The sequence below is a fragment of the Mesorhizobium sp. M0296 genome, from assembly GCF_040321675.1.
Classification (GTDB): Bacteria; Pseudomonadota; Alphaproteobacteria; order Rhizobiales; family Rhizobiaceae; genus Mesorhizobium.
Window position 1 is genome coordinate 1 of the sequence record NZ_JAMYRZ010000029.1, and the last position, 54885, is coordinate 54885.

The window sequence follows — 54885 nt, forward strand, 5'->3', positions numbered from 1 at the left end:
CCTCGTTGAAACGATCGAGGCAACCGAATGCAACAACTACTTCGCAAACGCCGGCTACGCTTCCATCAAAACGTGAAAGGCTCTATAGGTCGGAACGTCAGCCCTGCACTCGACCAGCGCGGGAAGGTCAAGGGAGGGGGGGCATCGTTGGCTTTGGCGACGGCCAAGTTCGCCAGGACAGCCAACGTGGGCAGGAAACCAGCTCCAAGCGTGGCCAAGCGCCTGGGCACATCACGCTCAATAATGCACGTAGCCGCTCAATGGGCATTTCTGGGAAATGGGAATCTGGAAGGGGCCGTCAAAACTTTTGCAGGTACGGAATTTGGAATTCCGCGGCGCCGGGGTAGCCGCTTTTGGCTTGTCCCCGATGACCGTCGGGACTCTGGGACCCTGCGCGTAGCCGCTCAACGGGCATTTCTGGGAAGCGGGAATCTGGAAGGGGCCGTCAAAACTTTTGCAAGTATGGACCTTGGATGTTTGCCCCGCCGGGACTTGCGTGGACTGACCCGCGGTAAAGACGGCCACCGCCGCAAGCAGAAGAAAAAGTCTGTTTTTCACTGTCAAAGCCCTCCGACCCGCACGAGAAGTAAGATCAAATCACGGAAAGGTCAAACAGGAAACGATCTGAAATCGCGGCTTCTATTATATTAGAGACGCCAAATAAAACCCGGTGTCCTCACCGGGTTCCTAACTCATCTAAGCATTGGGCCTGTTGGGAATATCAACCCTTGCGATTGCGCGCCGCCAGTGTCCGCAGCCTCAGCGCGTTGAGGCGGATGAAACCTTCTGCATCCTTCTGGTCGTAGGCGCCGCGGTCGTCCTCGAAGGTGACCAGCGCGTCGGAATAGAGCGTCTTCCTCGACTTGCGGCCGCTGACCATGACGTTGCCCTTGTAGAGCTTCAGCCGCACGGTGCCTTCGACGTCTTCCTGGCTCTTGTCGATCATCGCCTGCAACATCAGCCGCTCGGGCGCGAACCAGAAGCCATTGTAGATGAGCTCGGCATAGCGCGGCATGAACTCGTCCTTGAGATGGGCGGCACCGCGGTCGAGCGTGATCGATTCGATCGCCCGGTGGGCGGCGATCAGGATGGTGCCGCCGGGGGTCTCGTAGACACCGCGCGATTTCATGCCGACGAAACGGTTCTCGACCAGGTCGAGCCGGCCGATGCCATTGTCACGGCCGAGATCGTTCAGCGCCGCCAGCATCGTCGCCGGCGACAGCTTCTTGCCGTTGAGCGCGATCGGATCGCCCTTGAGGAATTCGATCTCGATCTCGGTGACCTTGTCCGGCGCGTCCATCGGCGAGATGGTGCGCTGGTGGACGAATTCCGGCGGTTCCGTCCACGGGTCCTCCAGCACCTTGCCCTCGGAGGAGGAGTGCAGAAGGTTGGCGTCGACGGAAAACGGCGCGTCGCCCTTCTTGTCCTTCGGCACCGGGATCTGGTGCTGCTCGGCGAAGTTGATGAGATCGGTGCGCGACTTGAACGACCAGTCGCGCCACGGCGCGATGACCTTGATGTCGGGGTTCAGCGCATAGGCGGAAAGCTCGAAACGCACCTGATCGTTGCCCTTGCCGGTGGCGCCATGGGCGATGGCATCGGCGCCAGTCTCTTTTGCGATTTCGACAAGATGTTTCGAAATCAGCGGCCGGGCGATCGAGGTGCCGAGCAGATAGGTGCCTTCATAGACGGCGTTGGCGCGGAACATCGGAAAGACGAAATCGGATACGAACTCCTCGCGGACATCGACGATGCGGATGTCCTTGATGCCCATCATCTCGGCCTTGCGCCTGGCCGGCTCCAGTTCGCCACCCTGGCCGAGATCGGCGGTGAAGGTGACGACCTCGGCGCCGAGTTCGGTCTGCAGCCATTTCAGGATGATCGAGGTGTCAAGGCCGCCGGAATAGGCGAGCACGACTTTCTTGACGGCTTTTGCTTTCGACATGGTGGGCAGTTCCGCGACAGGGGTTCTTCGCGGGCGAGGTATCACGGCGTTTTAGGCCAGCGCAAGGGACGAACGATGCCTGGACCAGATGCTTCATCTCCAAGAGGCTGGCGAGCACACGGCTCTTGCGCTATGGCTGCGCCGTCTTTTGCCGCTACGAGACGAGCCATGTCCTTCATCCCCGACAGTACGACGCTTATCCAGTTCTCCATCGCCACCTTCATCCTGGCGATCACGCCCGGGCCTGACATGACGCTGTTCGTCTCGCGCACGCTGAGCCAGGGCCGTGCCACCGGCTTTGCCTCCATGGCCGGCGCCTTGTGCGGCACGCTGATTCACACCACGCTGGTGGTGGTCGGCGTCTCGGCGCTGATCGTCGCCTCGCCGATGGCGTTCTTCGTGCTGAAGATTTTTGGCGCCGGCTATCTGGTCTTCCTGGCATGGCAGGCGATCACAAAAGGGTCGGCGTTTTCACCGGAGAAGAAGAGCGGGCCGCAGATCTCGCTGTTCCGCAGCTGGGCGGCGGGGCTCGGGGTCAATCTGCTCAACCCGAAGATCATCCTGTTCTTCATGACCTTCCTGCCGCAATTCGTCTCCGCGCATGATCCCGACGCGCCGGGAAAGCTGTTCTTCCTCGGCGCGATGTTCGTCGTGCTGGCGATCCCGGTAACGGCGCCGATGGTGCTGGCGGCGGAAAAATTCTCGGCCGTGATGAAATCCAGCCCGCGTGTGACCCGCGTCGTCGACTATCTGTTTGCCGGAGTTTTTTCGGCCTTCGCGCTCAAGATCCTGACGGCCCAGGCGAAATAGGGCGTCCGATCTGACGCCAGCTTCCGGCCGAGCGCCCGGCGCTCAGCCAGTAGAAAATACCGCCGACCATGCCGCAGCCGATCACCGCCAGCATGACGCTGGTATTGGTAACCTCGAAATTGGCATCGGCCGTCTGGTGGACGAAGCCAAGGAAGACCGCCGCCACCGCTGCGCCCGCCAGCGCATAGAACAGCCAGTCACGCCGGCCAAGGATCTCGGAGACGAGGATGGCGATGGCGGCCGGCATGAAGGCGAAATAGGCGACGAACAGCGCGACGAAGGGGATTGAAAACCACAGCGCCGCCTGCGCCGCCGGTTGCGTCTCGTCCGTTATCAGCCCAAGAGACGCCAGGAACATGACGTTAAGGAAGGCGCTTGCCGCCAGCGAAGCAACGCCGTAGCCGACAAGGATGACGGCGAAGCGGATCAGATAGGCGACGAGGCGGTTCACGCGAATTGTCCGGGCATTTGCAGGAACCGGCTCTCGACCAGGCGATAGACGGCTCCTGCCAAGCTTCCCGCAATGATTAGGGCCACCAACACGTCAACGTCCGGTGGCCTCTGTGCCGACGGATGCAGTTTCCAGACCGCAAATACGCACGTCCCAACGAAAGCTCCCCCGACGACAAAAAGAATCCAGCGTCTCGCCTCGAGAACTTGGGAAGCAATGACCATCGGGATTGCCAGCGGTGCGCCAAAGATGCCTGCGATCATCGCTCCAAGCAGCAACAGCGACCAACTATCTCGAGTGGACAGGAAAGCGGGAACACGCCACCACATCAGTGCATCGAGCAGGAAAAAGACCAGAGACATGGTGAAGGCAGCCAGGGCGTAGCAGAGCAAAGTCACTGCCAATCGCCTGAGGTATTTCACGCCTCGCCATGCCCCGCGATCATCATCGCTTCCAGCGCCAGCCGGTCGACCTTGCGCATGCGCTCGGAGTCCGACTTGAGCTGGCCGCAGGCGGCCAGGATGTCGCGGCCGCGCGGCGTGCGGATCGGCGAGGCATAGCCGGCATTGTTGATGTAATCGGCGAATTTCTCGATCGTTTCCCAGTCCGAGCACTGGTAGTTGGTGCCCGGCCACGGGTTGAACGGGATCAGATTGATCTTGGCCGGAATGCCCTTGAGCAGCTTGATCAGCGCCTTGGCGTCGTCGATGGAATCGTTGACGTCCTTCAGCATGACATATTCGAAGGTGATCCGCTTGGCGTTCGACAGGCCTGGATAGGCGCGGCAGGCAGCGATCAGATCCTTCAGCGGATACTTCTTGTTGATGGGCACCAAGAGATCGCGCAAATCGTCATTGGTGGCGTGCAGCGAGATCGCCAGCATGACGCCGATCTCCTCGCCGGTGCGGAAGATTTCGGGCACGACGCCGGAGGTCGACAGCGTGATGCGCCTCTTCGACAGGGAAAGCCCGTCGCCGTCGGATGCGATCAGCAGCGCCTTTTTCACCGCCTCGAAATTGTAGAGCGGCTCGCCCATGCCCATCATGACGACGTTGGACACTCTCCTGCCCTCGGCCGGCACGATGGCGCCGTCGGGCGTATCGCGGTCGGGGAAGTCGCCGAGCCGGTCGCGGGCGGTCAAGAGCTGGGCGAGGATTTCCTCCGCCGTCAGGTTGCGCACCAGCTTCTGCGTGCCGGTGTGGCAGAAGGAGCAGGTCAGCGTGCAGCCGACCTGCGAAGAGATGCACAGCGTGCCGCGGCCTTCTTCGGGAATGTAGACGGTCTCGATCTCGACCGGCCGGCCAGCGCCGCGCGGCGGAAAGCGGAACAGCCATTTGCGCGTTCCGTCGGAGGAAATCTGCTCCTCGACGATCTCGGGCCTGGCAACGGTGAAATGCGTGTCGAGGGCGGCGCGCAGATCCTTGGAGATATTGAACATGCCGGCAAAGTCGGAAACGCCGCGCACATAGATCCAATGCCAGAGCTGTTGGGCGCGCATTTTCGCCTGGCGCTCCGGCACGATGCCGGCGGCGACGAGGGCGGCCCCGAGTTCGGCGCGCGTCAAGCCGATCAGCGACGGCTTTTCAGGCGTCGTGTGGGTGCGCAACGCGTCACGCGCGCCTTCGGCGGTAAGATCGAATGTAAGGGTCATTGTTGCGCCAATATAAGCGATTTGCGGCCGAATACAGCATCGTGCCCGAAATCAAGCGCGGCGCATAGCACAGGTTAGCGGCGGAGTCATGCCGGGGTTCTTCCTTCTCCCCTTGTGGGAGAAGGGAAGACCGCGCCTAACCGCCTACTTGCACTTGGCGATCGAGGCCAGCGCCGCCGAGATGCCCTTCAGCGAGAAGACGTAGGTGGTGGTGTTGCCGCGGCCGGACTTGGCCGACACCTTCATGTCGGTGCCGGTCTTCATCGCGGCTATCAGCACCGGCTCCTCGGCGGCGTTCTCGACCCAGGCCGACTTGCCGCGCGTGAACATCGAAAAAGACTTCTTGTCGATGGTGACGGTGGCCTTGGAACCTTCCTGGAAGGTATAGCCGGCGATGAATTGCGGCTCGTAGGACACTTGCTGCCCAGGCCGCTGGCTGACGAAGAAGAACATGTCGCCGTGATCGAGCGTCGGCGGCTGCTTGTCGGTTGGCACCGTCAGGACATAGCAGACCTTGCCGCCGCCCGACGCCTGATAACTGTAGGTGCCCCAGGCATTATGCTGGCCGATCTTGGTTGCCGACTGCGCCAGCGCAGGCGCCGTCAAGGCCACCAGGGCCAGGCTGGAAACTATAGCAATCAATCCGCGCATCGCTTTTCCCGTATTCCACTGGTGCGGCGGCAGGCCGGCTCGGCGTCCTGCCCGTCGCTTCATTTTGATTTAATCTGGGTTACCAAACGGTGAAATTCCCCTGAGAAAAGGATGTTCACGCCAGGAAACCGCCGCCGTCTTCGCGCTGCCGCTCGAAAAAGCGGCTGGCGCAATGTCCCTGCCGCGACTTGGAGGCCACGAAAACGGCAAGAGTTTGACTTTTCAAGCAGCTAGGTCTTGCCGCGATTCTCGCTTTTTGAGGTGCGTGACGAATTTCCCTGCAGGCGGTACCATGTCTGCGTTCGCCGCTACGGCGCTCGGCCAGGGTGCCCTCCCTGGCGGCTTACGGGAGATTTGGCCATGGCCGTTTCCGAGACAGTCCTGATCCTCGCGGGCGGCACAGCCGTCCTGGCGATTGTGTTCGGCATTCGTGTCGCCATGCGGCGGACGGCCGGTGGCGCGGTGCGCCGGTCGGATGCCGGGGAGACGGCGGGCGGATCGGGCGCGCCCGACGTGGCCGGGGTCATTGCGCTGCCGCCTTTGATCTTCCTTGGCTTCCTGGTGGCGGCAACCGTGCTCGAGGTGCTCGTGCCGCTCCCGGTCATGGCCGGGCAGGCGCTCGCCCGCTATCTGACCGGCGCTGTGCTCGCGGTGTGCGGCTTCGTGTTCATCTTTATGGCGGCGGGCCGCTTTCAGGCCGCTGGCACCAACATACCACCGACCTTGCCGACGACGGCGCTGGTCGTCGACGGTATCTATCGGCGCACCAGGAATCCGTTCTATCTGGGAACGACCCTCGTCTATCTGGGCCTCGGCGTCGCGGCCGGAAGTCTTTGGGCTATCGCGCTCGTCATCCCCCTGCTGTGGGTGATCAATACCGGCGTTATCGCGCCGGAAGAGCGCTATCTCGAGCGGAAGTTCGGAGATGCCTATCGCGCCTACAAGGCGCGGGTGCGGCGGTGGGTTTGACGGCCGGAAAGTCTCGCGCGATTTTTTGCGCCGTACCGGCGGCGAGCCGGTGCGCCGGCGTGATGTGGGCGCTGACGGCGGTAATCGCGGCGGTCAGCATGGCGATGTCGTCGGTGAAGCCTAGCCCAAGGATGAAATCGGGGATGACGTCCGTCGGCAGCACGAAATAGCCGAGCGCAGCCAGCAAGGTGCCCTTGGCGCGCAGCGGCGTCTTCTTGTCCATGGCACAGTAATAGGCGGCGACCACCTCTTCCATGAACGGGATCTGCCGGGCGGCCTTCTTCGCCGTACGCCAGAACTTTTCGCGCACTTCGCTCTCGTTGCCCGGCTTGCTGCCGAGGCCGAAGAAATCAAAACCGGATTTTTGCGCCATCAACCTCTCCTTGCGGCCGTCGCGTGACTTCACGCGTGACCGCGACGCAAAATGTGGTGAAAGCCGAACCTCGCTGCAAGGTGCAGATAGGCTCAGCCGCCGAAATAGCGGTTCATTTTCCTGGCCAGATCGAAATCCAGCGCGGTCAGGCCGCCGGCGTCGTGCGTGTTGAGGGTCACGTTTACCGTCTTATAGACGTTCGACCAGTCGGGATGGTGGTCCATCTTCTCCGCGGCCAGGGCAACGCGGGTCATGAAGGCAAAGGCTTCGGAGAAATTCTTGAAGGTGAAGCTGCGGGTGATCGAGCCACCATCCTTGGCCAGCGACCAGCCGTCGAGGCCGGCAAGTTCGGCGCGGATCGCCTCTTTTGCTAGTTTCTCCCTGGCCATGTCCGTCTACCGCATGATCCGCGAAGCGTCGGCGGCGCCGACCAAACGGCTGGCGACGCGGTTGTCGGCACCTGAAAGCGGCCAGGCCTCCTCGACGACGTAAGGCCCGCCGCCAACCGAATCGCGCGACGACATCAGCACGAAGCGGCCGACCCGGAACGGCAGCGTCGAAAAATTGCCGCGTGCCGACAGGTACTGGGCGACGTCGAGCGGGCTCGAATTGCGCAGGCGGGCCAGCGTCACATGCGGCATGAACTTGCGCGGGTCGGCCGGGATGCCGAGCCGCTGGCAGATGCGCTCGATCTCGGCCTGCAATGCGGAAAGATCGGGCGAAGCGGCGACCCCGGCCCACACCGCATGCGGCTTCTTCTGGCCGAAGGCGCCGACGCCGGACAGCGTCAGCGGGAAGGACGGGCGGTGAACACGGTCAAGCGCATTGGCGATGTCGTCGGCGACATGGCCCTCGACATCGCCGATGAAGCGCAGCGTCAGATGATAGTTTTCGACATCGATCCAGCGGGCTCCGGGCAGGCCGCCCCTGAGCAGGGACAGTGAAAGAGCGGCATCACGCGGTATCTCGAGGGCGGTAAAAAGACGCGGCATGGGAAGCCTCCTGTCCTCGAATCGAACTCTTGCCCCTAGCGAATCATCGATATTCAAACGGGGCAAGGGGTTTGTTGGTCGCAGGCCTGCCTAAAAGCTTCCCCTGCGGAAGGTGTTGCGACGGCGAACCCTCGCCTTCAGGAATTGCCCCGGACCGCTTCAATGGTCTTCTCCACACTGGGCAGGATACCCTCGACGATGCGGTCGACGCCTCGGGCGTTTGGATGAAGGCCGTCCTCGAGTTGCAGGACGGATTGACCGGCGATGCCCTCGAGAAAGAAAGGATAGAGCGGCACGCCATATTTTTCAGCCAGTCTCGGAAAGATCGCGTCAAAGGCGTTCTGGTAGTCGGCGCCGAGATTGGGCGCCGCGCGCATTCCGGCCAGCAAAACGGCGATCTTGCGCTGCTTCAGCTTTGCCAGCATGGCGTCCAGGTTCTTTTCCGCTATGGCGGGCGAAACGCCGCGCAGCATGTCATTGGCGCCGAGCTCCAGGATGACCAGCTGCGTGCCGTCCGGCACCGACCAGTCGAGCCGCGATAGGCCGCCGCTCGTCGTATCGCCGGAGACGCCGGCATTGGCGACCGTGACATCGTAGCCCTTGGCGCGCAGCGCCGCCTGCAACTTCTCGGTGAAGCCCTGACCTGGCCCGAGGCCATAACCCGCCATCAAGCTGTCGCCGAAACCGACAATGGTGAACGGTTCGGCGCGCGCCGACGAAATGGCGCCGCAAATGGCGAGGAAAAGGGCGAAGGCTGCGGCAAAGGTGTGTTTGAAAGCCATGCGGCAGGCCCCATATGACCAGGAACATCTGTTGGCGAAGGCAGGTTTTCGTCTTTGTCGAGCATCGGATGCTCTAGCCTTCATCCCCCATATAGGACGATTTGATTTTGGAAGAAGCCGTCATTTCGCTGAAAGACGTATCGCTGACGCTCGGCGAAGGTGCATCCTCGGTCCATGTGCTGAAGGGCGTCAGCCTCGATGTGGCGGGCGGCGAAGCGACAGGCATCGTTGGACCTTCAGGTTCGGGAAAGTCGACATTGCTGATGGTTTTGGCCGGGCTTGAAAGGGTCGATTCGGGGACGGTCCGAATTGCCGGCGAGCTGCTCAACGGCAAAAGCGAAGATCAGATCGCATCGTTTCGGGGACGAAACATCGGCATCGTGTTCCAGTCTTTCCATCTCATCCCTAATATGACGGCGCTGGAAAACGTTGCTGTCCCGCTGGAGCTTGCCGGCCATGTCGATCCATTCGGCGTGGCGGCGCGCGAGCTGGCGGCGGTCGGTCTCAGCGATCGCGTCACCCATTACCCCGGCGAATTGTCTGGCGGCGAGCAGCAGCGCGTGGCGATCGCCCGGGCGCTGGCGCCGTCGCCGCGCATCCTGATCGCCGACGAGCCGACCGGCAATCTCGACCAGGCAACGGGGCGGCACGTCGCCGACCTGCTGTTTGCCAAGGCGGCCGAACGCGGCATGACGCTGGTGCTGGTCACGCATGACCCGCTACTCGCGGCGCGCTGCTCGCGCCAGGTGTCGATGCGGTCGGGGCTGATCGAAGACGCGCCTAAGCCGGCCACCAGGGCTGGCAAGGTGACCGCATGATGCCGCTGGCGCGCACGCTGAGGCTCGCCTTTCGGTTTTCGCTGCGCGAAATGCGTGGCGGGCTGTCCGGCTTCCTGATCTTCCTTGCCTGCATCGCGCTCGGCGTCGCTGCGATCGGCGGCGTCAATTCGGTGGCGCAGGCTATTTCCGCCGGTGTTGCCGACCAGGGCCAGACGCTGCTCGGCGGTGATCTCCGCTTCCAGCTCAACCAGCGCGATCCGACCAGAGCCGAACGCAGCTTCCTCGACCGGCTTGGCACGGTTTCGCACAGCGCCAATATGCGCTCGATGGCGAGGCTCGAGGACGGCTCCGACCAGGCGCTGGTCGAGGCCAAGGCGGTCGACGGCGCCTATCCGCTCTATGGTGCGCTGGAGACCGAGCCGGTGCTGTCGCGAGAGGATCTGTTCGGCGAAAAATCCGGCGTCTTCGGCGCCGCCGCCCCGGACCTCTTGTTCGAGCGGCTGAACCTTGGCATCGGTGACCGGCTAAAGCTCGGCAGCGCGACGTTCGAGCTGCGCGCCAGGCTGGTCAACGAGCCGGATGCAGTGTCGGATGGCTTCGGTTTTGCGCCGCGGCTGATGGTGTCGACCGACGGGCTTGCCGCTTCCGGCCTGATCCAGCCGGGCAGCCTGGTCGAGAACGCCTATAAGGTCCGCCTGCCCGGCGGCACCACTGAGGCACAGATCAAGGCGATCCAGGAGCAGGCGGCAAACCAGTTCCCGCAGGCCGGCTGGTCGATCCGCACGCGCAGCAACGCAGCGCCGGCGCTGTCCTCGAATATCGAGCGGTTTTCGCAATTCCTGACGCTGGTTGGGCTGACGGCGCTGGTGGTCGGCGGCGTCGGCGTGGCCAATGCCGTGCGTGCCTATCTCGACGGCAAGCGCGGCGTCATCGCCACCTTCAAGAGCCTGGGGTCTTCGGGCGGGTTCGTCTTTGCCGTCTATCTGGTGCAGATCCTGATGATCGCCGCCCTCGGCATCACGCTAGGCCTTGTACTTGGCGCGCTGATGCCGTTCGCGGCCAGTGCGGCGCTCCAATCGGTCATTCCAGTGCCGGCGGAAGGTGGGTTCTATCCCGGCGCCCTCGGCATGGCAGCGCTGTTCGGGCTGCTGGTGACGCTGGCTTTCGCCCTGCTGCCGCTCGGCCGCGCCCGCGACGTGCCGGCAACGGCGCTGTTTCGCGAAATGGGTTTCGAGGGCCGCGGTTTTCCCCGCCCGCTCTATCTCGCCGCGGCATTGGGCATCGCGCTGCTGCTCGCGGTACTGGCGATCCTGTTTTCCGGCGACCGCCGTATTGCCTCGATCTTCGTTGGCGCCACGATCTTTTCGTTCCTGGTACTGCGTGTGGTCGGCTCGCTGGTGCAGTGGGCGGCGAAGAAAAGCCCGCGCGTGCGCTCGACCGCGCTCAGGCTCGCCATCGGCAACATCCATCGGCCTGGCGCCTTGACGCCGTCCGTGGTGCTGTCGTTGGGACTCGGGCTGACGCTGCTGGTGACGCTGGCGCTGATCGACGGCAATCTCAGGCGGCAGATCTCGGGCAGCCTGCCGGAAAGGGCACCGAACTTCTTCTACGTCGATATCCAGAGCGGTGACGTCGATGCCTTCACCGCGCTGGTCGGCAAAGAGGCACCGCAAGGCAGGCTGATCAAGGTGCCGATGCTGCGCGGCCGGGTGATGGCGCTCAACGGCGTCGATGTCGACAAGGTCAAGGTTCCGGCCGAAGGCGCCTGGGTACTGCGCGGCGATCGCGGCCTGACCTATGACGCAAAGCTGCCGGAGAATGCGACGCTGACCGAGGGCAGCTGGTGGCCGGAGAACTATGCCGGCGAGCCGCTGGTCTCGTTTTCCGCCGAGGAAGGCAAAGAGATCGGGCTGAAGCTCGGCGACACCATCACCGTCAACGTGCTCGGCCGCAACATCACGGCCAAGATCGCCAATTTCCGCCAGGTCGAATGGGAAACCATGGGCATCAATTTCGTCATGGTGTTCTCGCCCAACACATTCGCCGGTGCGCCGCATGGCTGGTTGGCGACGCTGACCGAGACGAATGCGTCGGCAGCCGACGATGCGCATCTTCTCAACGCCGTCACGCGTGCCTTTCCCGCGGTGACGACGGTCAGGGTCAAGGACGCACTCGAAATCGTCAACCGGCTGGTGGCGCAGCTCGGCACAGCAATCAGGGCAGCAGCGGGCGTGGCGTTGATCGCCTCGGTGCTGGTGCTGGCCGGGGCGCTCGCCGCCGGCAACCGGGCTCGCATTCACGACGCGGTGGTGCTGAAGACCCTGGGTGCGACCAGGAAAACGCTGATCGCCGCGTTTTCGCTGGAATACATGCTGATCGGCCTTGCCACTGCGATCTTCGCGCTGGCAGCGGGCGGTGTGGCGGCGTGGTTCGTCGTCGCGCGCATCATGACGCTGCCATCGCACTTCATGCCGGAGGTGGCGGTGGCGACCATCGGCTTTTCGCTGGTGGTCACGGTCGGCATAGGCCTTGCCGGCACGTGGCGGGTGCTGGGCCACAAGGCGGCGCCGGTGCTGCGGAATCTTTGAACCAGAGCCGGGTGCGATTAAATCTCGGTAATGTTTCGGGCGGGAAGGCCAATAAAACCGTATCTCCGGCACTTCACGGAGCATTACGTTTGGTTACGGTCTTGTCCTTTACGCCAAGAACCATCATATTTCGGCGCAGGCATGCTGGAGCCCCGCCAGCGGCGCCTGGGTTCAAAAGGACCTGACACCGGACGGGGCAGAAGCAATATGAGGATTTCCATGGCTGATCCCGTTCGCAATTATCAGACGCGCGCCGTGCCCGGCGCCGGCGTCGATGCTGCCATCGACCAAGGCCTGCGGGCCTACATGATCAAGGTCTACAATCTGATGGGGCTTGGCCTCCTCATCACCGGCCTTGCCGCGGTCGGCACAATCATGCTGGCCACTACCAGCGATCCCGCCTCGGCGGTCGCGACGTTGCCAAGCGGCGAGATGCTGACCTCGTTCGGCTACGCGATCTTCGGCTCGCCGCTGAAATGGCTGGTGATCTTCGCCCCGCTGGCAGCGGTGATGTTCCTGTCGTTCCGCGTCCAGTCGATGAGCGTTTCGGCCGCGCAGACGACATTCTGGGTCTACGCCGGCCTCGTCGGCCTGTCGCTGTCGTCGATCTTCCTGGTCTACACCACCGCCAGCATCTCGCAGACCTTCTTCGCCACCGCCGCCGCCTTTGGCGGGCTGTCGCTCTACGGCTACACGACCAAGCGCGATCTCTCGGCGTTCGGTTCGTTCCTGGTCATGGGCCTGGTCGGCCTGATCATCGCGATGGTGATCAACGTCTTCCTGCAGTCGTCGGCGCTTTCCTTCGCCGTTTCGGCGATCGGCGTGCTGATCTTCGCGGGCCTCACCGCCTATGACACGCAGAACATCAAGGAGATGTACTTCGAGGGCGACGAGACTGATGTCGCCGGCCGCAAGGCGATTATGGGCGCATTGAGGCTCTATCTCGACTTCATCAACCTGTTTATGTTTCTGCTGCAGTTCATGGGCGACCGTCGCTAAATACGGTTTTCCTGGACCAGCGAGTTTGGAAAGGGCGGCCCAATGGCCGCCCTTTTCTTTTGTGCCGGCTTTTGCTGTGATATAGGGCAGATGAACGACGTGCCTAAATTATGAGCAGCATCACCTTGCGGGCCGCGACGTCGGCCGATCTCGACCGGATCACGGAAATCTATGCCGACGCGGTAACGAATGGCACGGCGAGCTATGAACTCGAGCCACCAAGCCGCACCGAGATGGGCGTGCGCTTCGACAACCTGATGGCGGGCGGCTTTCCCTATCTCGTTGCAGAAAAGGCCGGCGCCGTGCTCGGCTATGCCTATGCCGGAGCGTTCCGGCCGCGCCCGGCGTACCGCTTCGTCGTTGAGGATTCCGTCTATGTCGCGCCCGAGGCCAAAGGGCAAGGCGTCGGGCTGCTCTTGATGCAAGGGCTGATCGAGGCGGCCAAGGCGGCGGGTTTTCGCCAGATCATCGCGGTGATCGGCGACGGCCGGCCCGACAGCGCCTCGGTACGGCTGCACGAGAAGCTCGGCTTTCGTCATTCCGGCCGCCTGGAAGGCTCAGGCTATAAGCACGGACGCTGGCTGGACACGGTGTTCATGCAGCTGCCGATCAACGGCGGGGCGTCCATCCCGCCTGATCCGCAATCGCTGCCCGAGCGCAAGTTCCGCCTGCAAAAATAAAGGGTTACGCCTCGACCAGCTTCAGTGTTCGGTCGAACACACCAAGCACCCGGCCGAGTTCCTGGCCGCGCTTGAGGATGCGCCCGCCGGCGGCGATGACGGCGAACGCGCCTTGCCGGCGCGCCAGCTTCGGATCCTTGACGATCTGGAAAAGCGGCACTTCGCTGGTGCGGCGGAAGACGGAAAAAACGGCGCGGTCGGCGAGATGGTCGATGGCATAGTCGCGCCACTCATTGGCGGCAACCATACGGCCGTAGAGCCTGAGGATCTGGTCCAGTTCGCGCCGGTCGAACCGCACCGGCTGGTCGAGGCGTTCGCGTCTTGCCTCATGCAGCGGGATCAATATTGCGGATGCGTCCCCATCCTCCGTCCCGCTGCTGCGATCAGTCATGCCTGGATCCTCGCAATGAATCGTACGCCGACCAAAGTTGGCGCTTTCGTTGCCGAATTGCAAGGCCCGGCCGGGCAACGGCAGCACCGCGCGGTTTCTCCAGCGTCCAGTCACGTTTGCGAAACGCCTGTTGAAATTGGTGATGCTTTGCCACAATCCTGCCTTTTTTTATCCGTGCTCATGCCCCAATGTCCGACGAATTTACCGGCGTTGCCTGAGACGGTTCGGTCCGGCACCGGCTCGTAAACCCCAAGCCCCCCGCCCACGGGTCTGCGTCGGATCGAACCAACCTCGGTTTTTCCTTGGAAAGATCGGGTGCGACGATCCCAAAACCTAAATGACCGGCGTCAGAAGCAAGCTGACGCCGGTTTTTTATTGGCCGGAGCCGTGGCGGTGCGATCCGTCCGGATTGGCTGCCATCAGAAGGTTGAGCGCGGTTCTCCCTTCTCCCCTTGTGGGAGAAGGTGTCGCCGAAGGCGACGGATGAGGGGTGTTCCAGCTTGGCAATTTCCTTGAAATCGCCGCCGCCTCAATTCTTCCAGCACCCCTCAACCGTCTCGGCGCTGCGCGCCGATCCACCTTCTCCCACAAGGGGAGAAGGAGAGGTCCCCGCTTAAGGCTTGCGGATAAAGGCTGCACCCAGGATCGGACCGGGCATGCCGTCCTTGCCGACCGACTGCAGCAGCACGGCGCAGCCGCCCTTCTTGGCGATCTCGCTCATCGGCAGTTCGTAGCGCTGCGCCTTGCCGTGCCACATGCCGGCGGTCTGGATGGTGGAGACGGCGTTCCAGTAGGTCATGCTGCGGCCGCTGTTTTCGCCCTTGCCGATCTTTATCGTCTGTGGCGGGTTGAAATAGACGATGACGACATGCGCGTCGGTGGGGCCGCTAACGGCGTCGCCGGCATCGATCATGACGCGATCGCTGGTCCGGCTGACCTTGATGCCGACGCGCATGCCTTCGCCGACCCTCTCCATGCGGGCCAGCGCGCCGTCGACTTCCTCGCGGCTGGCGCCGTTGACATGGCTGCGGCCGTTTATGACGGCTTGCGGGGTGTAGACGGAACGACTGCCGAAGGCGCGCATATACTCGTATTGCCGCTCGGTATTTTCCTTGCGGCTCAGCGTGTCCTGCCAGCCGAGGTAATCCCAATAATCGACATGATAGGCGAGCGCGACGATGTCCTCCTTGGCGGCAAGCTCGGCGAAGAATTCGTCGGCCGGCGGACAGGAGTTGCATCCCTGGCTGGTGAAGAGCTCGACGACGCCTAATGGCTTGTCGGTTGGCTCGGCAAGGGCCCTGCCGGCAAACGCCGAGAGGGCCAGCGCAAGGGCCGCAAGCCGCAATGGTCTTCGAGATGGCATGGCCGTTCCGATCCCGCCGGTGACGCCGGCTTTGTTCTGGTTGTCGAAATATGTGGCAGAAGCGGCAGTCAACGGGAAGTCACGTTGCGGTGAAATTTTGCCGTTGCAACCGCTGGCAAGGGCGCAATAGGTGGACTTGCACTTCACGATGGAAGCGATTCGGGCGGCAATCAGCATGTGGCAATCTCTCCTGGCGCCGGTCGACCTCTATTGCGAACGGACGGGGCCGGAATTCTGGGCCGAACCGCTCAATGCGCTGAGCAATCTGGCTTTTTTTGCCGCCGGGCTATGGGGTGTCTGGCAGGTGCGCAAGCGCGGCACCGGCACCTTCGCCGAAGTGCTGGCCTGGTGGGTGGTGGCGATCGGCATCGGCTCGTCGCTGTTCCATACCTTTGCCAACCGTGGCACGGTCTGGGCCGACGTGCTGCCGATCGCCGGGTTCACGCTGGCCTACACGCTGTTCAACCTGCGGCGTTTTCTCGGCATGAAATGGGGCAAGGCGATCGCCATTTTCGTCGCTTTCTATGCCGTCGCCGGGCTGGTGACCTTTGCCGTGCCCGACTGGCTGCGCCAGGCGTCGAACGGGACGACCGGCTATCTGCCGCCCTTCCTGGCGCTCGCCTTCTTCGGCGCCATGGTGGCGGCCAGCGGCAATCGCGCCGGCTGGTACAATCTGGCGGGTTCGGCGATCTTCGTCGTGTCGGTCATCTGCAGGATGATCGATCCGCTGGTCTGCGGCGGCTTTCCGCTCGGCACGCATTTCCTGTGGCACATATTCAACGGGCTGATGCTCGGCGTGCTGCTGGCGGCGACAGCGCGGTTTGGCAAGCCAAGACAGGGCAGTAGGGCAGTAGGGGAATAAGTCGCTTCTCTTTGCTTCACCCTACTGCCCTACTCCCTTATTGCCCTACTCCCTTAAGCGGCCAGATCGCGCAGCACGTATTGCAGGATGCCCCCATTCTTGAAGTAGTCGAGCTCGTCCAGCGTATCGATGCGGCAGATGATCGGAACCTCTTTGACGCTGCCGTCGCCGTAGGTGATCCTGGCGATCATCTTCTGCCGCGGCTTGATGTTGCTCAGTCCGTCGATCTCGACCAGTTCGTCGCCCTTGAGGTTGAGCGAGGCCCATGAGGTGCCTTCCTCGAAGACGAAGGGGATCACGCCCATGCCGACCAAATTGGAGCGGTGGATGCGCTCGAAGGACTGGGCGATGACCGCGCGGACGCCCAGCAAATTGGTGCCCTTGGCCGCCCAGTCACGCGACGAGCCGTTGCCATATTCGACGCCGGCGAAGATGACCAGCGGCACGCCTTCCTTCTTGTAGCGCATCGCGGCGTCGTAGATCGATTCCTCTTCTTTCGAGGGGTAATGGATGGTGTAGCCGCCCTCGCGGCCGTTCTCGCCCAGCATATGGTTGCGGATGCGGATATTGGCGAAGGTGCCGCGCATCATCACCTCATGATTGCCGCGGCGCGTGCCGTACTGGTTGAAATCGGCGACGCCGACGCCGTGGTCGGTGAGATACTTGCCGGCCGGCGAGGCCGCCTTGATCGAACCGGCCGGCGAAATGTGGTCGGTGGTGATCTTGTCGCCGAACAGACCGAGCACACGCGCGCCCTTGATATCGCCGATCTTGCCGAAGCCTGACTTCATGCCGGCGAAATAGGGCGGGTTCTGCACATAGGTCGAATTGTCGTCCCAGGCATAGGTCTGGCCTTCCGGCGCCTTGACGTTCTGCCAGTACTCGTCGCCCTTGAAGACGTCGGCATATTTGCGGGCGAACAATTCGCGCGTGACGTTCTTCTCGATGAATTCTTGGATCTCGACCGAACTTGGCCAGATGTCTTTGAGATAGATCGGACTGCCGTTGCGATCGTCGCCGAGCGGCTCGGTGGTCAGATCTTTGGTCACCGTCCCGGCCAGCGCGTGGGCGACGACCAGCGGCGGCGAGGCGAGATAGTTCGCCTGCACGTCGGGCGAGACGCGGCCTTCGAAATTGCGGTTGCCGGACAAAACTGCCGCAGCAATCAAGCCCTTATCGTTGATGGTCTTGGAGATCGGCGCCGGCAACGGGCCGGAATTGCCGATGCAGGTGGTGCAGCCGAAGCCGACCAGGTTGAAGCCGATCTGGTCGAGCTCCTTCTGCAGGCCGGATTTCTCGAGATATTCGGCGACGACCTGGCTGCCCGGCGCCAATGAGGTCTTGACCCACGGCTTCTGCTTGAGGCCGAGCCGGTTGGCATTGCGCGCCAACAGCCCGGCGCCGATCAGCACGCTCGGGTTCGAGGTGTTGGTGCAGGAGGTGATGGCGGCGATGACCACATCGCCATGGCCAAGATCGTAGTTCGTGCCCTCGACGGCATAGCGCTTGTCGATTTCGGCGGCCTTCTTGTATTCGGACTCCATGGCCTTGGCGAAGCCGGCCGGAATGTCTTCAAGTGCGACCCGGCCTTCCGGCCGCTTCGGGCCGGCCATCGACGGGACGACACTGCCGAGATCGAGCTCCAGCAGGTCGGTGAAGACCGGATCGGCCGAGCCGGCATCGCGCCACAAGCCTTGCGCCTTAGAATAAGCCTCGACCAGGGCGATGCGGCTTTCGTCGCGACCGGACATTGTGAGATAGCGGATGGTTTCGCTGTCGACCGGGAAGAAGCCGCAGGTGGCGCCATATTCCGGCGCCATGTTGCCGATGGTGGCGCGGTCGGCCAGCGTCATGTTGGACAGGCCCGGCCCGAAGAATTCGACGAACTTGCCGACGACGCCCTTCTTGCGCAGCATCTGGGTGACGGTGAGCACCAGGTCGGTGGCGGTGACGCCTTCCCTCAGCCTGCCGGTGAGCCGGAAGCCGATGACTTCAGGCAGCAGCATGGAGACCGGCTGGCCAAGCATCGCGGCCTCCGCCTCGATGCCGCCGACGCCCCAGCCGAGAACGCCGAGGCCGTTGATCATCGTGGTATGTGAATCGGTGCCGACGCAGGTGTCGGGATAGGCGGTGGTCTCGCCGTCTTCGCTGTTGGTCCACACGACCTGACCGAGATATTCGAGATTGACCTGATGGCAGATGCCAGTGCCGGGCGGCACGACGCGGAAATTGCGGAACGCCTGCTGGCCCCATTTCAGGAATTTGTAGCGTTCCTCGTTGCGCTCATATTCAAGCTCGACATTGCGGGCGAAAGCCAGTGGCGTGCCGAATTCGTCGACGATGACCGAGTGGTCGATGACCAGATCGACCGGCACCAGCGGATTGATCTTTTGCGGGTCGCCGCCGAGCGAGGCCATGGCGTCGCGCATGGCGGCAAGGTCGACCACGGCTGGAACGCCGGTGAAATCCTGCATCAGCACGCGAGCCGGGCGATAGGCGATCTCGACGCCGGCGGTGCCCCGGTCAGTCAGCCAGCCGGCGACCGCCTGGATGCTCTCCTTGGTAACGGAACGGCCGTCCTCGTTGCGCAGCAGATTCTCCAGCAGCACCTTCATCGAATAGGGCAATTGGGCAATACCGGTGAGGCCGTTCTTTTCGGCCTCGACAAGGTCATAGTAGATGTACTCGGTGCCGCTGGCGGTCAGCGTGCGGCGGCAATTGAAGCTGTCGAGTGATTTGGACACGTGCGATCCCTAACTGTCGGTTGCCGGAAGGGAACGGACGCCAGTGGGCATGCAAATCACGCGCAAAGGTGCGGGTACGGCCATTTCCGCTATCCGTTCCCAAGCGTCCGGGCCGTTCAAGGCGGCACGCGCGCTGGTTCGGCGCAAATTCGGTTCCCGTGCCGACCGCTGGCACGGATGATGCGGATATAGAGAATTTTCTGGAATAGTTCTAGACACGGAATTGCCATTTTTGCTGCGGCGCACCGAAGCCGCGCCTGAACTTTCGGCGAAGGGGAACGGATGCGGCTGATCGCCGAAAATCTTGGCGGCGAACGCGGCGGCGAGACGGTATTTTCCGGCATCGAATTCGCGCTGGGGGATGGCCAGGCGCTGGTCGTCACCGGGCCGAACGGCGCCGGCAAATCGACGCTGCTCAGGATCGTCGCCGGGCTGTTGCCGGTGGCGGCAGGCCGTGTGCGGTTCGAAGGTGGTGGCGAAGACTTTCCGTCGGCCGCCTCGGCGTGTCACTATCTCGGCCACCTCAACGCGATGAAGACGGCGCTGAGCGTTACGGAAAACCTGTGCTTCTGGCGCGATTTTTCGGGCGCCGGTTCCGCGGGTGTTGAAGAGGCGCTGGAAACCGTCGGGCTGGGCGGCATCGGCCATCTGCCGTTCGGCTATCTCTCGACCGGGCAACGCCGCCGCGCGGCGATTGCAAAACTGCTGGTAAGCCACCGGCCATTGTGGCTGCTCGATGAGCCGACGGCAGGACTGGACAATGCTTCGGAGGAGAGATTCGGCGAATTGATGGGGAAGCACCTCGAGAGTGGGGGGATCGTGGTTGCGGCGACGCATTTGCCGCTGGGGATCGAGGGAAAGGAATTGAGGATGACCGGCTGATGTTGGCATTCCTTCACAGGCGAAAGCATCTCACATCATGCTAGCCCTCTTCCTGCGCGACATCCGCCTGAGTATCCGCGCCGGCGGCGGGGCGCTTACCGGCGTGATTTTCTTTCTCGCCGTTATCGCGACCATCCCCTTCGGCGTCGGTCCCGAGCTGAAGCTGCTGGCCCGCATCGGCCCGGCGATCCTGTGGATCGCCGCCTTGCTGGCCTGCCTGCTCGGCCTCGACCGGCTGTTCCAGGCCGACCGCGAGGACGGCTCGCTCGATCTTCTGGTGCTTGGCAACGACCGGCACATGCTGGCCTTGACCGTTCTGACGAAATGCCTGGCGCATTGGGCGGGAAGCGTGCTGCCGCTGGTCATCGCCGCTCCCTTGCTCGGCCTGTTCATGAACATGGAGCCGGCCGGCATCGGCGCCACGGCGTTGACGCTTCTGGTAGGCACGCCGGCGATCACCTTCATCGGTGCTGCCGGTGCAGCGGTGGCAGTGGCGTTGCCGCGTGGCGGGCTGCTGATCTCGGTGCTCGTGCTGCCGCTGACCATTCCCGTGCTGATCTTCGGCGTATCGGCAAGCTATGGCGCGGTGGCGGACCCCGATCCATTCCTGCAGCCCTTCCTCATTCTTGCCGCGCTGACCTTGTTTCTTGCCGTGCTCGGCCCTGTGGCGGCGGCGCTGGCGCTACGGCACGGAACGGATTGATGCGTTGGCTTCAGCTCATGCCTGCGGCGCGGCGAACAATTGCGGAGCCGATGGCGCAGCGTTAAGAGAAGACATGTTGGAACGGCGTGAGACGGACCGGTTGGAAAGCGCCGCGGAGCGAAAAGCATGAGCGTACATGCGCTTTATGTCACCGCCGCCTATGCGATCACGGCCGTGGTGCTGGCCGGGCTGATCGGCTGGATTCTGCTCGACCAGCGCGGCCGCAAGCGAGAGCTTGCCGAGCTGGAGGCATCCGGCGTGCGCCGGCGCTCCGATAAGGCAGTAAAATCATGAGCACGGAAACCCAAACACCGGCGCGCCGCCGCCTGATCGTGCTGCTGCCGCTGCTGGTCTTTCTCGGGCTGGCGGGATTGTTCCTGGCGCAGCTTTTGTCCGGGCGCGACGTGTCGGAAGTGCCGTCGGCGCTGATCGGCCTGCCGGCGCCGCAGACCAACTTGCCGGCGCTCGAAGGCACCAATTTGCCGGGCCTTGATTCAAAACAGTTCGCCGGCAAGGTGACGCTGGTCAATGTCTTCGCGTCCTGGTGCGCGCCGTGCCGCGAAGAGCATCCGGTGCTGCTGGCGCTGTCGCAGGACAGACGTTTCGTCATGGCCGCGCTGAACTACAAGGACCAGCCGGAAAACGCCCGTCGGTTCCTTGGCGATCTCGGCAACCCATTCCAGGCGATCGGCGTCGACCAGGCCGGACGCACGGCGATCGACTGGGGTGTCTACGGCGTGCCGGAGACCTTCGTCATCGGCAAGGATGGCAAGATCGCCTATAAGCATGTAGGGCCGCTGACGCCGGACTCGGCGCGGACGCTGCTGTTACCCGAAATCGAGAAGGCGCTGGCCATGCCGGGCTGATGGCCCGCCGTTTCGTCATGCTAGGGTCTTTTCTCCGCTTTGCGTCGCTACGCCCAAGGATGACGAACGTGATAGGTCGACCGAAGACTCAGCCGTAGATCTGCTTGTGGACCTGGTAGAGCATTTCGCTGCGGTCGGCGCGCATGTCGGCGAGGTCACGGCTGCTGAAGCTGTCGATTTCGGCGACGAGGCGGTTGTAATGCCGGCGCTTGGCGATGCTGGCGCGAGCGCGGCTCATGAGGCTGTCGATGATCATAGCGAGTTTCCTTTTTGCGCCGCGTTTCGCGGCCAGTTGTTCCTCCCTTGATCGATACGGAGCATGACATAGTTATGGTGCGTTGCAAAAATAAGATGTTGCAATGCACCATTGCGCTGGGCGCATAGCCGGTTAACGGGATGTGACCTGCCGTCCGGGCCAGCAGTCGCTTCCATAATGCTTCTGACGCATCATCGATCTTGCCATATCGATCGTGGGCTGGCTTGATCGCGCCTTGCCAAGCGACTGCTACCGGGAGGAACCATGGCCAGTGAATTCTACGAAGTTCTCGATCCGCGCTTTTCGCGGCTGTTCAACGGCAATGCACAGGTCGACAGGCTGTTTACCGGCTGCCGATGGGCGGAAGGACCGGCCTGGTTCGCGGCCGGGCGCTATGTGGTCTGGTCCGACATCCCGAACAATCGCATGCTGCGTTACGACGAGACCGACGGCAGCGTCAGCGTGTTCCGTCAGCCGTCCGGCAATTCCAACGGCAACACCGTCGACCGGCAAGGCCGGCTGGTTACTTGCGAGCATTCCGGCCGCCGCGTCAGCCGCACCGAGCATGACGGCTCGGTCATCACCATCACCGACAAATGGCGCGGCAAGCGGCTGAACTCGCCCAATGACGCGGTGGTCAAGTCCGACGGCTCGATCTGGTTCACCGACCCGAGCTACGGCATCGATACCGATTACGAGGGCGACAAGGCCGAAAGCGAGATCGGCGCCTGCCATGTCTACCGGGTCGATCCCGGCACCGGCGAGACCGAGGCGGTGATCACCGACATGGTCAGGCCCAACGGGCTCGCCTTCTCGCTCGACGAAAGCAAGCTCTATGTCGCCGACACCGGCCGCACCCATGGCGCCCAAAACCCGGCGCACATCCGGGTGTTCAATGTCGACCAGGGCGGCAAGACGGTCTCAGGCGAAAAGGTCTTTGCCGACTGCACCGCCGGCCTGTTCGACGGTTTCAGGCTGGATGCGGCCGGCCGCATCTGGACCAGTGCCGCCGACGGGGTCCATTGCTACGATCCGGACGGGACGCTGATCGGCAAGATCAAGGTACCGGAAGTCGTCGCCAATTGCGTGTTCGGCGGCAACAAGCTGAACTGCCTCTACATCGCCGGCACCACATCCCTCTACATGGTCCGGCTCATGGTCAACGGCGCCAAAACCTACTGAGCGGCCGCCAAGCATATGCAAGGGAGGGAACCATGCCATTCGTGAATACCCGCCTGGTCAAGGAGGTGATTGCCGATGACCCGGCCGGCAAAAAGGCCGCGATCGCCGCCCAGGTGACGGCGGCCATCACCGGCGTCACCGGCCTGACCAACAATGATGTCTGGATAGTCTTCGAGGAGGTCGCTGCCCGCGACTGGTTCGTCGGCCAGACCGACGTCGAGACGCGGAGGGGCAAGGGATAGTTCCCGGCACAGATTGGCCGCAGCTCCTAGCGTCGTCATCCCAGGGCGGAGCAGGAGCGAAGCTCCGTCGCGGAGACCCTGGGATGACGAAAGCACGGTCCGGCGTTCACCGCGAGCGGATGAACTCCGCGAAGGCGGATAGGGCATCGCGCATCGTCAGCCGGTTTTCCGGCTGCGATAAGATATCCTCCACCTCCAGCAGCTTCTTGCCGAGCAGCGCTATTTCGAGCGCTGCTTCCGCATGGAGCGCGAAAGACATTATCCGCATGACCTCGACCAGTGCGGCGCGGGCAAACAGCGAGCGCGGCGAGGCATGCACCAGCATGGCTGGCTTGCCAACGGCGGCATCGCGCGACACCAGCCAGTCAAGCGCGTTCTTCAGGCCGCCTGGCACACCGTGGGCATATTCCGGGCAGGAGACGATGACGCCGTCAGCGGCGGTGACCGCATCGATCAGCACTGCTGCTTGCGGCGGCGTCCGCTCGCCTTCATCGTCGGGGTTGAAAATCGGCAGCCGCCCAAGCCCATCGTAGACGGAGACGTGACAGTCCGGCGGCGCGTTTTGCGCGAGTGCCGCGACCAGGGCCGAATTGGTCGAGGCGGCGCGCAGGCTGCCGGAGATGGCGAGGATGTTCAGCAAAGGAATGGAGACCGGCTTGGGCGATTCGTTGCCGATCACGCTACCACATGGTCTCCCTGTATTCCTCTTCCAGCCAGCGGTCGGTCGCCTCGGCCGAATCGGCGAGCGCCAGCTGGTCGCGCAGGATCTGGCCGAGCGTCGGCAGCGTCGCGCGGTCGTACCAGCTCTCCGGCTTCCACAGTTCGGAGCGCATGAAGGCCTTGGCGCAATGCATGTAGGCGGCCTTGACCGTCACCACGACGACGCTTTGCGGTGCCTTGCCGTCGACCGCCAGCCGCTCACGCAACGCCGCATCGACGGTGATGCGGGCATCGCCATTGACACGCAGCGTTTCGTTCATGCCGGGAACGAGGAAGAGCAGCCCGATCGAGGGATTGAGAAGGATGTTCTCCAGCGTGTCGAGCCGATTGTTGCCGGGCCGGTCGGGGATGGCGATGGTCCTCTCGTCGAGCACTGTTACGAAGCCCGGCCTGTCGCCCTTGGGCGTCACATCGGCATTGCCGGCGCCGTCGGACGAGCCGATCAGCACGAAAGGGCTCTTGCCGATGAAGGAACGGCAGTGGCCGTCCAATGCCTTCAGTTCCTTGCGGATCGAGCCGTCAGTCGGCCGAGGCGTCTTGTAGATCGTCCTCAACTCGTCGCGTGTGGTGATGAATTCCATGCCCCTCTCCTCTTATTCTGACGCAATTCCCTAGGGAAAGCGCTACGCGCTTTTCCCGGGAAAACCGCTACACACTTTCCTGGAATCGCTCTATTTGCCGGCCTTCTCTTCCTTGCCGGTCTTGTCCTCGAGCGAATGGCGCAGGATCAATGGCATTTGGCTTAACGTGAAGACAAGGGTAATGGGGATCGTGCCCCAGACCTTGAAATAAAGCCAGGCTTCCTCAGAAAAGTTGCGCCACACGACCTCGTTCAGCGCAGCCAGAAAAAGGAAGAAGAGCCCCCATCGGAAAGTGAGCTTGCGCCAGCCTTCGGCGTCGAGATTGAAGGCGGAATCAAAGACATAGCCCAACAGCGATCTGCCAAACGCCAACCCGCCGAGCAACGTGATGCCGAACAGGCTGTTGATGATTGTCGGCTTCATGAAAGCGAAGGTCTTGTCCTGCAGCCACAGCGCCAGCGCGCCAAACACAAACACCACGATGGCCGAGACCAACGGCATGATCGGCCAGCTGCGCGTCAAGATCCACGAAACGCTGAGCGATAGCGCCGTCGCCACCATAAAGAACGCTGTGGCAATCAGGATAGGCTCGCCGATATGGCCGAGTATCGGAAACTTCCCGACAAGCCACGCACCGCGGATGGTGGTGAAAAAGAACACTAGGCCAGGCCCGAGTTCGAGCAGGAATTTCAGGCCGGGGTTCAATGCCTTGCGGCGCGGATCGGACAGGTCGCGTTCGAGGATGGGTGGGCTCATAGGGTCCTTCTTACGCATGATTCAATCCAAAAAGCCTGCAACTTTTTGGGATCATGCTCGTCAAGCCACGCCAGCGATCGCCCTGGCGAATTCGCTTGCGGAAAAGGGTTCGAGGTCGTCGACCTGTTCGCCGACGCCGATGAAATAGACCGGCAATTTATGCTTTGCCGCGATCGCCACCAGAATACCGCCGCGCGCCGTGCCGTCCAGCTTGGTCATCACCAGGCCGTTGACGCCGGCGACATTGCGGAAGATCTCGACCTGGTTGAGCGCGTTCTGGCCGGTGGTGGCATCGACCGTCTGCAGCACGGTATGCGGCGCTTCCGGATCGAGCTTGCCCAGCACGCGGACGATCTTTTCCAGTTCCGCCATCAGTTCGGTCTTGTTCTGCAGCCGCCCGGCGGTGTCGATGATCAGCACGTCGGAGCCTGCCTCCTTCGCCCGCTCGAATGCGTCATAGGCGAGGCCAGCGGCGTCGGCGCCGAGCTTCGAGGCAATGACTGGCGAGTTGGTGCGCTCGCCCCAGATCTTCAGCTGCTCGATCGCGGCTGCGCGAAAGGTGTCGCCGGCGGCGAGCATCACCGAGAGACCGCCATCGGTCAGCTTCGCCGCCAGCTTGCCGATGGTCGTGGTCTTCCCCGTGCCGTTGACGCCGACCACCAGGATGACATGCGGCTTGTGGCTGAGGTCGAGCTCCAACGGCATGGCGACGTGGGTCAGCACCTTCTCAATCTCGGCCGCCATGATGGCCCGGACTTCGGTGTCGGAGACGTCCTTGCCGTAGCGGCTGGCGGAGAGCGCGTCGGTAACGCGCAAAGCCGTCTCCATGCCGAGATCGGCGCGGATCAGCACATCCTCCAGGTCCTGCAGCGTGTCCTCGTCAAGTTTCCGCTTGGTGAAGACGCCAGCGATGTTGCCCGACAACTCCTTGGAAGAGCGGGCAAGCCCGTCTCGCATGCGCTGGAACCAGGAGCGCCTCGGCGCCGGTTCGGGCGCCTTCTGCGGCTCGGCTTTCTGCTCGACCTTCTTGGTTACGGTGACTTTGCCGGGGGCGGGCTTTGGCTCCGGCGATGGTTGCGGAACGGCTTCTGGCTCGGGCTTTACCTCCCCCGCGATGGGAGGGTGGGGCGCCGGCACGACCTCCGGTTCGGGCGCGATCTCGGTCAAGATCGGTTTCGTCTCGGCCGGCGCTGGCTGGCGGATCGGGGGCGGTATTTCGGCGGGAGGGACTTCGCGCGCTGGCGCTGCTGAGGGAGCCTCGGTGGGCACTACCGGCACTTCGACGGGTGCAGGTTCTGGCTGGGAGGGGACGATTTCTGGCTGCTGCGGCTCGGCCCGGATCTCCTCCGGTTCCTCAGCAGGCGTTTCCGGCTCGGGTGGAATGGTCGGCGGCGGCTCAGGCTTCTGCTCTTCCGGCGCCGGTTGGGGTGCCGGAGGCAACTCAGGTTCGACTGGCGGTGGAGGTACGGCTTCGACTTCGGGTCGCGACTCGTCGCGTTTCAAAAACTCCGGGACGGCCTGCTCGGCGGCCGGTTTCAGCGCCTCCAGTTCGTCCCATTTGATCGGCGGCAGCGGTGCGGTCTCGTCGGGCCGCTCCTCGACGACTTCCTTCTTGCCGAACGAAAATATCTTCTTGAAAAAACCAGCCATGTCTTGCGCTCTCAGGCGGCGCGGGCGGCAAGCGGCGCGGCGATCAGTCGGATACCGTCATGGCCGGCGATATCAGCCTCGACGATGTCGCCCGGAGCGCCGGCAGAGACCGCGGCCAGCGTAAACCCTTCGGTGCGGCCAAGGCCGTCACGCTCGACCAGGATCGACTGATGCGTTCCAGCGAGCGAGGCAAGATGGCGGCGATAGGCGGCCTCGCCGGCGGCGCGCAGGCGTGCCGCGCGTTGCTTGACGACGTCGCGGCGGAGCTGCGGCATGCGCGCGGCGGGCGTACCCTGGCGCGGCGAAAACGGGAAGACGTGGAGATGCGTCAGGCCGCATTCCTCGACGATCTCCAGCGAGTTTTCGAACATGGCGTCCGTCTCGGTCGGGAAGCCGGCGATGATGTCGGCGCCGAAAACAATGCCGGGGCGCAGTTTGCGCACATCCTCGCAAAAGCGGATCGACTGGTCGCGGCTGTGCCGGCGCTTCATCCGCTTCAGGATCATGTCGTCACCCGATTGCAGCGACAGATGCAGATGCGGCATCAGCCTCGGCTCGGTGGCGATGGCGTCCAGCAGATCGTCGTCGGCTTCGATCGAGTCGATGGAGGAAAGCCGCAGGCGTTTTACGTCTGGCACCTGCTTCAGGATGGTCTTGACCAATTTGCCGAGCTTCGGTGCGCCCGGCAGATCGGCGCCAAAACTGGTCATGTCGACGCCCGTCAGCACGATCTCGGCATAACCATTGCCGACGAGTCGCTTGATCTGCTCGACCACGGCGCCCATCGGCACCGAGCGCGAATTGCCGCGACCGTAGGGAATGATGCAGAAGGTGCAGCGGTGGTCGCAGCCGTTCTGCACCTGGACAAAAGCGCGCGCCCGGCCCTCGATGGCGTCGACCATGTGGGCGGCCGTCTCGCGCACCGAAAAGATATCGTTGACGCGCGCCTTCTCAGTGTCGTTGACGCCGAAATCCGGCAACGCGCGATAGGAATGCGCCTTCAGCTTTTCCTCATTGCCGAGGACGAGATCGACCTCGTCCATGGCGACGAAATCCTGCGGGCCGGTCTGCGCGGCGCAGCCGGTAACGATGATGCGGGCAGCCGGGTTCTCACGGCGGGCTTTTCTGATCGACTGCTTGGCCTGGCGTACAGCCTCGCCGGTGACGGCGCAGGTGTTGAAGATGATGGCACCGCCTTCGAGCCCGCCGAGGCCCGCACTTTCGGCTTCACGCCGCATCACCTCGGATTCATAGGTGTTCAGCCGGCAGCCGAAGGTGACGACCTCGATACCCTTGTTGCCAAGAGGAGCCATCAGGCGGCGCTTTCGGTGTCGCGCGCCCACGCCCCGGTCGACGGATCGAAGCTGCCGGAAAATTCCCATTCGGCGGCACCGGTCAGGATGACGTGGTCGTCGTCGCGCCACAAAACATGCAGCGAGCCGCCGCCGGGCGTCATCAGCGTGACGCCGCGGCCGGTACGCCGGGTGCGGGACGCGGCGACCACAGCGGCGCAAGCAGCCGTGCCGCAGGCCTTGGTCAGGCCGGCGCCACGCTCCCAGGTGCGGATGGCCATGGTCTCCGGCGAGGTCACCTGCGCGATGGTGATGTTGGCGCGCTCGGGGAAGATCGGGTGGTTTTCGAGCAGCGGGCCGAAGCGCTCGAGCTCGTACGACCAGACGTCGCGGTCGACCCAGAAGATGGCGTGCGGATTGCCCATCGAGACGACCGACGGCGAATGCAGCACCGGGGCATCGATCGGGCCGATCTGCAGCTCGATCATGCGGGTGTCGCGGAATTCCTCGGCCAGCGGGATGTCCTGCCAGCCAAAGCGCGGCCTGCCCATGTCGACCGAGATCATTCCGTCGGCATGTTCCTCGGCATTGAGGATGCCGGCGACTGTTTCAAAGGCAAATGTCTTCTGGCCGGTCTCGGCGGCGAGCGCCTGGACGACACAACGCATGCCGTTGCCGCAGGCTTGCGCCCTGGTTCCGTCGGAATTCAAGATGTCGATGAAAAAGGCGGTGCCCGGCGTCCTGGGGTCGTGGATCGCCATGATCTGGTCGAACCTGGTCGCCGCATCGGCATTAAGCGCGACGGCTGCCGCAGGCGTCACGCGATCGGCACGGCCACGCATATCGGCAACGATGATTTCGTTGCCGATGCCGTTCATCTTGGCGAAAGGGGCCGCGCTTGCCATCGATCGAAAGGTCTCTTGCCGGTTTGGCGCCTATATGGCGGATAGCGGCAGAAATTACCAGCGCGGCGTGATTTTCAAGTCACCGCGAAGACGCCAAGCACGATCAGCAGGAAGATGATCAGCACGATGCCGATGAGGATGCGCGCGCCGGTGGCGGCGGCTCCGGCCAGTGCCGGCATGCCGAGCAGGCTCGCCGCGGCCGCGATAATCAAAAGAATGATGATCCACCTGATCATGAGAGACACCTCGCAACCGACAGGTTTGAACACGTACAAACGATTCAGCGAGGTCTTGGGTTCCGCCGGCGGTGGCTGGGGCGGGTCGGAGAACCCGGCTGGGATATGCAGCTACGGATGCAATGTGTCATAGTAATGAATGATCCAAACGACATGTTAGCTGGCACATGAGCTGCGGCCGGCGGATAGGAAATTCGGGACTTGCATATTTGAGTCTCGACGGCTTGGTAAATTTCCAATGACCGAGCGTTGGGACACAATCATTATTGGTGGCGGCCAGGCGGGGCTCGCCATGAGCTACTATCTTCAACAACATGAACGTGAGCATGTTGTGTTGGAACGCGCTCGTATTGCCGAACGCTGGCGGACGGAGCGTTGGGATTCGCTCCGATTTCAATTCATCAACCAGGCAATAGAGCTTCCTGGGCTTTCTTATCAGGGCCCCGAACCAGAGGGGTTCGCCCATCACACCGCTGTCACGCGATTCATCGAGCACTATGCGGCCAAAATTGCAGCTCCGGTTCGCCAGGGTGTCGAGGTCACGAGGCTCCGGCACAGGGATACCGGCGATTATGCATTGGAGACAAACACCGGCAGCATGAGAGCCCGCAATGTCGTAGTGGCGACGGGCCCGTTCCAGCGTCCGATGGTACCGGCGGCCGCCAGGGATTTGCCTCGATCCGTTTACCAGGTTTACGCTTCGAACTACCGCAGCCCCGACGAACTTCCCCCCGGAGCGGTGCTGGTGGTGGGCAGCGGCGCATCTGGAAGCCAGATAGCCGATGAGCTCCAGCAATCCGGGCGCAATGTCTACCTTTCGGTCAGCCCCCATCGTCGGGTGCCTCGGCGCTATCGCGGCCAGGATGTTTTGTGGTGGTTCGACAAAATGGGACGTTTCGAGATCACCATCGACAGTTTCCCGGAGCAGCGGTATCCCCCCTCGACGGTCGTAACCGGTGTCAACGGCGGTTACGATATGAACGTCCGCCGTTTTGCCCGAGATGGCGGAACGGTGCTGGGACGTGTGCTCGGATGCGCCGATGGAAAACTGTTGGTGGCCGCTGATGCCTTCCAGATATTAGCTGAAGCCGACAAATCCTATGACGATTTTGTTTCCGCTGCGGAGGCGTTGGCAGAGAAACGTGAAGTCTCGGACCATATCAGCGATTGCAATGAACACTCAGTAACCCCAATCCTGGCGGAAGTCGGCGGTGCCCGGTCAATGGATATCAGCAGCGAGAACGTCAGCTCGGTTATCTGGGGGACGGGATACCTCTTCGACTACAACTGGATAGATTTGCCAATTTTCGATTCGCGCGGTGCACCCGTTCAACAGCGTGGCGTGACGGCTTTTCCTGGCCTATATTTTCTTGGCCTCCATTGGATGCATACCTTTGGCTCCGGCCTTCTCTCATATGTAGGCCGCGACGCCGCCCACATAGCCAGGTGTATGGAAGCCTTGGATTCGCCTGCGCCGTCAGGCCGGTCGCCGCGCTAGACCGCCGGCACGTCCCAGACTTCGCCCGGCCGCAAGGCGCGAAAACGTTGCCGCGGCAGGCCGGCAGCATCGAGCGCTTCGCCGAGCTTTCTGGGCGGCTCGTCGATCGGCTCGTTGGTGAGCCGGAACGTGCCCCAGTGACAGCCGGCGGCATAGGCGGCGTTGCACAAAAGCATGCCTTGCACCGCCTCCTCCGGATCCTGGTGATGTGGCGCCATGAACCAGCGCGGCTCGTAGGCGCCGATCGGCAGGATGGCGAGGCGGAACCCGCCGTGCTTTTGCGCCATCAGCCGGTAATTGATGCCACCGTGGAAGCCGGTATCACCGGCGAAATAGATCTTTGCGTAGGGTGTCTCGACGACGAAACCCGCCCACAGTGCCATGCGCCGGTCGCGAGTACCGCGGGCCGACCAGTGGTGCACCGGCTCGACATAGACGGCGACGCCATCGCCGATATCGACCCGGTCGCCCCAGTCATGCGCGGAAAGCCGCATACGGGGCACGGCAGCGCCGATGATCGTGTCGTTGCCGAGCGGCGTCAGCAGCAGCGGGTCGTGTCTTGTCTTCAGGCGCTTCAGCGTGGCGAGGTCGAGGTGGTCGTAATGGTTGTGGCTGACCAGCACGAGGTCGATCGGCGGCAAATGCGAAAAGGCGATGCCCGGCGGATTGACGCGTTTCGGACCGGCGAAGGAGAGCGGCGAGACGCGTCGCGACCAGACCGGGTCGGTCAGGATGTTCAGGCCGGCTGTCTGGACGAGCAGCGAGGAATGACCGACCATGGTTAGGCGCAGCGCAGAACCATCGATGCGCTCGACCGGTCTTGCCGGTGGAAACGGGCTCGGATCCGCCGCCGGCCATTTCGAGCGCTCGCGGCTCAATTGCCATTTCAACAGATCGGCAAAGCGACCCGGCGGCCGTCCGTTGGGATTGAAGAACAAGGTGCCGTCGAAATGATCGCTGGGCGGCCCGCTGTAATAGCGGTTGGCGGCTCTCTTTCTCGCGGCCAAGAAATCGGCTCCCTGCAGTTTGCTGATCCCAAGAGATAATGCCGGAGCCGGCCCGCACAAGCATTTGAGGTGAACGCCAAGGATTTGGCGCCAGCGCGCCGTATCGAATCAACCGGAGGTATCGGCCAAACGGCCAAGGCGTAACGCAATTCAGGTAATGTGCATTTTGCGACAAATTTGCAACATTACCGGCGCAAACCGTATTTTAACCATATCGGGTTGAAATTTCGCCACCTTCGCCATCTTGGTGAGGGGGACATTGCGCGGACGGCACCCCCAGCCCGATCCGACGGAGGTTGAAGAATGAAATTTTCGAAAACCGGCCTGCTGGCCGTATCGCTGGCCGTGCTCGTTGCGAGCGGCTGTTCAACCTCACGGTTCACATCAATGGACGAGCAGCAGCCGGCGCCCCTGGAACCTGCGCCCGCCGGCAAGGTGACCGCAAACCAGCTGCCGCCACCGGCGACACCCGGCCCGGCCGATCCGTCGAAATTTCCTACCGCGCCGCAGAACACCCAGGTCGCCTCGCTGCCGCCGGACGGGACGGCGCCGGCCGGTGCGGCCGACCTTACCGCGTCCAGCGTCGCCGGCGTGTGGAAGGCAAGCGTGTCCGGCCAGAGCTGTCAGGTGGCGACGCCGCAGACCAAATTCGGTTCGGGCTACCGCGCCGGACCGCTGCATTGCCCGGCGCCGCTCGACGGCATCAAATCCTGGAACGTCGCCGGCAAACAGCTGACGCTCTTTGACGAGAATGGCGGCACGCTGGCACGACTCTATTCTTCGGGCGGCGAGAAATTCGACGGCCAGACTTCCAACGGCCTGCCGATCTCGCTTACAAGGTAAGTGAACGGCCCCCCATTGTTACGCAATTCCGGACAGAAAACCGCTACACACTTTTCTTGGAATTGCTCTGGAACGACGTGACCAATGCATCTGCGTGACGGCCTCCAGACCCATGCGACCGTCAAGCAGCGCTATGACCATCTGGTCGAGACGGGCGCCATCGGGCGCGATCCGGCGCAGGAGCGGATCGCCGCTGCGCTCGACCGGCTGATCGAAGAGATATCGGCAAAGCGGCTGGCGCAGAAATCAAGCGCGCTGGGGTGGTTGTTCGCCCGCAAGCGCGAGGTGCACGAGGCGGTCAAGGGCCTTTATATCCATGGCGGCGTCGGCCGCGGCAAGACCATGCTGATGGACATGTTCTTCGAGCTGCTGCCGGTGCGGCGCAAGCGCCGGGTGCATTTCAACGACTTCATGGCCGACGTGCAGGACCGCATCCAGAAGCACCGGCAGGCTCGCAAGAACGGCACGGCCAAGGAGGACGACCCGATCCCGCCGGTGGCGCGCGCGCTGGCCGAGGAAGCCTGGGTGCTATGCTTCGACGAGTTCTCCGTCACCGACATCGCCGATGCGATGATCCTGTCAAGGTTGTTTTCGGCGTTGTTTGCCAATGGCGTGGTGCTGGTTGCCACTTCCAATGTCGCGCCGCAGGATCTCTACCGCGACGGCCTGAACCGTCAGTTGTTTTTGCCGTTTGTCGCCATCCTGGAGCGCCACGCGCAGGTGCTGGCGCTTGACGCCGACAAGGATTACCGCCTCGACAAGCTCAGCCGCATGCCGGTCTACGTCACCCCGGCCGATGCCGCCGCCGACCATGCGCTCGACGACGCGTGGGCGGTGATGACGCATGGCAGGCCGACGGCCGAGACGATGCTGACGGTGAAGGGCCGGCACGTCGTAGTGCCGCGTGCTGCCGGCGAGGCGGCGCGTTTTTCCTTCGCCGATCTCTGCGAGAGGCCGCTCGGCGCCCGCGACTATCTGGCCATGGCCAGCCGTTTCTCGACCATCTTCATCGACCATGTGCCGGTGCTCGGCGAAGGCAAGCGCAACGAAGCCAAGCGCTTCATCCTGCTGGTCGATACGCTCTACGATCATCATGTACGGCTTGTGATGAGCGCCGCGGCACCGCCGGCGCAGCTCTATACGGCCAAGCGCGGCAACGAAGTCTTCGAGTTCGAGCGCACCGCATCGCGGCTGATCGAGATGCAGAGCCACGACTGGCTGGAGGACTGGGCGGAGAGGCAGAGGGCGCAGGGATGATCGACGGAGGCACGGCAGGCACAGGCGTGAGGGATAGTACCGAAGGTGGCGCTGCCGCCGGCGCCTATAATTGATAAACATACATGACCAACCCCTCCGCCGGCCCATGCGGCTCTTTTCCGGCTCGGTGCCGACCCACGCCTCCTCACAGCCATGCTCGCGACCGAGTGCGAACATGGCGCCGAGCATCCTCGTCGCAATGCCCTGGCGTTGAAAGGCCGGCGCCACGCCGACCTCGTCTATGTAGAGTTCGCTCACTTTGTCCGGGTGGCGGTGGATGACGGCTGCGCATTGGCCAACGACGATGCCGTCGGCGAGGGCCACGACCATGAAATGACAGGGCTCCGCGAGATAGGCGGAGAGCCGATCCGGCCTGACCGGCTCGTCGAAGACTTCATCGGCAACCCGCATCACAAGGGCGTCATCGTCAGGAAACAGCCTTCTGATTTCCAGTGCCATTGTGTAGAATTCCTCTAGTCGGCTTCAGAATTTTGACGTTTACGTAATTCCCATTGTTTCTAACCGATTGAAATTACTCACTCCAAAATAATCGTTTGAATTTTTGTGCGGCCGGGGCTATTGCGTGCGGCGAATTTCGCGGTTCCGCAGCATTCCGGCCTCTTCCTCCGACGCCGTCATCAAATCGTCAAGGATTTGGGCGCCGTCATAGTCAAAGGGAAAACATCCTGACATGGCACGCAACAAGATAGCGCTCATCGGCTCGGGCATGATCGGCGGCACCCTCGCCCACATGGTCGGCCTCAAGGATCTCGGCGACGTCGTGCTGTTCGATATCGCCGAAGGCATCCCGCAAGGCAAGGGGCTGGACATCGCGCAGTCGTCGCCGGTCGATGGGTTCGATTCGAGGCTGACCGGCGTCAACGACTATGCCGGCATCGAGGGCGCCGATGTCTGCATCGTCACCGCCGGCGTGCCGCGCAAGCCCGGCATGAGCCGCGACGATCTTCTAGGCATCAATCTGAAGGTAATGGAGCAGGTCGGCGCCGGCCTCAAGAAATACGCGCCGAAAGCCTTCGTCATCTGCATCACCAATCCGCTCGACGCCATGGTCTGGGCGCTGCAGAAGTTTTCCGGCCTGCCCAAGAGCCATGTCGTCGGCATGGCCGGCGTGCTCGACAGTTCGCGCTTCCGTTATTTCCTTGCCGAGGAATTCAAGGTCTCGGTCGAGGACGTCACTGCCTTCGTGCTCGGCGGCCACGGCGATTCCATGGTGCCGATGATCCGCTATTCGACGGTTGCCGGCATCCCGCTGCCCGACCTCATCAAGATGGGCTGGACCTCGAAAGAGCGGCTCGACCAGATCGTGCAGCGCACCCGCGACGGCGGCGCCGAGATCGTCGGCCTGCTCAAGACCGGCTCTGCCTTTTATGCGCCGGCCGCCTCGGCCATCGCCATGGCCGAAGCCTATCTCAAGGACAAGAAGCGGGTGCTGCCCTGTGCGGCGTACCTCTCCGGCCAATATGGCGTCAAGAACACCTATGTCGGCGTTCCCGTGGTGATCGGCGCCGGCGGCGTCGAGCGTATCATCGAGATCGAGCTCGCGAAGAGTGAGCAGAAGATGTTCGACAGTTCGGTCGCGGCGGTGCAGGGCCTGTGCGATGCCTGCGTCAAGATCGCTCCGCATCTCGCGGCCAAGTAAGCCGGCAACCAAGCCCGCCAAGCAAGCTGGAGACATAGCGCATGAACATCCATGAATATCAGGGCAAGGCGCTGCTGAAGGGCTTTGGCGCACCGGTGGCCGAGGGCGTGCCGGTGTTCAAGGCGAGCGAGGCGGAAGCTGCCGCCAAGGCGCTGCCCGGCCCGCTCTATGTGGTCAAGAGCCAGATTCATGCCGGCGGCCGCGGCAAGGGCAAGTTCAGGGAGCTCGGCGCCGATGCCAAGGGCGGTGTCAGGCTGGCGAAGTCGGTAGCCGAGGTCGTCGCCAATGCCAAGGAGATGCTCGGCCATACGCTGGTCACCAAGCAGACCGGCCCGGCCGGCAAGCAGGTCAACCGGCTCTATATCGAGGACGGCGCCGACATCGAGCGCGAGCTCTATCTGTCGATCCTGGTCGACCGCTCGGTCGGGCGCGTCGCCTTCGTCGTCTCGACCGAGGGCGGCATGGACATCGAGGCGGTCGCCCACGACACGCCGGAAAAGATCATTACCGTCGCCATCGACCCGGAAAAGGGCGTGACGGCCGACGATGTGAAGAAGCTCAACGCCGCACTGAGGCTCGACGGCGACGCCGCCAAGGATGGTGCCACGCTGTTCCCCATCCTCTACAAGGCCTTTGTCGAGAAGGACATGAGCCTGCTCGAGGTCAACCCGCTGATCGTCATGAGGAGCGGCCGGCTGCGCGTTCTCGACGCCAAAGTGTCGTTCGACAACAATGCGCTGTTTCGCCACCCCGACGTGCTCGAATTGCGCGACACCACCGAAGAGGACGAGAAGGAGATCGAGGCGTCGAAATACGACCTCGCCTATGTCGCGCTCGACGGCAATATCGGCTGCATGGTCAACGGCGCCGGCCTCGCCATGGCAACGATGGACATCATCAAGCTTTATGGCGCCGAGCCCGCCAACTTCCTCGATGTCGGCGGCGGCGCGTCGAAAGAAAAGGTGACGGCGGCGTTCAAGATCATCACCAAGGATCCGGCGGTCAAAGGCATTCTGATCAACATCTTCGGCGGCATCATGAAATGCGACATCATCGCCGAGGGCGTCATCGCCGCGGTCAAGGAAGTCGGGCTGCAGGTGCCGCTGGTGGTACGGCTCGAAGGCACCAACGCCGAGCTCGGTAAGAAGATCATCAACGACAGCGGGCTAAATGTTGTGTCGGCCGATGATCTTGATGACGCAGCCAAGAAGATTGTCGCGGCCGTGAAGGGGTAAAGGGCAGTCGATGATTTCGACCCGACTTCTGTGCGCAATTGGGTTCGGCTGTCTGGCCGTTCCATCGCAATCAGAAGAGATTTCGGATGCAGTCGTGCTCTATGAGAATATTTGCATAGCGTCTGACGGTGATTTGATGAGAAGCGAGCAATTGGCTCTAGAGAATGGGTTTTCAATCCGTTCGAACGATTTCGGCATAAAAACCTATGTTCGCGACCGATCCGGAAACCTCTCTAGGCCTTTTGTGACCCTGAGGTCTGCGAGAACAGATGGAAATGGTCCTGCGATAGGTGTTTGCGAGGTTTTTGGAACTACGACTCGGATATCAGAGTTCGATAACTATGTCCGATCGCAAGGTTTGGTCGAAATACCAAAAGAACAAATTATTGACGATCTGCCGGACCAAACCTTGATGCGGCTTTTCGTAAGCAAAGAATGTGAGACTTCGGTTCAAAACGACGGAAAGTGCCGTTTTGTCGGAACGATAAGCGACCAGCCGCTGGATGGTAAGCTGACAGGAGTTTTTCGTTTCGGGTCTAATTCTCCGCATCATGGGGTCAGTCCGGAATGACCCGCGACCAAATTTCGAGCGAGGATGACGGCCCTCAGTGTGAAGGAATGAGCCTGTGCCTCCGCACAAGATAAACCTCGTCGAGGCGGCGGATCAGAAGATCAAGAAGGTCTTCGACCCGCATATCGCCGGCGACGTGAACGACAGCCAGGTCAAGATCGCCAAGTTCGGCGATGTCTTCGACTGGCACGCGCATGACAATGAGGACGAGGCCTTCCTGGTGCTGCGCGGCCGCATCGCCATCGATTTCCGCGACGGCACGGTGGAGCTTTCCAGCGGTGACTTCATCGTCGTGCCGCGCGCCGTCGAGCACCGGCCGCGTTCGCTGAGCGAGGAACCTGTCGTGCTCATGTTCGAGCCAGCGACGACGCTCAACACCGGCAATGCCAAGAGCGACCTCACCGTTGCCGATCTAAAGCGGCTCTGACCATGAACGCTGCGCCCTTCTCCTCACTCTCGGCCGATCACCAGCGCCTGCAGGCGCTGGTCGGAGCGTGGCGCGGCGAGGAAGAGGTGTCGGCCACGAAATGGGCCGATGGCGGAACAGCGAGTTCGGAAATACTGGCAGAGGCACAGTTCGGCGGCCTGTTCGTAGTGCAGCGCTATCGCCAGCGCCGCGACGGCACGGTTTCGTTCGGCGCGTACAGCGTGTTCGGCTTCGACCAGCAAAACAAAATCGTCACCATGCACCAGTTCGATTCGATGGGTTTCGTGCCGATGTCGCCGGCCAAGGGCAGCTGGAACGGCACGGAGCTGGTTCTGGAGCGGTCGTCGCAGCGCGGCTCCGCGCGTGTGACTTATATTTTCGACAATGCCGATGCCTTCCGCATGCGACTGCATTTCAAACCTGCCGGCGGCGATGGCTGGCAAGACATGGTGAGCGGCGTCTACCGGCGCGTCTCGCCTTCCTCGATCAACGGTTTTTAGAAAAGGGCTCCGATGTCCATTCTCGTCGACAAGAACACCAAGGTGCTGGTGCAGGGCCTGACCGGCAAGACCGGCACGTTCCACACTGAACAGGCGCTGGCCTATCACGGCACGAAAATGGTCGGCGGCATCCACCCCAAGAAGGGCGGCGAAACCTGGACCGGCGCCAAGGGCGAGGCGCTCCCGATCTTCGCCACCGTAGCCGAAGGGAAGGCGAAGACTGGCGCCAACGCTTCGGTCGTCTACGTGCCGCCGGCGGGTGCTGCGGAAGCGATCCTGGAAGCGATCGAGGCCGAGATCCCGCTGATCGTCTGCATCACCGAGGGCATACCGGTGATGGACATGATCAAGGTCAAGGCGAGGCTCGACCGCTCGACATCGCGGCTTATCGGCCCCAACTGTCCAGGCGTCCTGACCCCGGACGAATGCAAGATCGGCATCATGCCCGGCAACATCTTCCGCAAGGGCTCGGTCGGCGTTGTTTCGCGCTCGGGAACGCTTACCTATGAGGCGGTGTTCCAGACCACCAATGTCGGCCTCGGCCAGACCACCGCCGTCGGCGTCGGCGGCGATCCGGTCAAAGGCACGGAGTTCATAGACGTGCTGGAGATGTTCCTCGCCGACGACGAGACCAAGTCGATCATCATGATTGGTGAGATCGGCGGTTCGGCCGAGGAAGACGCCGCGCAGTTCCTCAAGGACGAGGCAAAGCGCGGCCGCAGCAAGCCGATGGCCGGCTTCATCGCCGGGCGCACCGCGCCGGCGGGCCGCACCATGGGCCATGCGGGCGCGGTCATCTCCGGCGGCAAGGGCGGCGCGGAAGACAAGATCGCGGCGATGGAATCGGCCGGCATCAAGGTTTCGCCGTCGCCGGCCCGGCTCGGCACGACGCTGGTCGAGGCGATCAAGGGTTAGGGGAGTAAGGGAGTAAGGGAGTACGGGAATAGGGGAGTAGGGAACAAGACGAGGGCATTTGCCCTACTCCCTTACTCCCCTATTCCCTTACTCCCCTCCAACAAAGGAGACGAAGCAAAGGCTTCGACAATGACATGGCAAGACAAGATCAGGCCAACGACCAGTTTTCGCTTACCTCTTTCCTCTATGGCGGCAATGCCGATTATATCGACGCGCTCTATGCCGCCTATGAGGACGATCCCGCTTCCGTCGATCCCGAATGGCAGGACTTCTTCGCGGCGCTGAAGGACGACGCCGGCGACGTGCGCAGGAACGCCAAGGGCGCCTCTTGGGCCAAGCCCTCCTGGCCGATGCAGGCTAATGGCGAGCTGGTTTCGGCGCTGGACGGCAATTGGGGCCTGGTCGAAAAGCACATCGAAAAAAAGGTCAAGGACAGGGCGGCCGGCAACGGCGCAGCGCTTTCCGACGCCGACGTGCATCAGGCGACGCGCGATTCCGTCCGCGCCATCATGATGATCCGCGCCTTCCGCATGCGCGGCCACCTGCACGCCAATCTCGATCCGCTTGGCATTGCCAAGCCGCTCGAGGATTATAACGAGCTGTCGCCGGAGAATTACGGCTTCACCGAAGCCGACTACGACCGGCCGATCTTCCTCGACAATGTGCTCGGGCTGGAATTCGGCACCATCCGGCAGATGCTCGACATCCTGACCCGGACCTATTGCTCGACGCTCGGCGTAGAATTCATGCATATTTCCGATCCCGAGGAGAAGGCCTGGATCCAGGCGCGCATCGAGGGCACCGACAAGGAGATCTCCTTCACCGCCGCCGGCAAGAAGGCGATCCTGCAGAAGCTGGTCGAGGCGGAAGGCTTCGAGCAATTCATCGACGTCAAGTACAAGGGCACCAAGCGCTTCGGCCTCGATGGCGGCGAGTCGCTGATCCCGGCGCTGGAGCAGATCATCAAGCGCGGCGGCCAGCTCGGCATGAAGGAGATCGTGCTCGGCATGGCGCATCGCGGCCGGCTGAACGTGCTGTCGCAGGTGATGGCCAAGCCGCACCGCGCCATTTTCCATGAGTTCAAGGGCGGCTCCGCAGCGCCCGACGAGGTCGAGGGCTCGGGCGACGTGAAGTACCATCTCGGCGCCTCGTCGGACCGCGAGTTCGACGGCAACAAGGTGCATCTGTCGCTGACCGCCAACCCGTCGCATCTGGAAATCGTCGATCCGGTGGTGATGGGCAAGGCGCGCGCCAAGCAGGACTATCTGTTCGGCCGCAGCCGCGAGGAGATCGTGCCGCTGGAAGAGCGCGCCAAGGTGCTGCCGCTGCTGTTGCATGGCGATGCGGCCTTTGCCGGCCAGGGCGTGATTGCCGAAATCCTCGGCCTGTCGGGCCTGCGCGGCCACCGCGTCGCCGGCACGCTGCATTTCATCATCAACAACCAGATCGGCTTCACCACCAACCCGCGCTTCTCGCGCTCGTCGCCTTATCCGTCCGACGTGGCCAAGATGATCGAAGCGCCGATCTTCCACGTCAATGGCGACGATCCGGAAGCCGTGGTCCATGCCACCAAGGTGGCGATCGAATTCCGCATGAAGTTCCACAAGCCTGTCGTGGTGGACATGTTCTGCTACCGCCGCTTCGGCCACAATGAGGGCGACGAGCCGGCCTTCACCCAGCCGATCATGTATCGCAAGATCCGCAACCAGAAGACGACCATGCAGATCTATGCCGACCGGCTGATCGCGGAAGGCCACATCACCCAGGCCGAGCTCGAAAAGGTGAAGGCCGATTGGCGGGCGCATCTCGAGCAGGAATTCGAGGTCGGCCAGCACTATAAGCCCAACAAGGCCGATTGGCTGGACGGCGCCTGGTCCGGCCTGCGCTCGGCCGACAACCAGGACGAACAGCGGCGCGGCAAGACTGCGGTGCCGGTCAAGACGCTGAAGGAGATCGGCAAGAAACTGACCGAGGTGCCGAAGGATTTCGAGGCGCACAGGACGATCATCCGCTTCCTCGACAACCGCCGCCAGGCGATCGAGTCGGGCGAAGGCATCGACTGGTCCACGGCCGAGGCGCTGGCCTTCGGCGCCATCCTGCTCGACGGCAATCCGATCCGGCTGTCCGGCCAGGATTCGGAGCGCGGCACCTTCTCGCAGCGCCATTCCGTACTCTACGACCAGCGCGACGAGACACGCTACATCCCGCTCAACAATCTGTCGGCGGCGCAGGCCGGTTTCGAGGTCATCAACTCGATGCTGTCGGAAGAGGCCGTGCTCGGCTTCGAATATGGCTACTCGCTGGCCGAGCCGAAGGCACTGACGCTGTGGGAAGCGCAGTTCGGCGACTTCGCCAACGGCGCCCAGGTGGTCTTCGACCAGTTCATCTCGTCGGGCGAGCGCAAATGGCTCAGAATGTCGGGCCTCGTCTGCCTGCTGCCGCATGGCTACGAAGGCCAGGGCCCCGAGCATTCGTCGGCCCGGCTCGAGCGCTTCCTTCAGCTTTGCGCCGAAGACAATATGCAGGTCGCCAACGTCACGACGCCGGCCAACTATTTCCACATACTGCGCCGGCAGTTGAAGCGGGACTTCCGCAAGCCGCTGATCCTGATGACGCCGAAGTCGCTGCTGCGCCATAAGCGGGCGGTATCGACGCTGCCGGAGATGTCGGGCGAAAGCGCCTTTCACCGGCTGTTGTGGGACGATGCCCAGCTGCTGTCGGGCCAGGCCATCAAGCTCACCAAGGATTCGAAGATCCGCCGTGTCGTGCTCTGTTCGGGCAAGGTCTATTACGACCTCTACGAGGAGCGCGAGAAGCGCGGCATCAACGACATCTATTTGCTGCGCGTCGAGCAGCTCTATCCGTTCCCGGCCAAGGCGCTGATCACCGAACTGTCGCGCTTCCGCAATGCCGAGATGGTGTGGTGCCAGGAGGAGCCCAAGAACATGGGCGCCTGGTCGTTCATCGATCCGTATCTCGAATGGGTGCTGGCGCATATCGACGCCAAGCATCAGCGGGTGCGCTATACCGGCCGGCCGGCCGCCGCCTCGCCGGCGACCGGATTGATGTCGAAGCATCTCGCCCAGCTTGCCGCCTTGCTCGACGACGCGCTTGGTGAATAGAACAGAACCGAAAGAAACGGACAGGCACAATGGCAACCGAAATCCGCGTCCCGACACTTGGTGAATCCGTCACCGAGGCAACCATCGGCAAATGGTTCAAGAAGGTCGGCGACGCGATCGCCGCCGATGAGCCGTTGGTTGAGCTCGAAACCGACAAGGTGACGGTGGAAGTGCCGGCCGCCGCCGCGGGCACGCTCGCCGAGATCGCCGTCAAGGAAGGCGAGACGGTCGGCGTCGGCGCACTGCTCGGCACGATTTCGGCAGGCGCCGGCGCGGCAGCCAATGCCGCCGCTCCGGCAACGAAGCAGGAGGCGGTGTCGCAGGCCTCGGCTCCGACTGCGGCCTCGAGCGTCAAGCAGGCCGCTGCCGAGACGGCCAAGATCGCCGGCGACGCCGGCGCAATCGAGACGCGCACCATGCCGCCGGCGCCGTCGGCGGCAAAGCTGCTGGCCGAGCACAATCTCGCAGTCGACCAGGTGTCGGGCTCGGGCAAGCGCGGCCAGGTGCTGAAAGGCGACGTGCTCGACCTGATCGCCAGGGGCGCGCCGTCGCAGCCGGCCGAAATGCCGAAGGCAGCGCCTGTACCGGCACCCGTTGCCGCGCGCGCGCCGTCCCCGGCCGACGATGCGTCGCGCGAGGAGCGCGTGCGCATGACCAAGCTGCGCCAGACCATCGCGCGCCGCCTCAAGGAAGCGCAATCGACCGCCGCCATGCTGACCACCTTCAACGAGGTCGACATGAGCGCGGTGATGGCGCTGAGGGGCAAATACAAGGACGTGTTCGAGAAGAAGCACGGCGTGAAGCTCGGCTTCATGGGCTTCTTCACCAAGGCCGTCACCCATGCGCTGAAGGAGATCCCGTCGGTCAATGCCGAGATCGATGGCACCGACATCATCTTCAAGAACTACGCTCATATCGGCGTTGCCGTCGGTACAGAGAAAGGCCTTGTCGTGCCGGTTGTGCGCAATGCCGACCAGATGTCGATCGCCGAAATCGAGAAGGACATCGGCAGGCTGGGGCTTGCGGCGCGCGACGGCAAGCTGTCGGTTGCGGATATGCAAGGCGGCACGTTTACGATTTCCAACGGTGGCGTTTACGGGTCGCTGATGTCGACGCCGATTCTCAACGCGCCGCAGTCGGGCATTTTGGGTATGCACAAGATTCAGGAGCGGCCGATGGTGGTCGGCGGCCAGATCGTCATCCGGCCGATGATGTATCTGGCGCTGTCCTACGACCACCGCATCGTCGACGGCAAGGAAGCGGTGACCTTCCTGGTCCGCGTCAAGGAAAGCCTGGAGGATCCTGAGCGGCTGGTGCTCGACCTCTAGGGGCAGCCGACGTGAGCCGGAGCATGGATCTGCGCCGCCGGATGAGTTCGTCTCGTTTCCGGTCCGGTTTGTTTGTCACAATCTGCGCACTCGGCGTGCAGACGGTCTCCGCCGCCCATGCCGCCTGCCCGCTCGAGCTCGCCGTCTATGGCGATCCTGAAAACGCCGCCGAGATCGATTTCAGGCCGACCGGCGAGTCGGCCGCCGTCACCAACAGCTTCAAGATGGTGCTCGACAAGGGCGTCGTGCTCGACGGCATCGTCATGTGGACGGAGGGCGTGGCGCGGCCGCATGGCTCGCTGATGTACAAATGCCCGGCCGGCGACGTCACCGGCGACGAACTCGCCGCCTGCACTGTGTGGGAGGGCGTCATCTACACTGCCGACGACCAGGGCAATATCGCGTTGCTGCCGGGCGAAGGAAAGGATGCGCCGAAGAAGCTGATCCTGCCCGATCTGGGAGCGTCGCTGCAGATGTCGGCGGCCTATGGCGCCAACGGCTTTTCCAAGGTGCCCTGGGACGTCTTTGCCCTGAAGGGATGTCAGGAATGAGCGCGAGCGGAAAAATCCTGCTGGTGACCGGCGGCAGCCGCGGCATCGGCGCCGCTACATGCAGGCTTGCCGCCAAGGCCGGCTATCGCATTGCGGTCAATTACGCGTCGAATGCAAAAGCCGCCGAAGCGGTGGTCGCCGACGTCGATGCCGCTGGCGGAGAAGCCTTCGCCGTCAAGGCCGATGTCGGCAGCGAGACGGACGTATTGGCCATGTTCGAGGCTGTCGATGGCCGTTTCGGTCGACTCGACGCGCTCGTCAACAATGCCGGCGTGGTCGACCAGAGCGCGCGCGTCGACGAGCTTAGCGCTGCAAGGCTGGAGCGCATGATGCGCATCAATGTGATCGCGCCGATGCTTTGCGCCCGCGAGGCGGTGAAGCGGATGTCGACCAGGCATGGCGGCAAGGGTGGCGCCATCGTCAATGTTTCTTCGATCGCGGCAAGGCTTGGCGGGCCGGGTCAATATGTCGACTACGCCGCCTCGAAGGGCGCGGTCGATTCCTTCACCATCGGGCTTGCCCGCGAAGTGGCCGGTGAAGGCATTCGTGTCAACGCGGTCAGCCCGGGCATCATCGACACCGAAATTCATGCCTCCGGCGGGCAGCCGGATCGCGTCGAGAGAATGCGCAAGGTGGTGCCCATGCAGCGCGTCGGCACCGCCGAGGAGGTCGCAGCCGCAATTCTCTGGCTGCTGTCGGACGAGGCGTCCTACACAACAGGCGCCAATCTGGAAATCGGCGGCGGCCGCTAAAGCAAAAGGGACAGTATCATGGCCTATGACGTCGTTATCATCGGATCGGGACCAGGCGGCTACGTCTGCGCCATCAAGGCGGCGCAGCTCGGTCTGAAGACGGCGGTAGTCGAAAAGAACCCGACCTTCGGCGGTACCTGCCTCAACATCGGCTGCATCCCGTCAAAGGCGCTGCTGCATGCGTCCGAGATATTTGCCGAGGCCGGCCATTCCTTCGAGGCGCTCGGCGTCGAGATCGGCGCGCCCAAGCTCAATCTTGGGAAGATGATGGCACACAAGGATGCGACGGTGACGGCCAATGTCAATGGCGTCGCCTTCCTGTTCAAGAAGAACAAGATCGACAGTTTTCGTGGCACCGGCAAGGTGGTTGCGGCCGGCAAGGTGTCGGTGACCTCCGATGACGGCAAGGTCGAGGAGATCGAGACCAAGAACATCGTCATCGCCACAGGCTCCGACGTCGCCGGCATTCCCGGCGTCGAGGTCGATTTCGATGAGAAGGTGATCGTCTCGTCGACCGGCGCGCTGTCGCTGGACAAGGTGCCGGGCCATCTGGTGGTGGTCGGCGGTGGTGTCATCGGTCTGGAGCTCGGCTCGGTCTGGGCGCGGCTCGGCGCCAAAGTCACCGTGGTCGAGTTCCTCGACACCATCCTGGGCGGCATGGATGGCGAGGTCTCCAAGCAGTTCCAGCGCCTGCTGTCGAAGCAGGGCTTTGAGTTCAGGCTGGGCGCCAAGGTGACTGGCGTCGCCAAGGCCAAGAAGGGGGCGACGGTTACCTTCGAGCCGGTCAAGGGCGGAGCAGCCGAGACGATCGAGGCGGACGCGGTGCTGATTGCGACGGGACGACGGGCCTATTCGGACGCTCTCGGGCTGAAGGAGACCGGCGTCGACGTCGATGAGCGCGGCCGGGTCAAGACCGACGGCCATCTCAGGACCAACGTGCATGGCATCTATGCCATCGGCGATGTCATCGCCGGGCCGATGCTTGCACACAAGGCTGAGGACGAGGGCGTGGCGGTGGCCGAAACCATCGCCGGCCAGGCCGGTCATGTGAACTATGACGTGATTCCGAGCGTCGTCTACACCACGCCGGAAATCGCCTCGATCGGCAAGACCGAAGAAGAATTGAAAAAGGCCGGCGTCGACTACAAGGCCGGAAAATTCCCGTTCAGCGCCAATGGCCGCGCGCGCGCCATGCTGCACACCGACGGCTTTGTGAAAATCCTGGCCGACAAGGCCAGCGACCGTGTGCTCGGCGTCCACATCGTCGGCTTCGGCGCCGGCGAGATGATCCATGAGGCGGCCGTGCTGATGGAATTTGGCGGCTCGTCGGAAGACCTAGCCCGCACCTGTCACGCCCATCCGACGATGTCGGAAGCGGTAAAGGAGGCGGCATTGGCGACGTTCTTCAAGCCGATCCATATCTGAGCGGTTGAATCGCAGGCGACGGTGGCGATTGGCGAAAGCGGGGCTGACAGCCAATCTCCCCCCAAGTGCGGGAGATGTCCGGCAGGACAGAGAGGGGCGCGAAGGATCACCACAGACGGCCTCCATTCTGAACCACAGATGGATTCCAGGGTCTCCGCGATGTCGCTTCGCTCCTGCTCCGCGCTGGATGACGAAGATGAAGTTAACCCATGGCTAATCGCAGCTCAGAGCATCGACGGCTGCTCCCCAAAAAAACGGCCCGCCTTTCAGCGGACCGTTCATATATTAAATCAGCAGTCTGATCACTGAGCCGGGGCCGGTGCTGGTGCGGGAGCCGGAGCCGGGGCTGGCGCAGGGGCCGGAGCGGGTGCAGGTTCTGCCGGAGCGGGAGCCGGAGCGGGTGTCGCCGGAGCTGGCGCAGGAGCCGGTTCGGCTGGCTTCATCGGCTCGGCAGGTGCTGGGGCCGGAGCCGGTGTGCTGGCTGCGGGCGGTTCGGCAGGCGCAGGTGCCTCGCTACGTCTTCCAAAAACATAATAGGCGACAATTGCCAGGATAACGACGACCAGTGCAATCAGCCAGCCGCTGCCGCCGCCGCGTGGCCGTGCGGTACCCGGTGAGGTGAATGGGTCGTTCGGATTGGGTGTGTTCGCCATAAAAGTGTCCTCCGTGGATGAAAAACATCAAGTAATAGCCATCAACGTACAATCGTTGAATCGGTTTCACATTAGGCGTTGAAAACGCCGAAAACAGGGCAATTCTGATCCGGAATCGCTCGCAAGCATGCATTTCCACCGCAAAATGGGTTCGATCGAGCCAAACCGAACCTTTTTCGGTTTCTTGGCACGAAGCGCGGCTGGTCCGCCGTCGCGCCACGCGTAAGGGCTGATCCCGCCTCGGCAATGATTCGGTGTGCAACTCCGCCGTGTCGTTCAGTTGACGGCGGTCACCGTATAGCCGGTCTTGCGGAAACCCTCGACCAAGCCTTGCGCTCCGGGAAGGTGCATGGCGCCGACCGCCATGAAGACATTGCCGTGGGCGAGGATCGGCGCTGCACGATCGACCATCACCTTGTTGCGGCTGGTGATCATGGTCTGCTCGAATTCGGCGTAACCCGATTGGTCGTCGACTTGTTCGGGGATGACGGCCCGAAACAGCGGTACATACATGCCAGTGTCGCCACGCCGGTAAAGCACGATCATGGTTTCGTTGACATCGTTCACCTTGTCGCCAAGCTTCAGCGTATCGACCAGCCCCTTCAGGTGAAAGGCGATCGGCAGCGAAGCCATGGCGCGCAGCTGGTCGGCGATTGTCTCCAGGCCCTCGACCGATTTGCCCGAAGCCTCGGCGTCCTTGGCAAGCTTGACGTCGAGCACCGGCGCACCGCCAGCCTGGCGGGCGACTTCGCATGCAGGTAGCGCCACCATCGCCGACAGCAACCAGGGTTTCATCTTGGCGACGGTCGCTGGCGGGATGCCACGCGCATCGAGCGCCTTGTTGACCACCGCCGCATCCTCCGGCGACAGCAGCGACGAAAGCGTCGTCTTGTCGGTGAACATCATCAGATCCGGCTCTTTCAGCAGTGCGGCCATCATCTTCTGCTTGTCGAGCACTTCGGTGGTCTCGATGATGACGGTGCCAGCCGCATCGAATGCCTTCTGCGCGGCGGGTGGCAGCGTGGTGACGCGCGGGTCGGTAACGTGCATGGTGCCGAACAGGAAGGACGGTTTTTCGCCCGATTTTTCGAGCTTCCACAGCAGGCCCTTGCCGTTCGGCGTCGCTGCCGCGTCTGCCTCGATCTTGCGGTAGGCAGCCGGGTCGTCCTTTTGCAGCGCGCTCAGCATATCGCTACCGGCGCAGGCCGAAGTCTCGGCGCGTGCCTTGCCCGCGGCGAGCAGCGCGACGATGAGGAAAGAGAGGAAAAACAGGGCGTTGAGCGCGACGAGCAGCTTCAGCGACATATGGGTCGCGCGGTCGGCGATGGCGATGAGGCGTTTCATGCTGCGGTTCTAGGCGCAAAAAGCGGCAAAACGGTTAACCGGCGCATCAAAATTGTTGCGAGATGCCCACCGACACATGCATCGATCACGTACGAGGATGAGCTGCTTCGTAAATCTCGAGCAGCCTGGCGGTGTCGACGCCGGTGTATATCTGGGTTGTCGACAGGCTGGCGTGGCCGAGCAACTCCTGGATGGTGCGCAGGTCGCCGCCCCGCCCTAGCAGATGCGTGGCGAAGGAATGGCGCAGCGCATGCGGCGTCGCCGTGTCGGGCAGGTTGAGCGCCGAGCGCAGCTTGGCCATGTCGCGCTGGACGATTGCCGGGTTGAGTGGGCCGCCGCGGGCACCGCGAAACAGCAGGCCCTTGGGATCGAGATGCCAGGGACACAAGCGGCGGTATTCGGCAATCGCCCGCAGCGCCACCGGCAGCACCGGCACCAGCCGGGTCTTGCCACCCTTGCCGGTGACGCGCAGCACGGTATCACCAGGTGAGGAAAGATCGGCGCCCGACAGGCCGAGCGCCTCGGAGATCCGCAAGCCGGACCCATAGAGCAGGGTCAGCACGGCGGCGTTGCGCGCGGCAATCCACGGCTCCTCCGCCAGTTGGCCTTCCACCGAGACGACGTGTTTTGCATCGCTTGCGGTCAGCGGCTTGGGCAGCGATTTCGGCTGCCGCGGCGCGCGCAAGGCTGTCGCACCTGCCGCATTGGCGAGGCCGCGCCGTTCCAGGAAACGCAGCAGCGAACGGATGCCGGCCAGCCCGCGCCCGAGCGTGCGGGCGCCGGCGCCCTCGGCACGGCGGGCAGCGAGAAAGCCGCGCAAATCGGCGGGGCGCAGATCGGCGATGTCGGAAATGCCGGGCGAGCCGCCGCAATGGCCGGTCAGGAAATGCAGGAACTGGCGCGTGTCGCGCTCATAGGCCTCGACGGTTTCGGGCGATAGCCGGCGTTCGCGCGCCAGCATCTTCAGCCAGGCCTCGCGCGCCGCCTGCAGGTCGGGTTTTGCCGGTATGAGGAATTCCTGCATTGCACTCTTCCAGTTCCCGCCATCTTCCGGCACGCGGGTTAGGAAGCGGTGAAGAGCAGCGTCATTGAAATGACGACGGGCTGGGGTTAGAGCAAGGCAAAGGATTTTCCGCAGATGATCAAGCCGCAAAACCCCGTCCAGATGGCCGTGATCGGTGCCGCGCATGGCATCAAGGGCGAATTGCGCGTCAAGAGCTTTACCGGCGACCCGCTGGCGCTGGCCGATTACGGTCCGCTCTACGCCAGGGATGGCCGCGCCTTCCAGATCGTCGACATCAGGCCCGCCAACACCGTGGTGGTGGTGCGGTTCAAAGGCGTCAACGACCGCAATGCCGCCGAGGCGCTGGCCGGCACCGAATTGTTCGTAGATCGTTCGGTGTTGCCCGATGAGGGCGAAGAGGATGAATTCTACCATGCCGACCTCGTCGGACTGGAGGTCAAGGACGACACCGGTGCGGTCGTCGGCAAGGTCGTCGCCGTGCACAATTTCGGCGGCGGCGACATTCTCGACGTGACGCTGGCGGGGCGCAAAGGGGTGCTCATCCCGTTCACGCAGGCCGCCGTTCCGGAAGTGTCGATCGCCGGCGGCTTTGTCCGCGTTGATCCAGCCGCCGCAGGGTTGGTCGAGGACGAGGACGGCGAGCCTCTCGCTGACGACGGTTTCGACCCCAAGGGTAGGCCGCGCGGGCCGAGGGACGCCGGAGGCAACCGGTGAGTTTTTCGGCTTCGGTGCTGACGCTCTATCCCGACATGTTTCCCGGCGCGCTCGGCCTGTCGCTAGCCGGCCGCGCGCTGGAGACCGGCATTTGGTCGCTCGAAACAGTCCAGATCCGCGACTTTGCCAGCGATCGCCACCGGACCGTCGATGACACGCCGGCCGGCGGCGGCGCCGGCATGGTGATGCGGGCAGACGTGCTGGCCAGCGCCATCGACCACGCCTCGCCGGCAGGCGATCCACGTCCGCGCCTGCTGATGAGCCCGCGCGGCAAGCCGCTGAACCAGGCACGCGTGCGCGAACTCGCCGCTGGGCCGGGTGCGGTGATCGTCTGCGGCCGCTTCGAAGGCGTCGACCAGCGGGTCATCGAGGCGCGCGGCCTCGAAGAAGTTTCGATCGGCGACTTCATCCTGTCCGGCGGCGAGCCGGCGGCACTCGTGCTGCTCGACGCCGTGGTGCGCCTGCTGCCCGGCGTCATGGGCAATGCGGTATCGGGCGAGGAAGAGAGCTTTGAAAACGGCCTGCTCGAACATCCGCATTATACGCGGCCGCAGGAGTTCGAGGGCCGGCCGATTCCCGAAGTGCTGATTTCGGGCAATCACAGGAAGATCGCGGCGTGGCGGCGGGCCGAAGCGGAGAGGCTGACGAAGGAGCGACGGCCGGATCTGCTGGAGCCTGATCCATCCCAATAAAATCGGGATGAATCAGACTCCATCTTGCTGTTTGACCATGATCTTTTCCGAAAACCGGATCCCACTTTTCGGGATCATGGTCGAGCCGCTCAGCCCTTATCGAAATAGTAGAAAGCCAGGAACAGGCCGACGGCGATGACGAAGCCGCGCACCGCGTTCTGCGGCACGCGCCTGGCGATCCAGACGCCGGCATAGCCGCCCAGCGCGCCACCCGGGATCATGATGATCGCCTGCAGCCAGGCAATGACGCCGCCCGAGACGAAGACGAGGATGGCAACCGCAGCGATGACCACGGCCAGCATGTTCTTCAGTGCGTTCAGCCGGTGATAGTCGCCGGACTGGGTGAGACCGAGCGTCGCCAGCATCATGACGCCCATGCCGGCGCCGAAGAAGCCGCCATAGACGGCGGTGGCGAACTGCGCCAGCGACCCGACCAGCGAACCTACCGCGGCCTCATGCTCCGGCTTGGGCGCCGGCTTCAGCCATGGCCCGGCAGCGAACAGTGCGGTTGCCGCCAGCAGCAGCCACGGCACCAAGGCGCGGAACGACGGGTTGTCGAGCCCTAGAAGGATAAGCGCGCCAGACAGCGCACCGAGAGCCGAAATGAGGCTGAGCAGCAGTGCGCCGCGCCAGAAATGCTTGATGTCGTGCCAATAGGCGAGCGTCGAGGTGATGTAGCCAGGAAATTGCGTCACCGACGATGTCGCATTGGCGACGATCGGCGGCAGGCCGGCCAGTGTCATGGCGCCAAAGGTTATGAACGTGCCGCCGCCGGCAACGGCGTTGACCGCGCCTGATAGAAAGCCGGCGAGAAAGAGCAGGACCGCGTCCAAGATTGGCATGAGGGGTGTCGTCGCTGGAGGAAAATGCCTGTCTTCCGGCTTAGAAAGCTTGACGCGCGGGCGCAACCCCCTAGACCACAAGCGATCACGGGATTGCCACAGCGGGCGCCAGCCCAAAAAGCAGCGCAAAAAAGAAACGGCCCAAAAAAGAAACGGCGAAGACGTGACAAAGCGCCGAAATAGCTGTATGTGCGCGCCGAACCGGAAGAAAAATCTGCCAAGAGCGATCTTCTGGCCCGTCAACAATGACGGTGTAGTCGCCCCTGCCCGATGTTCTCGAACAGACGTTCTCGAACGAAGGGCATAGCCGAGCGGTCGATGCGACTGCAAGGCGAGTGTCGGACGCTCTGACTGTCGGAAGAACAAGAAGTGGATCTATGAGATGGACATCCTCCGTCAGCTTGAGGCCGAGCAGGCCGCCAAGATCGAAGCCAAGCGCAAGCTCCCCGAATTCCAGCCCGGCGATACCGTGCGCGTCCAGGTCCGCGTGACCGAAGGCACCCGCACCCGCGTGCAGGCCTATGAGGGCGTCGTCATCGCCCGCGCCGGCGCCGGCTTCCAGGAAAACTTCACCGTCCGCAAGATCTCCTACGGCGAAGGCGTGGAGCGTGTGTTCCCGGTCTATTCGCCGATGGTCGAGGGCGTCGAGATCGTGCGCCGCGGCAAGGTGCGTCGCGCCAAGCTGTACTATTTGCGTGACCGTCGCGGCAAGTCGGCCCGCATTTCGGAAAACACCGGTGTGCGCGCCCGCAAGCTAAACGACGAAGAGCGCGATGCGCTGAACGCCGAGAAGGCGCGCATCGAGGCCGAGAAAGTGGCCGCCGCCCAGGCGCTGGCCGCCGAGAAGGCCGCGCAGGACGCCGCCGAGAAGAAGGCCGCCGACGAGGCCGCCAAGGCCGCGGAAGCAACTGCCGCCGAATAAGGCGTCTTCAAAACTCATGGTTTTGGAAAGGCGGCTTCGGCCGCCTTTTTATTTCGCGAGGTGGATTCGATTTTGCCGGTCCGCAATCGATACGGATCGTTCTGTAATTGCCGCCGTTGAAAGCATTGGAATTCATTTTCGTGCCGAGCGCCGCATCGGAGCGGCTTGCAAGGCGCCTGCGGAAAGCTAAAGTCGGCGCCGGATTTCCTACATGCCTCGGTCGATCGAGGCGGTTCAGTTCCTGGGGAGCATAGTCATGATAAATTCGAAACTGCTGCTGGCCGGCCTGCTGGCTTGCCTTCTCGTGCCGGTCGCGGCTCTGGCGCAGGCGCTGCCCGACCTCGGCGGCAAGAAGGTGGTGGTGGTGACCGAAAACGCCTATCCGCCGCTGCAGTTCATCGATGCCAAGACCGGCAAGCAGATCGGTTGGGAATATGACGCGATGAACGAGATCGCCAAACGGCTGAATTTCAAGGTCGAGTACCAGAATACCTCTTGGGACGCGATGATCCAGGCGGTTTCCGACAATCAGTACAACATCGGCATGACCGGCATCACCATCAAGGACGACCGCAAGCAGAAGGTCGATTTCTCCGACCCGTATATGCGCTCGGAACAGTTCATGCTGGTGCGCGGCGACGAGAAGCGCTTCACCGATGCCAAGACGTTCGCCGCCTTCAAGGACGGGCTGATCGGCGCGCAGGCCGGCACCACGCCCTTCTACACCGCCGTCTACAGCGTGCTCGACGGCAACGAGCAGAACCCGCGCATCAAGCTGTTCGAGACATTCGGCGCGACGGTGCAGGCGCTGAAGGCCGGCGACGTCGACGTCGTGCTCACCGACGGCACTGCCGGCAAGGGCTATGTCGATGCGTCCAACGGCGGCCTTAAGCTGATCGGCGGCCCACTCGGCACCGAGGATTTCGGTTTCATCTTCCCCAAGGGCTCCGACCTGGTGAAGCCGGTCAACGCGGCAATCGCCGCGCTCAAGGCCGACGGTACGCTCGACGCGCTCAACAAGAAGTGGTTCCTCGACTACAAGATGGGGCAGTAGGCCCGCTTGTTGCGCGCATTTCATGACGATTGTGCGCGGGAACTCGCGCTGACTCTGCGCTCGTACACCCCCCTCTGGCCTGCCGGACATCTCCCCCTCAAGGGGGGAGATCGGATTTCGCATCGGCTTTCGCCAATTTTCAGTGTTGCAGAACGGGCCGCGAGGTCAAAGCTGCCGATCTCCCCCCTTGAGGGGGAGATGGCCGGCAGGCCAGAGGGGGGTGTGACAGAACGCTGCCTTCGTGACTCTGTTATCGGTACCGCTTGATGCCGTCGGCGCCTCTCGCCTCAGCCAAATCCGACTTCCCGTGGTGGCTTGCCGTGGCCGTGGCGATCGCCTTGGCCGCCGCCATCTTCATCGCTGCCAGCGACCTCTATGCCCAGGTCTTCGCAACCGTCGCCAAGGGCATCGGCGTCACCATCTTCGTCACGGTGGTCGCCTTCGCGCTGGCTTGCGCGATCGGCCTCGGCGTCGCGCTGATGGGCCTGTCGGGCTCACGCTGGCTCAGCCAGATCGGCCGCTTCTACGTCGAGATCATCCGCGGCGTGCCGATGCTGGTGCTGTTGTTCTGGATCGCCTTTGCCGGGGCGCCGGCCTTCGTCGCGGCATGGAACGCGCTGACGGCGCCGCTGCAAAGCGCCGGCCTCTTCGGTGAGCTGCTGGTACGCGACGTGTCGTTGCTTTGGCGCGCCGTCATGGCGCTGACCATCGGCTATTCCGCCTTCATCTCGGAGGTGTTCCGCGCCGGTATCCAGGCGGTCGAGAAGGGGCAGATCGAGGCGGCCAAGGCGCTCGGGCTGACGCGCACCCAGCTCTTCCGGCTGGTCATCTTTCCGCAGGCGATCCGCACCATCCTGCCGCCGCTCGGCAATGATTTCGTCGCCATGGTCAAGGATTCCTCGCTGGTCTCGGTGCTCGGCGTCGCCGACATCACCCAGATGGGCAAGATCTACGCCGCTGGCTCGTTCCGCTTCTTCGAAACCTATTCGATCGTCGCCTATATCTATCTCATCCTGACCGTTGGCCTATCGTTGGTCTTGCGGGCGCTGGAGAAGCGGCTCCGCCACCAGCATGGGGAATAGAAGGCAGGCGAAAACGGCGCTACCATCGATCGGACGCGACCGGGGAGGACCCATGATCATCGACAAGGCCAATGCGGCGCTGGAAGCGGTCTATACGGCCGACACGCCTGAGACGCTCGCCAAGGCCTATGCGCAATGGGCCGCGACCTATGACGGCGAAACCGCG

The 54885-nt window shown here is 63.0% G+C and carries 56 protein-coding genes and 2 pseudogenes (1 of these 58 only partly in view); 33 read left to right on the forward strand and 25 right to left on the reverse strand.

Going from position 1 to position 54885, the window contains the following annotated elements; translation table 11 throughout:
• Nucleotides 1–721: 721 nt before the first annotated feature.
• Nucleotides 722–1945: an argininosuccinate synthase gene (locus NKI97_RS24245; RefSeq protein ID WP_352685353.1), complete on the reverse strand. Its 1224-nt coding sequence runs from the start codon at nt 1943–1945 to the stop codon at nt 722–724.
• Between the two features lie 168 nt (nt 1946–2113).
• Between NKI97_RS24245 and NKI97_RS24250 the strand changes: the two genes are divergently transcribed.
• The gene (locus tag NKI97_RS24250; protein ID WP_352470836.1) at nt 2114–2755 is read left to right on the forward strand and encodes a LysE family translocator; all 642 of its coding nucleotides are present in this window, start codon (nt 2114–2116) and stop codon (nt 2753–2755) included.
• Here the strand turns inward: NKI97_RS24250 and NKI97_RS24255 are convergent.
• The 4 genes from NKI97_RS24255 to NKI97_RS24270 all read right to left on the reverse strand — a co-directional run bounded on the left by NKI97_RS24255 (nt 2727) and on the right by NKI97_RS24270 (nt 5508).
• The gene (locus tag NKI97_RS24255; RefSeq protein WP_352470835.1) at nt 2727–3206 is read right to left on the reverse strand and encodes a hypothetical protein; all 480 of its coding nucleotides are present in this window, start codon (nt 3204–3206) and stop codon (nt 2727–2729) included. The genes NKI97_RS24250 and NKI97_RS24255 overlap by 29 nt on opposite strands.
• The gene (locus NKI97_RS24260; RefSeq protein WP_352470834.1) at nt 3203–3628 is read right to left on the reverse strand and encodes a hypothetical protein; all 426 of its coding nucleotides are present in this window, start codon (nt 3626–3628) and stop codon (nt 3203–3205) included. The genes NKI97_RS24255 and NKI97_RS24260 overlap by 4 nt, the downstream gene beginning before the upstream one ends.
• Nucleotides 3625–4857 (reverse strand): dual-specificity RNA methyltransferase RlmN, encoded by a 1233-nt coding sequence (gene rlmN / locus NKI97_RS24265; RefSeq protein WP_352748284.1) that lies wholly within the window; start codon nt 4855–4857, stop codon nt 3625–3627. Before rlmN ends, NKI97_RS24260 begins: the two co-directional genes overlap by 4 nt.
• A 144-nt stretch (nt 4858–5001) precedes the next feature.
• On the reverse strand, nt 5002–5508 hold the full coding sequence (locus tag NKI97_RS24270) for an invasion associated locus B family protein (protein ID WP_023721899.1): 507 nt from the start codon (nt 5506–5508) through the stop codon (nt 5002–5004).
• A 360-nt stretch (nt 5509–5868) separates the two neighbouring features.
• Between NKI97_RS24270 and NKI97_RS24275 the strand changes: the two genes are divergently transcribed.
• Entirely contained in the window at nt 5869–6477 is a 609-nt protein-coding gene (locus NKI97_RS24275) for a methyltransferase family protein (protein WP_352456357.1), read from the forward strand.
• 28 nt (nt 6478–6505) lie between these two features.
• Here NKI97_RS24275 and NKI97_RS24280 read toward each other — a convergent pair.
• The 4 genes and pseudogenes from NKI97_RS24280 to NKI97_RS24295 form a co-directional block, all read right to left on the reverse strand.
• Nucleotides 6506–6850, reverse strand: a pseudogene (locus NKI97_RS24280) (YkvA family protein); the annotation flags it as partial.
• Nucleotides 6851–6942: 92 nt separating this feature from the next.
• Entirely contained in the window at nt 6943–7239 is a 297-nt protein-coding gene (locus NKI97_RS24285; protein WP_023679826.1) for a 4a-hydroxytetrahydrobiopterin dehydratase, read from the reverse strand.
• A gap of 6 nt (nt 7240–7245) precedes the next feature.
• Complete coding sequence (gene thpR, locus NKI97_RS24290) at nt 7246–7842, reverse strand: RNA 2',3'-cyclic phosphodiesterase (protein ID WP_352450198.1); 597 nt, start codon at nt 7840–7842, stop codon at nt 7246–7248.
• A gap of 137 nt (nt 7843–7979) precedes the next feature.
• Nucleotides 7980–8624 (reverse strand): arylesterase, encoded by a 645-nt coding sequence (locus NKI97_RS24295; RefSeq protein ID WP_352836999.1) that lies wholly within the window; start codon nt 8622–8624, stop codon nt 7980–7982.
• A gap of 107 nt (nt 8625–8731) precedes the next feature.
• On the opposite strand from NKI97_RS24295, the gene NKI97_RS24300 reads away from it, so the two are divergent.
• The 4 genes from NKI97_RS24300 (at nt 8732) to NKI97_RS24315 (ending at nt 13670) form a co-directional block, all read left to right on the forward strand.
• Nucleotides 8732–9442, forward strand: coding sequence for an ABC transporter ATP-binding protein (locus tag NKI97_RS24300; RefSeq protein ID WP_031212726.1), 711 nt, complete (start codon nt 8732–8734; stop codon nt 9440–9442).
• Nucleotides 9442–11991 carry an ABC transporter permease gene (locus tag NKI97_RS24305; protein ID WP_352837052.1) on the forward strand — a complete coding sequence of 850 codons (2550 nt, stop codon included), beginning with the start codon at nt 9442–9444 and terminating at the stop codon, nt 11989–11991. The genes NKI97_RS24300 and NKI97_RS24305 overlap by 1 nt, the downstream gene beginning before the upstream one ends.
• A 219-nt stretch (nt 11992–12210) precedes the next feature.
• Nucleotides 12211–12990 (forward strand): Bax inhibitor-1/YccA family protein, encoded by a 780-nt coding sequence (locus NKI97_RS24310; RefSeq protein ID WP_352450195.1) that lies wholly within the window; start codon nt 12211–12213, stop codon nt 12988–12990.
• Nucleotides 12991–13100: 110 nt separating this feature from the next.
• On the forward strand, nt 13101–13670 hold the full coding sequence (locus NKI97_RS24315; protein WP_352837002.1) for a GNAT family N-acetyltransferase: 570 nt from the start codon (nt 13101–13103) through the stop codon (nt 13668–13670).
• A gap of 4 nt (nt 13671–13674) precedes the next feature.
• Here the strand turns inward: NKI97_RS24315 and NKI97_RS24320 are convergent, their stop codons facing one another.
• Together NKI97_RS24320 and NKI97_RS24325 are read right to left on the reverse strand one after the other, a co-directional pair.
• Entirely contained in the window at nt 13675–14061 is a 387-nt protein-coding gene (locus tag NKI97_RS24320) for a DUF2794 domain-containing protein (protein WP_031212724.1), read from the reverse strand.
• A 613-nt stretch (nt 14062–14674) separates the two neighbouring features.
• Nucleotides 14675–15424 (reverse strand): DUF1223 domain-containing protein, encoded by a 750-nt coding sequence (locus NKI97_RS24325; RefSeq protein WP_352450193.1) that lies wholly within the window; start codon nt 15422–15424, stop codon nt 14675–14677.
• Between the two features lie 175 nt (nt 15425–15599).
• On the opposite strand from NKI97_RS24325, the gene NKI97_RS24330 reads away from it, so the two are divergent.
• Nucleotides 15600–16286 carry a ceramidase domain-containing protein gene (locus tag NKI97_RS24330; RefSeq protein WP_352837005.1) on the forward strand — a complete coding sequence of 229 codons (687 nt, stop codon included), beginning with the start codon at nt 15600–15602 and terminating at the stop codon, nt 16284–16286.
• Nucleotides 16287–16339: 53 nt separating this feature from the next.
• Here NKI97_RS24330 and acnA read toward each other — a convergent pair whose 3' ends face one another.
• The gene (acnA, locus tag NKI97_RS24335; protein WP_352450191.1) at nt 16340–19030 is read right to left on the reverse strand and encodes an aconitate hydratase AcnA; all 2691 of its coding nucleotides are present in this window, start codon (nt 19028–19030) and stop codon (nt 16340–16342) included.
• A gap of 282 nt (nt 19031–19312) precedes the next feature.
• Here acnA and ccmA point away from each other — a divergent pair, with 282 nt between their 5' ends.
• The 4 genes from ccmA to NKI97_RS24355 all read left to right on the forward strand — a co-directional run bounded on the left by ccmA (nt 19313) and on the right by NKI97_RS24355 (nt 21481).
• On the forward strand, nt 19313–19912 hold the full coding sequence (gene ccmA / locus NKI97_RS24340) for a heme ABC exporter ATP-binding protein CcmA (RefSeq protein WP_352450190.1): 600 nt from the start codon (nt 19313–19315) through the stop codon (nt 19910–19912).
• Between the two features lie 37 nt (nt 19913–19949).
• Nucleotides 19950–20615 carry a heme exporter protein CcmB gene (ccmB, locus tag NKI97_RS24345; protein WP_023679814.1) on the forward strand — a complete coding sequence of 222 codons (666 nt, stop codon included), beginning with the start codon at nt 19950–19952 and terminating at the stop codon, nt 20613–20615.
• A 126-nt stretch (nt 20616–20741) separates the two neighbouring features.
• Complete coding sequence (gene ccmD, locus NKI97_RS24350) at nt 20742–20909, forward strand: heme exporter protein CcmD (protein ID WP_352450189.1); 168 nt, start codon at nt 20742–20744, stop codon at nt 20907–20909.
• A complete protein-coding gene (locus NKI97_RS24355) occupies nt 20906–21481 on the forward strand; it encodes a DsbE family thiol:disulfide interchange protein (RefSeq protein ID WP_352450188.1) in 576 nt (191 codons plus the stop codon). The genes ccmD and NKI97_RS24355 overlap by 4 nt, the downstream gene beginning before the upstream one ends.
• Nucleotides 21482–21569: 88 nt before the next feature.
• On the opposite strand, the gene NKI97_RS24360 is transcribed toward NKI97_RS24355, so the two are convergent.
• A complete protein-coding gene (locus NKI97_RS24360) occupies nt 21570–21737 on the reverse strand; it encodes a hypothetical protein (RefSeq protein ID WP_023721879.1) in 168 nt (55 codons plus the stop codon).
• A gap of 264 nt (nt 21738–22001) precedes the next feature.
• Between NKI97_RS24360 and NKI97_RS24365 the strand changes: the two genes are divergently transcribed.
• Nucleotides 22002–22919 carry an SMP-30/gluconolactonase/LRE family protein gene (locus NKI97_RS24365; RefSeq protein ID WP_352450187.1) on the forward strand — a complete coding sequence of 306 codons (918 nt, stop codon included), beginning with the start codon at nt 22002–22004 and terminating at the stop codon, nt 22917–22919.
• 32 nt (nt 22920–22951) lie between these two features.
• Nucleotides 22952–23161, forward strand: a complete 210-nt coding sequence (locus tag NKI97_RS24370) for a tautomerase family protein (RefSeq protein WP_352837008.1) — start codon at nt 22952–22954, stop codon at nt 23159–23161.
• Nucleotides 23162–23267: 106 nt separating this feature from the next.
• On the opposite strand, the gene NKI97_RS24375 is transcribed toward NKI97_RS24370, so the two are convergent.
• From NKI97_RS24375 to NKI97_RS24405, 7 genes are all read right to left on the reverse strand, one after another.
• Entirely contained in the window at nt 23268–23801 is a 534-nt protein-coding gene (locus NKI97_RS24375; RefSeq protein ID WP_352450185.1) for an NADPH-dependent FMN reductase, read from the reverse strand.
• 40 nt (nt 23802–23841) lie between these two features.
• Nucleotides 23842–24462 carry a pyridoxamine 5'-phosphate oxidase family protein gene (locus tag NKI97_RS24380; protein WP_352837011.1) on the reverse strand — a complete coding sequence of 207 codons (621 nt, stop codon included), beginning with the start codon at nt 24460–24462 and terminating at the stop codon, nt 23842–23844.
• A 90-nt stretch (nt 24463–24552) separates the two neighbouring features.
• Nucleotides 24553–25218, reverse strand: coding sequence for a septation protein A (locus NKI97_RS24385; RefSeq protein ID WP_023679806.1), 666 nt, complete (start codon nt 25216–25218; stop codon nt 24553–24555).
• A gap of 60 nt (nt 25219–25278) precedes the next feature.
• Nucleotides 25279–26868: a signal recognition particle-docking protein FtsY gene (gene ftsY / locus NKI97_RS24390; RefSeq protein ID WP_352837014.1), complete on the reverse strand. Its 1590-nt coding sequence runs from the start codon at nt 26866–26868 to the stop codon at nt 25279–25281.
• A gap of 11 nt (nt 26869–26879) precedes the next feature.
• Complete coding sequence (gene mtaB / locus NKI97_RS24395; protein WP_031212717.1) at nt 26880–28181, reverse strand: tRNA (N(6)-L-threonylcarbamoyladenosine(37)-C(2))-methylthiotransferase MtaB; 1302 nt, start codon at nt 28179–28181, stop codon at nt 26880–26882.
• The gene (dapF, locus tag NKI97_RS24400; RefSeq protein ID WP_352470815.1) at nt 28181–29065 is read right to left on the reverse strand and encodes a diaminopimelate epimerase; all 885 of its coding nucleotides are present in this window, start codon (nt 29063–29065) and stop codon (nt 28181–28183) included. The genes mtaB and dapF overlap by 1 nt, the downstream gene beginning before the upstream one ends.
• 74 nt (nt 29066–29139) lie before the next feature.
• Nucleotides 29140–29301 (reverse strand): DUF1328 family protein, encoded by a 162-nt coding sequence (locus NKI97_RS24405; RefSeq protein ID WP_031195454.1) that lies wholly within the window; start codon nt 29299–29301, stop codon nt 29140–29142.
• Between the two features lie 238 nt (nt 29302–29539).
• Between NKI97_RS24405 and NKI97_RS24410 the strand changes: the two genes are divergently transcribed.
• Nucleotides 29540–30799, forward strand: coding sequence for a flavin-containing monooxygenase (locus NKI97_RS24410; RefSeq protein ID WP_352837017.1), 1260 nt, complete (start codon nt 29540–29542; stop codon nt 30797–30799).
• Here NKI97_RS24410 and NKI97_RS24415 read toward each other — a convergent pair.
• Nucleotides 30796–31806 (reverse strand): MBL fold metallo-hydrolase, encoded by a 1011-nt coding sequence (locus tag NKI97_RS24415; RefSeq protein WP_352749571.1) that lies wholly within the window; start codon nt 31804–31806, stop codon nt 30796–30798. The genes NKI97_RS24410 and NKI97_RS24415 overlap by 4 nt on opposite strands.
• A 303-nt stretch (nt 31807–32109) precedes the next feature.
• Here NKI97_RS24415 and NKI97_RS24420 point away from each other — a divergent pair, with 303 nt between their 5' ends.
• Nucleotides 32110–32649 carry a protease inhibitor Inh/omp19 family protein gene (locus NKI97_RS24420; protein ID WP_352749573.1) on the forward strand — a complete coding sequence of 180 codons (540 nt, stop codon included), beginning with the start codon at nt 32110–32112 and terminating at the stop codon, nt 32647–32649.
• A gap of 84 nt (nt 32650–32733) precedes the next feature.
• Nucleotides 32734–33906 (forward strand): cell division protein ZapE, encoded by a 1173-nt coding sequence (gene zapE / locus NKI97_RS24425; protein ID WP_352707994.1) that lies wholly within the window; start codon nt 32734–32736, stop codon nt 33904–33906.
• Nucleotides 33907–34053: 147 nt separating this feature from the next.
• Here zapE and NKI97_RS24430 read toward each other — a convergent pair.
• Nucleotides 34054–34365: pseudogene (locus tag NKI97_RS24430) on the reverse strand (GNAT family N-acetyltransferase); the annotation flags it as partial.
• A gap of 232 nt (nt 34366–34597) precedes the next feature.
• On the opposite strand from NKI97_RS24430, the gene mdh reads away from it, so the two are divergent.
• The 11 genes from mdh (at nt 34598) to lpdA (ending at nt 46392) form a co-directional block, all read left to right on the forward strand.
• The gene (gene mdh, locus NKI97_RS24435) at nt 34598–35566 is read left to right on the forward strand and encodes a malate dehydrogenase (RefSeq protein WP_292660644.1); all 969 of its coding nucleotides are present in this window, start codon (nt 34598–34600) and stop codon (nt 35564–35566) included.
• 41 nt (nt 35567–35607) lie between these two features.
• Nucleotides 35608–36801, forward strand: coding sequence for an ADP-forming succinate--CoA ligase subunit beta (gene sucC / locus NKI97_RS24440; RefSeq protein ID WP_352707992.1), 1194 nt, complete (start codon nt 35608–35610; stop codon nt 36799–36801).
• 10 nt (nt 36802–36811) lie between these two features.
• Entirely contained in the window at nt 36812–37372 is a 561-nt protein-coding gene (locus tag NKI97_RS24445; protein ID WP_352837021.1) for a hypothetical protein, read from the forward strand.
• A gap of 55 nt (nt 37373–37427) precedes the next feature.
• Nucleotides 37428–37799, forward strand: coding sequence for a cupin domain-containing protein (locus NKI97_RS24450; RefSeq protein ID WP_352837023.1), 372 nt, complete (start codon nt 37428–37430; stop codon nt 37797–37799).
• Between the two features lie 2 nt (nt 37800–37801).
• On the forward strand, nt 37802–38299 hold the full coding sequence (locus NKI97_RS24455) for a DUF1579 family protein (RefSeq protein WP_352837025.1): 498 nt from the start codon (nt 37802–37804) through the stop codon (nt 38297–38299).
• Nucleotides 38300–38311: 12 nt separating this feature from the next.
• Complete coding sequence (gene sucD, locus NKI97_RS24460; protein ID WP_352837027.1) at nt 38312–39214, forward strand: succinate--CoA ligase subunit alpha; 903 nt, start codon at nt 38312–38314, stop codon at nt 39212–39214.
• 134 nt (nt 39215–39348) lie between these two features.
• Entirely contained in the window at nt 39349–42336 is a 2988-nt protein-coding gene (locus NKI97_RS24465) for a 2-oxoglutarate dehydrogenase E1 component (protein ID WP_352680595.1), read from the forward strand.
• Between the two features lie 29 nt (nt 42337–42365).
• Nucleotides 42366–43664: a 2-oxoglutarate dehydrogenase complex dihydrolipoyllysine-residue succinyltransferase gene (gene odhB / locus NKI97_RS24470; protein ID WP_352450170.1), complete on the forward strand. Its 1299-nt coding sequence runs from the start codon at nt 42366–42368 to the stop codon at nt 43662–43664.
• Nucleotides 43665–43687: 23 nt separating this feature from the next.
• A complete protein-coding gene (locus NKI97_RS24475; RefSeq protein WP_352450169.1) occupies nt 43688–44215 on the forward strand; it encodes a hypothetical protein in 528 nt (175 codons plus the stop codon).
• A complete protein-coding gene (locus NKI97_RS24480; protein WP_352450168.1) occupies nt 44212–44967 on the forward strand; it encodes an SDR family oxidoreductase in 756 nt (251 codons plus the stop codon). Before NKI97_RS24475 ends, NKI97_RS24480 begins: the two co-directional genes overlap by 4 nt.
• A gap of 18 nt (nt 44968–44985) precedes the next feature.
• Nucleotides 44986–46392 carry a dihydrolipoyl dehydrogenase gene (lpdA, locus tag NKI97_RS24485; protein ID WP_352748411.1) on the forward strand — a complete coding sequence of 469 codons (1407 nt, stop codon included), beginning with the start codon at nt 44986–44988 and terminating at the stop codon, nt 46390–46392.
• A gap of 929 nt (nt 46393–47321) precedes the next feature.
• Here lpdA and NKI97_RS24490 read toward each other — a convergent pair.
• A complete protein-coding gene (locus tag NKI97_RS24490; RefSeq protein WP_023679785.1) occupies nt 47322–48389 on the reverse strand; it encodes a TraB/GumN family protein in 1068 nt (355 codons plus the stop codon).
• An 85-nt stretch (nt 48390–48474) separates the two neighbouring features.
• A complete protein-coding gene (locus NKI97_RS24495) occupies nt 48475–49413 on the reverse strand; it encodes a tyrosine recombinase XerC (RefSeq protein ID WP_352450166.1) in 939 nt (312 codons plus the stop codon).
• Nucleotides 49414–49527: 114 nt separating this feature from the next.
• On the opposite strand from NKI97_RS24495, the gene rimM reads away from it, so the two are divergent.
• Both rimM and trmD read left to right on the forward strand, forming a co-directional pair.
• Nucleotides 49528–50127 (forward strand): ribosome maturation factor RimM, encoded by a 600-nt coding sequence (gene rimM / locus NKI97_RS24500; RefSeq protein ID WP_352450165.1) that lies wholly within the window; start codon nt 49528–49530, stop codon nt 50125–50127.
• Nucleotides 50124–50819: a tRNA (guanosine(37)-N1)-methyltransferase TrmD gene (gene trmD / locus NKI97_RS24505; protein ID WP_352450164.1), complete on the forward strand. Its 696-nt coding sequence runs from the start codon at nt 50124–50126 to the stop codon at nt 50817–50819. The genes rimM and trmD overlap by 4 nt, the downstream gene beginning before the upstream one ends.
• Nucleotides 50820–50908: 89 nt before the next feature.
• Here the strand turns inward: trmD and NKI97_RS24510 are convergent, their stop codons facing one another.
• Entirely contained in the window at nt 50909–51661 is a 753-nt protein-coding gene (locus NKI97_RS24510) for a sulfite exporter TauE/SafE family protein (RefSeq protein WP_023679781.1), read from the reverse strand.
• 382 nt (nt 51662–52043) lie between these two features.
• Here NKI97_RS24510 and rplS point away from each other — a divergent pair, with 382 nt between their 5' ends.
• From rplS to NKI97_RS24530, 4 genes are all read left to right on the forward strand, one after another.
• The gene (gene rplS / locus NKI97_RS24515; protein WP_023679779.1) at nt 52044–52583 is read left to right on the forward strand and encodes a 50S ribosomal protein L19; all 540 of its coding nucleotides are present in this window, start codon (nt 52044–52046) and stop codon (nt 52581–52583) included.
• Between the two features lie 256 nt (nt 52584–52839).
• A complete protein-coding gene (locus tag NKI97_RS24520) occupies nt 52840–53637 on the forward strand; it encodes a transporter substrate-binding domain-containing protein (RefSeq protein WP_031212709.1) in 798 nt (265 codons plus the stop codon).
• Between the two features lie 266 nt (nt 53638–53903).
• Nucleotides 53904–54719, forward strand: coding sequence for an amino acid ABC transporter permease (locus NKI97_RS24525; RefSeq protein WP_352450163.1), 816 nt, complete (start codon nt 53904–53906; stop codon nt 54717–54719).
• A 52-nt stretch (nt 54720–54771) separates the two neighbouring features.
• Nucleotides 54772–54885: the start of a class I SAM-dependent DNA methyltransferase gene (locus tag NKI97_RS24530; protein WP_352450162.1), read on the forward strand. It continues 522 nt past the right edge of the window; only the first 114 of its 636 coding nucleotides appear in the window; it begins with the start codon at nt 54772–54774; its stop codon lies off the right edge, out of view.

Excerpts from the sequence above, each read along its gene's own strand:
- lpdA (WP_352748411.1), top strand. The coding sequence starts at position 44,986 with ATGGCCTATGACGTCGTTATCATCGGATCGGGACCAGGCGGCTACGTC.
- NKI97_RS24410 (WP_352837017.1), top strand. The coding sequence starts at position 29,540 with ATGACCGAGCGTTGGGACACAATCATTATTGGTGGCGGCCAGGCGGGG.
- odhB (WP_352450170.1), top strand. The coding sequence starts at position 42,366 with ATGGCAACCGAAATCCGCGTCCCGACACTTGGTGAATCCGTCACCGAG.
- NKI97_RS24525 (WP_352450163.1), top strand. The coding sequence starts at position 53,904 with ATGCCGTCGGCGCCTCTCGCCTCAGCCAAATCCGACTTCCCGTGGTGG.
- NKI97_RS24380 (WP_352837011.1), bottom strand. The coding sequence starts at position 24,462 with ATGGAATTCATCACCACACGCGACGAGTTGAGGACGATCTACAAGACG.
- NKI97_RS24250 (WP_352470836.1), top strand. The coding sequence starts at position 2,114 with ATGTCCTTCATCCCCGACAGTACGACGCTTATCCAGTTCTCCATCGCC.
- NKI97_RS24270 (WP_023721899.1), bottom strand. The coding sequence starts at position 5,508 with ATGCGCGGATTGATTGCTATAGTTTCCAGCCTGGCCCTGGTGGCCTTG.
- NKI97_RS24420 (WP_352749573.1), top strand. The coding sequence starts at position 32,110 with ATGAAATTTTCGAAAACCGGCCTGCTGGCCGTATCGCTGGCCGTGCTC.
- NKI97_RS24275 (WP_352456357.1), top strand. The coding sequence starts at position 5,869 with ATGGCCGTTTCCGAGACAGTCCTGATCCTCGCGGGCGGCACAGCCGTC.
- rimM (WP_352450165.1), top strand. The coding sequence starts at position 49,528 with ATGATCAAGCCGCAAAACCCCGTCCAGATGGCCGTGATCGGTGCCGCG.
- NKI97_RS24445 (WP_352837021.1), top strand. The coding sequence starts at position 36,812 with ATGATTTCGACCCGACTTCTGTGCGCAATTGGGTTCGGCTGTCTGGCC.
- ccmD (WP_352450189.1), top strand. The coding sequence starts at position 20,742 with ATGAGCGTACATGCGCTTTATGTCACCGCCGCCTATGCGATCACGGCC.
- NKI97_RS24310 (WP_352450195.1), top strand. The coding sequence starts at position 12,211 with ATGGCTGATCCCGTTCGCAATTATCAGACGCGCGCCGTGCCCGGCGCC.
- NKI97_RS24360 (WP_023721879.1), bottom strand. The coding sequence starts at position 21,737 with ATGATCATCGACAGCCTCATGAGCCGCGCTCGCGCCAGCATCGCCAAG.
- NKI97_RS24490 (WP_023679785.1), bottom strand. The coding sequence starts at position 48,389 with ATGAAACGCCTCATCGCCATCGCCGACCGCGCGACCCATATGTCGCTG.
- NKI97_RS24465 (WP_352680595.1), top strand. The coding sequence starts at position 39,349 with ATGGCAAGACAAGATCAGGCCAACGACCAGTTTTCGCTTACCTCTTTC.
- ccmA (WP_352450190.1), top strand. The coding sequence starts at position 19,313 with ATGCGGCTGATCGCCGAAAATCTTGGCGGCGAACGCGGCGGCGAGACG.
- NKI97_RS24315 (WP_352837002.1), top strand. The coding sequence starts at position 13,101 with ATGAGCAGCATCACCTTGCGGGCCGCGACGTCGGCCGATCTCGACCGG.
- NKI97_RS24285 (WP_023679826.1), bottom strand. The coding sequence starts at position 7,239 with ATGGCCAGGGAGAAACTAGCAAAAGAGGCGATCCGCGCCGAACTTGCC.
- dapF (WP_352470815.1), bottom strand. The coding sequence starts at position 29,065 with ATGGCAAGCGCGGCCCCTTTCGCCAAGATGAACGGCATCGGCAACGAA.
- NKI97_RS24325 (WP_352450193.1), bottom strand. The coding sequence starts at position 15,424 with ATGCCATCTCGAAGACCATTGCGGCTTGCGGCCCTTGCGCTGGCCCTC.
- NKI97_RS24305 (WP_352837052.1), top strand. The coding sequence starts at position 9,442 with ATGCCGCTGGCGCGCACGCTGAGGCTCGCCTTTCGGTTTTCGCTGCGC.
- ccmB (WP_023679814.1), top strand. The coding sequence starts at position 19,950 with ATGCTAGCCCTCTTCCTGCGCGACATCCGCCTGAGTATCCGCGCCGGC.
- ftsY (WP_352837014.1), bottom strand. The coding sequence starts at position 26,868 with ATGGCTGGTTTTTTCAAGAAGATATTTTCGTTCGGCAAGAAGGAAGTC.
- mtaB (WP_031212717.1), bottom strand. The coding sequence starts at position 28,181 with ATGGCTCCTCTTGGCAACAAGGGTATCGAGGTCGTCACCTTCGGCTGC.
- NKI97_RS24365 (WP_352450187.1), top strand. The coding sequence starts at position 22,002 with ATGGCCAGTGAATTCTACGAAGTTCTCGATCCGCGCTTTTCGCGGCTG.
- NKI97_RS24320 (WP_031212724.1), bottom strand. The coding sequence starts at position 14,061 with ATGACTGATCGCAGCAGCGGGACGGAGGATGGGGACGCATCCGCAATA.
- zapE (WP_352707994.1), top strand. The coding sequence starts at position 32,734 with ATGCATCTGCGTGACGGCCTCCAGACCCATGCGACCGTCAAGCAGCGC.
- sucC (WP_352707992.1), top strand. The coding sequence starts at position 35,608 with ATGAACATCCATGAATATCAGGGCAAGGCGCTGCTGAAGGGCTTTGGC.
- NKI97_RS24475 (WP_352450169.1), top strand. The coding sequence starts at position 43,688 with ATGGATCTGCGCCGCCGGATGAGTTCGTCTCGTTTCCGGTCCGGTTTG.
- NKI97_RS24245 (WP_352685353.1), bottom strand. The coding sequence starts at position 1,945 with ATGTCGAAAGCAAAAGCCGTCAAGAAAGTCGTGCTCGCCTATTCCGGC.
- sucD (WP_352837027.1), top strand. The coding sequence starts at position 38,312 with ATGTCCATTCTCGTCGACAAGAACACCAAGGTGCTGGTGCAGGGCCTG.
- NKI97_RS24480 (WP_352450168.1), top strand. The coding sequence starts at position 44,212 with ATGAGCGCGAGCGGAAAAATCCTGCTGGTGACCGGCGGCAGCCGCGGC.
- NKI97_RS24330 (WP_352837005.1), top strand. The coding sequence starts at position 15,600 with ATGTGGCAATCTCTCCTGGCGCCGGTCGACCTCTATTGCGAACGGACG.
- thpR (WP_352450198.1), bottom strand. The coding sequence starts at position 7,842 with ATGCCGCGTCTTTTTACCGCCCTCGAGATACCGCGTGATGCCGCTCTT.
- NKI97_RS24370 (WP_352837008.1), top strand. The coding sequence starts at position 22,952 with ATGCCATTCGTGAATACCCGCCTGGTCAAGGAGGTGATTGCCGATGAC.
- rplS (WP_023679779.1), top strand. The coding sequence starts at position 52,044 with ATGGACATCCTCCGTCAGCTTGAGGCCGAGCAGGCCGCCAAGATCGAA.
- NKI97_RS24385 (WP_023679806.1), bottom strand. The coding sequence starts at position 25,218 with ATGAGCCCACCCATCCTCGAACGCGACCTGTCCGATCCGCGCCGCAAG.
- rlmN (WP_352748284.1), bottom strand. The coding sequence starts at position 4,857 with ATGACCCTTACATTCGATCTTACCGCCGAAGGCGCGCGTGACGCGTTG.
- NKI97_RS24455 (WP_352837025.1), top strand. The coding sequence starts at position 37,802 with ATGAACGCTGCGCCCTTCTCCTCACTCTCGGCCGATCACCAGCGCCTG.
- mdh (WP_292660644.1), top strand. The coding sequence starts at position 34,598 with ATGGCACGCAACAAGATAGCGCTCATCGGCTCGGGCATGATCGGCGGC.
- NKI97_RS24520 (WP_031212709.1), top strand. The coding sequence starts at position 52,840 with ATGATAAATTCGAAACTGCTGCTGGCCGGCCTGCTGGCTTGCCTTCTC.
- NKI97_RS24510 (WP_023679781.1), bottom strand. The coding sequence starts at position 51,661 with ATGCCAATCTTGGACGCGGTCCTGCTCTTTCTCGCCGGCTTTCTATCA.
- NKI97_RS24295 (WP_352836999.1), bottom strand. The coding sequence starts at position 8,624 with ATGGCTTTCAAACACACCTTTGCCGCAGCCTTCGCCCTTTTCCTCGCC.
- NKI97_RS24495 (WP_352450166.1), bottom strand. The coding sequence starts at position 49,413 with ATGCAGGAATTCCTCATACCGGCAAAACCCGACCTGCAGGCGGCGCGC.
- NKI97_RS24405 (WP_031195454.1), bottom strand. The coding sequence starts at position 29,301 with ATGATCAGGTGGATCATCATTCTTTTGATTATCGCGGCCGCGGCGAGC.
- NKI97_RS24355 (WP_352450188.1), top strand. The coding sequence starts at position 20,906 with ATGAGCACGGAAACCCAAACACCGGCGCGCCGCCGCCTGATCGTGCTG.